Genomic DNA, 57,671 nt, shown 5'->3' on the forward strand with positions numbered 1-57,671 from the left:
ATGTGTTTGCTGTAGGCGATTACCTAATAGCCACAAAGACAGATGAAGTAAACGGCTTAGCTCAGAGGTTTAGATTGATCCTGAAAAAATGATCAAAAGATGACTAGTACCTATTGACCAACCAGAGGCTCATATGTGTTATATTTAAACAGCTAAATTTTCTTTTATATTCTTCCATGTTTTTTCAAGCACTAATTGGCATTTTTCTTCTAAATCATTCGCAATATCAACAATAGGTTGTTCATCTGAGTTAGGAGCATGAATGGCTTTATACAGCTTCTTTATTAGATCTTTTATTTCTATGGTGTGTTCTTCTTTTTCATCTAACATTAAGCGTAACCTTGAGCGATAACAAAGTAACTCTCGATATAAATCTTTAGCTTCTTCTGTTTCGTGAAACTTTAAAACCATCCCTCTTCTCACTGAGATAATAGAGACTAACGATATAAATTGAGACATGTTTTCTCTTAGTTCAGTTAGCCAAGCTTGACGTAATTCAGCGATTTTTTCTTGGCTTTGACTCTTCTGATTACTACGACTAATTTTTACAACCGCAATAGATGTTAGAATACTCCCAAGACCTATTGCACCAGTCAATATTATTGACGGCCAGTCAGGACTAATCGACATTAAAATTTGTTCATTACCACTACTAAGAATTAATTTATCTACACTCAAGTTTATCTCCACTACTCAATTAAATATAACAATTTAATAGTGCGCGAACCGCGCATTTTTCTATTTACAAATCGCGCACTTTCTTAATTTATCTATTTTTACCAAATTCAGTAACACTTTGCTACCTAAAGAAAAATTTGGACTTTGAAATTTTTATGATCCCACAAAAATGCGCGATTCGCGCACTTTCCTAAATATAGGGGAAACTAAACTATACTGTATAAACAAACAGCCAGACTAGGTATATAAAATGAAGAACATGCTTACATGGACATCCATGATAATTAACTGTTTAACAACCTAAGGTTTTAAATCGGCGCAGTTAATTTAGGAGTTAAAGGTCTCTGTTAGGCGAGCTGATGGGCTAAAGCCCAACCTACAAATTATCCATCCAGTAGTTGGCTTGTTGAATGTTTAAGCCAGGGCATTCTAAAATAGGGCTATGGTGATTTGAAATTAAACTTCTTCATAAAAAAGGGCCTTTCGGCCCTTTTTAACATACATCTACAAGCATTAAGTTACATTCAAGAGGCCTTTTTACAAAGATGGATGTGATACTAATCTAAAGCTATCAACATAAACTTCTGAACCGTCTTCTGGTGTCCCTTGTGAGGTTAAACTAAAGTCATCTATGCGGATATCGTCACCTAAGGTAGATTGATATTTTGCAAAAATGGTAATGCTTGAGTTAGCACCTGAGTTAAACGTTAAGGTGTCTGGCCTAAAGTCATCATCGCCTTCATTTTCGTCTGACAAATTGCCAAAAACAGAGTCTTTTGACGCGATAACATTGCTGCTGTCAAAGTCTCCATCCACTACGGCATCACCAGTATGGGCACCAAATAACACAATCGCATCTTGCTCATCACTGCTTTTGAGTAAGATATACATAGTTAAGGTGTATTCAGTATTAGGTTCAACCGTTACCGTTTGAGCTATGTATGGGTCGTAAGGTGTACCACTATCATCATCATTGTATTTGAATTTAATAGAGCCATTATTACCTGACGCAGAGTTATCTGAATCTTGAACTTGGCCAATCCCCGTGCCTTCATTGACTACCCAATCGTCTTGGTCATTATCAAAGTTAGGGTTTTCAATATCTGTGCTCAATAACACTGAGTCATCAATAGAAGCAGAAATTTCAACACTGGTAGCCGTACCTGAATTAAAGCTGACTGTCGTGAAGTTATAATTATCAGAGTTTGATTCAGCTGAATACATCACACCACCCACATCAGCACTCAGTTTACCCGGGCCAGAAATATAAGCCGACAAAGTATAATTGGTGTTCTCTTCGGTGGTAAGGGTTTGTGTTATTGAGTCTGTGGCACTGTCAAATTTGACACTGCTTCCCCTTGAGAATACTTCATCAGTATCTGTGGTTATTTCTGCGCCTGTGTTAGTCCAACCAGTAAAGTTTTGAGAGTCAAAGTCATCATTACTAATGGTTACCTGAGCAATATAAGGCGTACCGACAGGTGCGGTATAACTTAGCGGCCCAACTAAATCAGGTGTTAACAAGCCCCGCATATCTGTTGCAGCTAGCACTTCTGTCAGTATTTCATCAGCCCCAGATACGGTACTGTCAGAACGAGTCTGCCCGTCCATATCTTTTGTAGGTAGTGCAAAGCTGCCAGTATCCGCTGTTAAATCAGCAGACAAGTCTGCGCTATTTTCGGTGGGGCGATATAAACCATCACTGTCTTCACTTAACATGGGGTCAGCAAAGATAAACCCGTCAACACTGGCTACGTCTTCGTCATCAGCTAGGCTCTGCCCGTATATATAGTTGCCAGCAAATATTGAGTTATTAGGCATTTCGTCAGCATTTCTAAACACTGGGCCAATGGCATCAGCCACCACGTTATTGACAAAATATACCTCTTCGGCATTGTCATCTTCGTTGCCAGCAAACAGATTAATACTATTAACGCTGTCAACCACTGTGTTGTTGGCAACTAATACATTTTCTACATCTTGGTAACCATTTGAGGTTGAGCCATCTGATGCGCTTATTAAAATGCCGCCATAAAAACCAGAACTAGGATTACGGGCACCTTGAATATAGTTGTTGGTTACGCTGTGGTTAGCATCGACTATTCTTACGCCACCAGCGAATGGGTTGCCGTCACCAATAATATAATTATTATCGATAGTGGTACCTTCTCCGTGACGACTGACGATTGAGCCGCGACTGTTACGAATAGTATTGTGGGCAACCGTTACCCCCCCCGCTTTCACTGAGATAACCTCCGCTTCGCCATCTATCCGTTCAAAATAGTTATGTTCAACCACCGCAAATGAATCACTAGTATGGGTAGAGCTGGTACCGATTCGAATACCTTCATATTCGTTATCGCTATTATCAGCATAAGCTACGCCGCCAAAAGGTGGGCGGTCTGCAAAATAGTTGTGGTCGATTTGCGTTCTGTCTTCCGTGCCAGGCTCATCACCGCGCTCTACAATAAAGAGTGCTCCTCGGGTTTCTTTGCCTGATACCCAGTTATGATCAAAACGGTTACCACTGCCATAGATTTGGAACCATTTGGTGCTGTTGTCTTGGCCAGCATCCATATTTACAAAGGTGTTTTCAGTAATACGGCAGTTATTACATGCCGTATTACTGTTAGCTCGGGTCTGCAATAAACTGCTATCCATGTTGCCATCTTTAAACACAAAACCTTGGAAAACCGCATACGAACCCGTCATTCCAATTGAAGATTCACCATTAATGATAACCTCACCCGGTACTTCTGCAGCGACAGTAATAGGCAAGGCTTCTGTTCCTGCGCCACCAAAGCTCAGCTCAAAATCGCCGTAGGTGCCTGAAGCTAAACATACGGTTTCGCCCGGTGTCATATCATAACTAACCGCGTCTTCTAACTCGTCAGTAGAGCTAACGGTGACGGTACAGTTAACGGCAGGTACACTGTCATTGTCACCAATACTTCCCTTCGTTAACTCGGTAGTTGTAGTGCTAACACCAGAAATGGTAATTGAGATAGTGGCGTTGCTACCATCAGCAGAACTTACGGTAATCTCATCGACCACACTATCAGACTCATTAACTAAACCTAACACTGTGGTATTGGTAGTATCTAAGGTGTAGGTCCACATGCCATCGGCGGCTATCGAAAATGTACCATAGTTGCTTGCCACTGAAGTCTGCGGGGTAAAAACATCTTCATCTGTATCTACATCAGTGATAGTTAACGTACCACTAATAGCAGAGCTTTCATCATTGCTGATTGACGAGCTGTCTACACCATTACCTGAGCCAAAAGTAGGGTCATCATTTACCCCGTTTATGGTAATAGTCAAAGTAATCGCCGTACCATCCACAGAGCTGACGGTGATGGTGTCATCTACACTGTCGTTGGCACCTAAAGCAATTAACGTGGCATTAGTATTGTCTACTGTGTATGTCCACTGCCCGTCAGTGCCTATTGTGAAACTACCGTATGATGTAGCCACGGCACTTTGGGCTGCGGTCTCATCTTCTCCAGAATCAGGGTCGGTAACCACTAACGTACCGGTGCTAGTGGTGCCATCTGCATTCAGGCTTCCGCTGCTATCACCAGAAAATACAGCAGGCGTATTTGTGCTATCCACTCCAGAAATGGTAATAGCAATGGTGGTAGTGGTGCCATCAACCGAGGTCACAGTAATTGCTTCAGATAAGTTGCTAGTACTGCCAACTAGGGCTAATACATCTGAATTAGTGGCGTCTAGAGTGTAAGTCCATTGACCCGCGGTACTAATAGTAAAGGTGCCATATGAAGTAACAGTATCAGTTTGAGCAAGGGCTGCATCTTCGCCATCATCAGGATCCGAGACAGACAAAGTACCAGAGGTAGTTGTGTCTACTGATGTTAATGAGCCATTCAAATCCCCAGAAAAAGAGGCGCTGGTATTGTCTGTAGAGTCATCATCATTACTACTGCCACAAGCTGATAACGCTGAGACAATAGCTAAAGCTAAAATTTTCTGTTTCATGATTTATTCCTTTATTTGCTGTTTTAGAGCTTCAGTTCTGAGACCTAAAGATGCTGCCTAACATTGCTATTCAGATATCAGTGGGCAGTACCATAGCAAAAGACATTACCAAAAACACACAAATAAATAACATTTATTAAACATTTCATATGCAAATTGGTAATGCCAATTTAAAGAAAAAATAAATAACCAATAAAAACAATAAGATACAAGAATAATTAACCCGTTAGCGTTAAGGCTATAAATCAATTTTTGGTTATTAACATTGCTCCGAAACAAGCAAAACCTATATGACCAATTTAATAAATTTGGTTGTATAAATTATCTTTAGAACAAAAAAACGAAAGGGTACCTGAGCAGTGAGCAGTTTTTCAGCGACTGCATTTATGGTAACTAATTGGTAAACAGGGGGTGTGCTAGAGGTTAGTGCAAAACGCTCAATGTAATCAGAGCGTCCTAATACAAACTATAATTCGTCAGCTTCTTTAATACGCTCTTGGCGGGCCTGCTCTTCAGCAAAAGCAGCTTTGATTTCTTCAAGTACTGAGTCCACATTGGCAGCTTCACCAGAGTCTTCAAAGCTTCCGGTTAGTTGCGTCTCATGGGTCAGCTCTCCTGCTTCAAATAAAGCCCACATTTCATCGGCATAACGGGTGTGAATTAATTCAGGGGCATACTGGCCGTAATACTCGTTCATATTACGCACATCACGTTGTAACATACTAAAGGCGTTGTTATTCGCGGCAGCATCGACTACTTGTGGCAGGTCAATAATTACGGGGCCGTAATCATCAACTAACACATTAAACTCTGATAAATCGCCATGCACTAAACCCGCACATAACATTCTCATCACATACACCATCATAAGTGCATGATCTTCCTTGGCTTGCTCTGCATCCATAGAGACATCGTTCAATCTAGGCGCAACTTCACCTTCGTCATCTGTGACTAGCTCCATTAACAGTACACCATCATAACAACCGTATGGCTCGGGTACTCTTACATCAGCTTTAGCCAATTTAAAAAGCGCATCAACTTCAGTGTTTTGCCACGCTTCTTCTTGTTGTTTGCGACCAAACTTAGAGCCTTTTTCCATAGCACGAGCTCGGCGAGTATTACGTACTTTTCTGCCCTCTTGATACTGGGCTGCTTTTTTGAAGCTACGCTTCATTGCTTCTTTATAGACCTTGGCGCATCTGACTTCTTTACCACAACGCACTGCATAAACAGTTGCTTCTTTGCCACTCATCAATTGATATAAAACCTCATCAATTAAGCCATCAGCAACCAAAGGTTGTAGTCTTTTAGGTATTTTCATCTGGTCCTATAATTAAGCGACACCTGTCGCTGCAACAATATTTTTACGTAATTTTTGGGCTAAGGCCCAAAGCCTTTAATTAGTATGATAACAAAATTACACTGATGAAACAGTTTATCCACTAACAAATCATTACAGCCAAGCAAACAAGAATGACCTTCATATAATTGACACATAATTGCAATACAGTAGCCATCACAAGGCAGACAAAGTGGCTATGTAATAGTTCAGCACATGATATCTAATAGTCGAAAAACAAAATGAACCCAAAAGATTCTTTTTTTGCATCTATTCCAAAACTTAGGTTATTTGTGCAAACCCGCACTAAGAATAATGATCTGACAGATGATGTGGTTCAAGAAACCATGCTTAGAACGTTTCGTAGTAGAGAAATTGATAATCTTCAAAATCCACTTGCTTACATGGTAACTGTATCCAAAACAGTGCTGTTTGATCACTGGAAGTCAAAGCCAAAAGCAGAGGCAGATTTCCAACTCGACACTCTAGAAGACAAAAGTGCAGGTATCGAAGAAGTATATTTACAACAAGAAAAAATCCATATTTTACGTAATGTACTTGCAAATATGCCGGAGCTGAGAAGAAAAGTATTTGAAATGCGCCGTATCGAAGGCAAAAGCCGCGAAGATATAGCAGAAGAATTAGGGATATCAGTTGAAGCGGTTAAAAAGCATATTAATCGCGCCATGGTTGAATTAACAAGTTGCGCAGAAAAGCATGACTGGAATTTTTAGTGAAATATTTGTCCCCTTTTATGTTAAATGCACGTTTTAATTATATAAGCTTTAGCTCCCTAGTAGAGAAGTAGTAATGAAACCCGAAATACTGGAACAAGCGGCACTGTGGCTTGACCAAGAAACAGAATTAACAACTACCCAGCAGACTGAGTTAAAAGCATGGCTGCAAACCCCAGAACATGCAGCGGCCTATTATAAAATGCAGAAGTTACTCAGCTCAGAAATCCTAGCTGAAGCTTTACGTCAACCATCAAGTCCCCGGGTTATACCAATAAATAGCAAGCCAAAATCTAAGATACCACTAGCCATTGCAGCCTCTATAGCTTTGATATGTGGGCTTGTTTACATGACATTTCCAAATAACATAGTGCAAACCAAGTCAATTCAAACTGCGGCCCTTCGTACTCCCAATTATCATGTAGAAATCACAGCCCCCATTGCAAAACGTACATCAAGCTTGCTTGAAGATGGTAGCCATGTGCACCTTAACGCCAATAGCGTATTAAGTGTTTCTCAAACCAAAGAACAACGCTTTGCAGCACTTACCCAAGGACAAGTATTCTTTGATATAGCGCCAGACAAAAATAGACCTTTCGTGATTGATGCCGGTGATTCTGAAATAACCGTTTTAGGTACCTCTTTTGATGTGGAGCGTACTCCCAACTACACCAGCATTAGTGTTTACGAGGGGGTCGTAAAAGTAAAAGCTGATAAAGAAATTACCTTAACCAAAGGCCAAGGTATAAGAATCGAATCAGGCCAAATAATCAGCTATACAGATCAAATCCATCAGATGCTCCCCCTATGGCGCACCGGCTGGCTAGAAGTAACTGATGCAGCAATTACAGATGTAGCAACACAATTGCAGGCCTATCTAGACAAAGAAATTATTCTAGATGAGCCAGTAACAAGTTTGCGTATTAATGGGCGCTTTGCCCTAGACCGCCCCGAAGAGTCACTCATGCTTATTTCAAAAACCAACCAACTAGAGCTACACAATGAAGCACAACGTATTGTACTTCGTTCAAAGAAATAACCAGACAAGCATTTTAATTTCCCATGAGTGGGTTATGGGCCTAAACCATTGAAAGTTAGCCTAAAACCACCTTACTTACCGTGTTTACACGTTATCGTACCGTCATATGTCTACTTACTGCTAGGGGTTTTAGGGCTATTTCTAAGCCCCACAAGCTTTGCAGAGCAAGTGTTAAAAACCCACTATTTAAATTTTAAAAATAAACCTCTAGCTGAAGTCGTTAAGGAGTTTTCAGTAGTTTTTAATATTCCATTTGCGGTCAATTCAGATCTTGCTGATTCACAACTGGTAATTAACATTCAAGGTGAATATCCACTGGATGCAGCTTTAAACTCTATATTCCAAGAAACACCCATCACTTACGAAATATCTGAATTTGGTGTCATGATAGTTCCAAGGCTGGTACTTGAAGCACCCCAAGAGCTCTCCGCCATAGACAAGATAACAGTCACTGGTATCCGCGGGACCTTAAAACGCGCCAGAGACATAAAATACACAACCACAGAAATATCAGATGCCATTGCAGCTGAAGACATGGGTAATTACTCAGATATCAATATTGCAGAGTCACTACAAGGCATTCCAGGGGTAACCATAACCAGAGAAGCGGGAGAAGGGAGACAATTATCATTACGCGGCACATTGCCGGATTTTACCCAAGTGACCTTAAATAACATGCCTGTGCTGGCCAATAACGACTCTCCCATGGACAGCAGAGAACAAAAACAACGTGACCGTTCATTTGACTTCAACGTATTTTCTTCCGAGTTATTTAATCAAGCTCAAGTACTCAAGGCATATTCAGTGGAGCAAGTATCGGGAGGACTAGCGGGTACGGTAGCCCTGCAAACCAGTAAGCCATTTGATCAACCAGGCTTTAACTTAATTCTTTCACCGCAAATTGGCAACAATCAATACAGTGAAGGTTTAGCTAAGCGTTTCACAGGATTGATATCTAATACTTGGGGAAATTGGGGCTACCTGTTATCGGCCTCCTATGGAACAAGAGAGGCAGAAGAGCGCGGCGCTAATACCTTTAGGTGGCGACCCATAGCCCTGCCAGAGAGCTCTTTAACTTTATTACCCGAAGCCTTACAAGCAAGCTTACAAAGTGGCGATGTTATTATGCCAAAGGGCAACCGCTATTCAGTATGGCGAAGTGCACAAAGCCGTTTAGGTATTAGCCTAGCCTTGCAATATCAAGCTCCCAAAACATCAATCACTTTAGATGTACTGCATGCTCTTCTCGTTTCAGATAGAACAGAGTATCACCTATACCCAAGGGGTGACCAATCCACACCCATTATTGTTGACCAGACAAAAGTGTTAGATGCTGAAATAAACACCGTTCAAGAGCTAGTTTATGGGCTATATGAAAACGCACGGGTAGCCACCGAAAGTCGCGCACAGCAAACACAAACGGATTACAATCAAGTTGTACTAAATGCCAAAACTGCAATCAATGACAACTTAAGTGTCGCTTTGGTTGCAGGCATAGAAGACTCCAACTTTGACATTCCACTCAGTAACAAAATTTACACTAAGGGCCAAAGTAACCTTAGTGTCGACTACAGAGCAGACCGCTTCTTTGCTGATATACACTATGATAATGACTTGTTAGCCGCAGATATGTGGCAAATGCAAGAAATTGATTTAGAGGAATATTCTGCACATACCCGCTATCAACATGCCGAGATATCCTTTGAGCACCAGTTAAAGTCTGGGTTTTCTGCTAAATGGGGTGGTGAATACACCCAATTTAGCAATGCCAGTATCAGCTTATATCAAGACAATCTGTTAAAAGATAATTGGGCTGCATTTGCCAATGGGGTGGCGCTGGGCGAGCAAGACGAAAATAGTGCCATAAGTCGGGACAATACACTTCCTCAACATTTAGTCACTCCCCTTTATGCCCATCCCAAGGTTAATTGGTTAAGGTTACAAACCAATGCTGCCATTGAGTACTTTGGTATTGATCCCTTTCATTTGACAAATAATTCCCAAGAGATCACACAACTACAGAATGAAACAACTGAAACCAAAAAATCTGCTTTTGTGTTAATGTCATGGGGGAACACAGACCTAGATGCCAAGTTTGGCCTGAGATTGCAACAAGAAAAGGTAAAGGTTAACTACCATCTAACAATAGGTGATTTCTCCTCAGCGAAAACTCATCAGACCCTACTACCTAGCATTAACTTATCTTGGGAGTTTGAACCTGATTGGTTAATTCGCGCCGGTGTGTCTCGCAATACAGCAAGACCCTCCTTGAGTGACTTATCCAGCACACCTACTTACTTAGAGGATAGTAATACCCTACTCGGGTTGAATTACACTTTAGCACCTTATATTTCAAGTAATCTTGATCTCGCTCTAGAGGGCTATATTCAAGACAATATCTTGTTTTCGTTCTCTGCATTTTATAAACGAATTTCTGATTTTATCGCTACAAAATCTGAAACAATAAGATTTGCAGATACTGGGCTAGCTAATATTTTGCCAACAACCAATTTAACCCCAGACTCTACAGTTAAGTTAGTCACCAAAGATAACCATGAATCCGCTGCACTTAGTGGTATTGAAACTATGCTAGCTTACCAATGGTCTCATTTGCCAACACCATGGAAAAACATAGGAATGATTGGGCAGTATACTTTTACCAATGGCAGCATGAATTACTACAACGAGCTCACAGGTGAAAAGCTATTCAGAAAAGCCTTCCCTTATTTATCTAAACAAACGGCTTCAGTGACACTCTATTATGAAACAGACCTTCTCAGTACCCGTATATCAGCAACCTATCGCGACAAATACATTCATCAAGTCAATAGCCAAACTTTAGACGAAGAAGATGAAACAGGTTTTCACGCTACAGTTTATATTGATGCGAGCTTAGCTTATCAACTAAGTCCTAAGTGGCAGTTCAAAATACAAGCTCAAAACCTAAGTAATCAAAGGGAAGAGCAATACAGCGACTCAGCAGACAGGGCGTATAACTCAGTTACCAGTGGCCGAACCTACTATTTGGGATTAACTTATCAGTACTAGCCCCCTCTCATTGGTTAGCCCTTAACTCTTTAAAACAACCACACTCATTCGTTACATTCCTAGTGGTTGACTTGATGTGTTTTTTCTCCCATAAGAATATGTGTTAGGTAGCCCTTACTTGGACTAACTACCTTTGAAAATAGTGGTTGTTTTTGTTTCGGAAAATAAAAAGCCAGCATAAATGCTGGCTTCTAAACCGTCAGTGAATATTAAGACGATAGCTTGTATTTATTAATAAATTAAAAGCTGTAAGTAGCCCCCACATAAAACGTACGACCATTCTTAGTGGTGTTATAGAGTCTATCAGCACTATCACTGTATTGCTCTTCGCGTACATCCGTTAAGTTCGTTCCCTCTATGGTCACTTTAACCTGCTCTGATACATTGTAGAAAGCAGAAAAATCAACATAAGTGGTCGCGTGAAACCCCCTTTCATCTTCATCACTGTTAGAAGAGACATTCGAAATATAGTCACTTCGATATGCAGCAGAAACTCGCGCCCCCCAAGTATCTTGCTCGTAATAGATGGTGAAATTACCAGAGTGCTCAGATAAACCAGGGAAAGATTTATATTCATCAACACCCGTGTTACCTACGTTACGGTATAAGGCTTCACCATCTGCATAGGTATAATTGGCGATCATCCCTACATGATTAAAAGGTGCTGGTAAAAAGTCAAAATCACGTTGAAACGCTAACTCATAACCTACTATGTCACTGTTATCGGTATTGATTGGTTGAATAACAGTAAAGATAGTGTCGGCTGACTGAGGGTTACCAAGCTCATCTACCTCTCCTAAAAACGACAATGCATAACCGGTGTCACCGTAGGCCACCTCTGTGGTGTCAGTAACAATAAAGTTATCGATAGATTTATTAAAATAAGCAAAAGAAACATAACCCACTTCATCAAAATAGTATTCGATACCCATTTCGAAATTATTTGACTCAAAAGGCTCTAAATTAGGGTTACCAGCAGAAATACTTAATCCATTGGTAGAGGTTGGATCATTCTCTACAGTTCCAGCAGCATTCAACGCGCTTAAAGAAGGGCGCGTAATGTTCTTACCTAGACTTGCTCTTACCACTAAATTATCCGTTGCGTCCCACGCGATATTGACTGTAGGTAGTACGCCTGAATAATCTTGAGTTACTTCGGCTAACTCATCGTTTACCACACCAAAAGAACTTATAGCCGTATCATAATAACGAGCACCTATGTTGCCTCGTAAAAAGCCGCCTGCAAAGTCAGCCTCAAATTCATATTGTAAATAGGCACCTAGGGTATCTTCAGTCACTTTATCTGAAAACTCTGCCTTAGCTAAATTACTATCAATACCAAACGCGTTTAACACACCGTTCACATTAACCGCTAGCCACTCTTGCTCTTTATGACCGGTATAAGTGTAGGTAAGGCTAGGGTCGACAATATCGCTAACATCACCTTCTTGCCATTCAGTGCGCAAAAGATTACCAGTACTATTTTCCCACGCTTCATTTTCAAAAGTTTTTAATGATAAACCTGCCGAGATAGCACTGGCACCACCTAATATATAAACGCCGTCAATTTTGGCAATATCAAAGGAGTTCTCGATTTGATCTTCTTCTAAATCGATTTCATGGTAGCGGTATTCGTTGACATCTGTCACATCATAACCATAAGTGTTCACACCATAGAAACGGTCTTGTCTGTAATCAATGGTTTGCTCACCAAAAGACTCCAAATAAACCTTAGTGCTACCGGTTTCAAATTCACTGGTTGACGTACCTAATAAAGCAGTCAAAGTAAAGTCTTGGTTAACGTTCCACTCACTGTTTAATACCATTTGTGTAAAGGTAGTATCGGCGTATTGCTGACGGCTCTCTGAGTGAAGAGCGGCATTGTCAAAATGGGAATAAATCACTTCGTTACCCGCATTGTATTCAATGTCTAATAGACTTGAACAAACGGCCTCGTTGGCAACTTCTTGAATATTAACGTAGGTTGGGCCAGTACAACCTAAAGCAGTAGAGCTAGAGCCGCGGCTTTGTAAATGAAATTCATCTCGTGCATTATCTAGAACACCATACAAGCCATCAAACCCTATATTAAAGTTATCACTTGGGCGATATTGCAATGCTACAGTAGCCCCCACTCTGGTTTGTTCATTATCAAATGTTGAATAACGGCTACCACGAGAAAAACGTAGCTCGCCAGAATTAACCGCTGCTTGGTCTACTTCTGACAATGCAGAAATATCTGAGCCTTGTGAGTTTCTCAAACGCCAGCGATAAGTATCAAAGCCCTGTTCACTAGTATTACGTTTACTATAAGCTACTGATACCAACGCGCCAAAATCTCCCCAGGTATTCGAAATTAACCCGGCAATACGAGGACTCGTTCCATCAGCCAAAGTGTTTTTTCCTATTTGCCCACTCACGGCACCTTTAAAGCCATCGTAGTCAAAAGGTTTAGCTGTTACTAAGTTAACCGTACCGCCTATGCCGCCTTCATCCATATTGGCAGAAAAGGACTTACTCACGTCTACTCGATTGAATAACTCTGAAGCAAAAATATTAAAATCAAACGCACGAGAACGGCTAATAGAGCCTCGGCTGTCCATAGCAGAAGACGAGGTACCTAATGCTTCCATGCCGTTAAGTTGCACTTGGGTAAAATCTGGCCCTAAACCACGTAGAGATATTTGGCGACCTTCCCCCCCTTCTCTAGTAATAGCAATACCAGGAATACGCTGTAGCGCATCAGCAAGGTTAAGATCCGGGAAGTCAGCTATATCTTCAGCCACGATAGAATCTTGAGAGCCTAGGGCTTCACGTTTTAAATCTCGCGCTTTAAGTAAGCTTCCTCGAAAGCCATTTACTTCAATCTTTTCAATATCTTGATTGCCAGAGTCTTGATTACTTTGCGCCAATGATGCAGCAGACACTGAACTTAGTCCGGCTATTACCGCTAATACTAGAGGTTGTTTAATAAAACGTTTTTGCATGTGAAACTCCAAAAGTGTATTTAAATTTTAATTGTTAAGCCTTGATGAAAAGGCATGAAAAATAGGGTTAGGACGAATGAAATGGTTAGTGTTAAAAACAACGGAATACCCAGCCTCTTGGGCCTGAATTGAGCCTTGATAAAAATCACTAGAAATTACCTGTGCGCCACTATTAAAAGCAGCTTCTTTGCGGCTAGCACGTTGAAGATTAGTCGCACTCAAATTAGCGTCTGAGCGGGTTCTAACCATGTAGCCCTGCTTCACAGCCGAGTGGATTTCTGCAAATTTATTAATGGGATCATTTATGATTAAAAAGGCAGACTCTGCTTGGCCTGGGGCAAAAGATGCAAACATGGCTCGGCCCTTTAAAGAAGCATGCTCAGCTGCATACAAACTTTTTTGCCTAGGGTTACCATCAAATAAGAATAAGAACTTACCTCTTAGCTCTGCTAGCTCTGGCCATCCTTGCGTCAGCACAGCTTTTTCTAAGGTAGAGTAATTGCCCCGCAGCTTGTCTGGGGTAAACAGTTTTTCTTTTGGCACAACTTGCCTAATTTCATTGTCTATCTGGGCATAGTCTTTGGAGTGAAAAGTGAAAGGCTGCTGTCCTTTGATAAAACCAACAGACGTTTCTTTAACATTAACTAAAATGATGAATGGAAAATGATTGGGGTGAGCCTCAGACCAGCTTAAAAGTTGACTTAGGCACTCTTTAAACATGTTACAGTGAGACTTAACATCAACATCAGGAATATGTAAAACCTTCAAACCTGGCTGCTTGAGTAACTCTCGCTCTGATTCACTTAGTAACGGTTGATTGAGAGTCTTTTCCAGTTTGGGATGTGCATACATGCCAATAGTAGGGTCAAGTAGTAAATCAATTTCAAAGTGTCGAATACCAAGATTTAATTGCTGCTTTAGCGGTGGGTGGGAATAATCAATCGCCTTAGCTAACTTTGGATCATGAGCCATGACATAAGTTAAGGCGGAACTTGGCATCACTTGTTTGTAGCTATTATGTGATCCAATTACTTGGAACTGATTGAGGGGTTCTGCACAAAGCGGCAAGCTTCCAAACAGCCCCAAAAAACTCAATACCTTAGTTATTTTACTTAAATTACTCACAGTAAATTACTCTGTCTGTATTAACTGACCCTATTGAGTAGTAATCCCCTTAAAAGGGGACAGAGCATTTTCTGCTAGCTAGCAATCTTCATAAAAGTGTCACATAAAACACTGTTTTTAAAACTATTTTACAATAATTTGTCCCCTTTTAGGTTGTGACTCAGTCTTACTATGATCAGTCAAAAATACTGCATAAAAAACCCTATGATGAATATGAGAATGCTAAAGAAAGTAATAAGCCTATTAGTGATTCAGTTTTGCTTTGTGATGCCAATAACGACATACGGGGCTACGCCCCCAAAACAAAGTATCAAGATTGCATTTTTAGCAGATATTCACCTCCATGATATTTATGCAGATATAGAACTCTCCTCTGACCAAGGCCAAGACTTATTTCCTACAGATAAAGACAAAAAGACACTGATAATGCGGAGTATGTCTTCCCAGTTAAAATCAACCCGCCTTTTTAATGAAAACTATTTTGTTCTAACCGCAGCACTAGACGATATTGTTGCTAGAAACATAAAATTAGTGGCGTTACCTGGCGACTTTACAGACGATGGTCAACCAATCAATGTACTGGCTGTCAAAGCCATTTTAGATAGATACAGCCGAGACCATGACATACAATTTTTTGTCATTACAGGTAACCATGATCCAGTTAGACCATTTAGTGTGCCCGGTGGGAAAAGTGATTTTTTGCTGCAAAACGGCGAAGAAGCTGGAATTTACAGCCTCAATCATAGCAAGTGTAAAACTCAGTCTGATAATCAAAAGCAAGTTTATTGTTCAAAAGACATTCAGCACTGGGGTTATCAGGAAATAATGGAGTCTTTAGCCCACCATGGCTTTATGCCAAAAGCAGACTACCTGTATTATGAAACACCTTTTACCGAATCCAATGGCAACCCTGCTGTAGAGCATTCTATGCAAAAGCGTTATTTGGATTGGTGCTCAGATGACCAACCCAAGCTATGTTACAAAATGCCAGATGCAAGTTACCTAGTAGAGCCCATTGATGGCTTATGGGTGTTAGCCATAGACGCAAACGTATATGTCATTGATGATAACGATAATCACAAGTTTCAAGGCTCAAGCAATGCTGGTTACAATGCAATGTTTAGATATAAAAAGCCGGTGTTAGATTGGATTGAGTCTGTGGTTACTCGCGCAAAACAATCTAACAAGCAGTTAGTGGCCTTTAGTCATTTTCCAATGACAGATTTCTATGATGGCGCGTCCAAAAAAATGCGCGCTCTATTCGGTAAAAACACATTTCAAATGAAAAGGTTACCCACTCAGCAAACAGAAAACCTATTAGCTAACACAGGACTACAATTACACTTTGCGGGCCACATGCATATAAATGATACTGGCTCGGCAAAATCAGACTCTGGCAGCACCTTATATAACATTCAAGTTCCTAGCTTAGCGGCATATCAACCCGCTTATAAATTACTCACATTATCTGCAGCAAACATTGCGGAAATAGAAACTATTTCAGTCAGTAAAGTGCCTAAATTTAATACGCTTTTCACTCACTACCAAACTGAATGGCACTTTAATCACAGCCATAAACTCCCCAACTGGGACCAAGACATACTGGCCGTAAGTTCATATGCAGAGTTCACAGACAAACATTTACAAGGGGTCATTACAAATAGGTATTTGCCCAAAGAGTGGCCGCAAGATTTAGTCTCTTTTTTAGAAAACAATTCGTTATCAGCGCTTTTAGCCCTTAACAGCTGCGCCCCTCTCGACGATTTAGCAAATCAGGATTACGAGTCGATAGCAGCAAACAATGCCTTAACTTTAATTTATGATTTCTACCGAGTTAAAAATGCGGATCATATTGCAGCCATTAACGCCAACAAGAAGAGGTTTTACCTGTATTTAAATCAAGCCTATGAGAACTGCGAAGTAGAAAACAACCAATTGTTTACACAGCTACAGAAACTACTATCTACCCTCGCCCTAATGCTACAAAGCGAGCCCAGTGCTAATTTTATTATCGACTTAAATACCAATACCCTAACGAATAAAACTGAAGAACCGCAGTAACATAAATCGACAATAAAGCTTATTGGTTAATGAATGATAATCCTTTAAGCTTTCCACATACTCTAATTTATTTGAAGCAGATAATGAGCCCCCATAGCGACGTCACCAAACGATTTTTATTAGCCACCAAACGCGCTGAAATTAATGCCCTACAATTGGTTGCCTCTAATTGCCAAGTGGTGACAACAGTTTCTGAACTTATCCATCAACTGCAAAAAGAAAGAGGGATCAGTAATATCTTTTTAAGCAGTGCAAATAGAAGGTTTGAACAAGAGCACAAAGATCAAATTGATAGGGGAATTCGAGCAGAAGAGTTATTGCGAAGCCAATTAAAAGCTAAATATCTGCACTCAGATGAAATATCTAACAACATGCGTTTGTTGAACACCATTACCTTAGCCCTACAAGGGTTAGATTATATTTCAACCCTGAGATACAAGGTACAAAAGCAAGAACTGACGGCCATAGAGTCAATGCAAGCTTACAACCAACTTATTAAAGGCTTGCTGTCAGTGGTTTTTGAAGCGGCTGATGTAGGCAGTGACCCAAGTATTACTAAGATATTAGTGGCGTTATTTAATTTCATTCAAGGTAAAGAATACGCAGGGCAAGAGCGAGCTTGCGGCGCGTTAGGTTTTTCTAAAAGCATGTTTGACCAATCTCTGTGTGAGAGTTTGATTCAGCTACAACAAGCCCAAACCGATAGTTTTACAACCTTTGAAGAATTTGCTTCGAATCAAGAAAATACCTTATGGCACTCATTACAAGACAAAAATACAAACAAGCAGTTGCAACAAATGCGCACTATGATGCAGCAGCTTGCTGATGGCTCCGCCATTTCTTCAGAAATTAGCGAAGTATGGTACGAACTCACCACCCATCGAATTGATGCCATGCGGGCCATTGAAGAACAACTTACTTCAAGGCTATTGCAAGTGGCAAAACAGCGAGTTGAGCAGGCAGATAAAGAATTATTAGAACATAAAAAACGCGTTAAAAAGTTAGGGCCCAAGTCACCTCTTTCTCCTGAGCTCACCTTGGATATGGTACTCAACATATCTGCTGACAATATCCCTAAAACTTATAACTCTCAGTTAAATGATCTTGCAGATAACTCTCTATACGACTTACTCCGTGAGCAGTCTGAAAATATTAAAAAGATGACAAGTGAATTAGAACTTGCGAAACAAGCAATCGCTGAGCAGAAAACCATTAACCGCGCCAAACTATTGCTTATGCAACAGCTAAACTACAATGAGTCTCAGGCTCACAGAGCATTACAAAAACAGGCCATGGATCAAAAAGTTAGCCTTGCTGAAATGGCTGGATTAATAATAAAAGTAACAAGTGGTAAAAATTAATCTACAAAAGAAATAAGCCAAAACTGGAACCAAGTCGTAACAATAACCATGACGACATATATTTTAATGGATTGAGAAATGAAGAGATGCAGTCTGGTCATTCTGTCCAGCATTATACTATCAACAGGGTGTGCGACAACTATGCAAAAATTAGGCGTTCAAAACGGGCAACTCACACAATGCTCATCAAAGCCAAATTGTGTTTGTAGCCAAGCAAAAGACGAGGCACATTTTATTGAGCCTATTCTGAGCAAAGGAACACAAAAACAAACAAAAGACCGACTGGTAGCGATTCTTAATGCCGAGAAACGTGCAAAAATTAAAGCCGCAGATAGCGACTATATAAAGGTTGAGTTTGCTTCTAAGATCTTTCGTTTTGTAGATGACGTTGAGTTTTATTTTCCAGACACAGGGTCAACAGAACTACTAATACAGGTTAGATCAGCCTCTAGAGTTGGGTATTCAGACTTAGGGGTTAACCGAAAACGAATAGAAAGTATTCGTCAGCAACTTAACAGTAAAAGTTAAATGGTCTTGCAGATAACTCCCTATACGACTTACTTCATGAGCAATCTGAAAATATTAAAAAGATCACAAATGAACTAGAACTTGCGCTACAAGCAATTGCCGAACAGAAAACCATTAACAGAGCCAAGCTATTACTTATGCAACAACTAAAATACAACGAATCTCAAGCCCATAGGACATTACAAAAACAGGCAATGGATCAAAAAGTTAGCCTAGCTGAAATGGCAGGATTAGTCATTAAAGCCAGTGGTTCAAAATAATATGGCAATACAAAAAGTAGCAGTCATTACAGGGGCTAGCCGTGGGATAGGCGCGGCGACGGCGAAGTTATTTGCCAAGCAAGGTTATGCTGTATGCATCAACTATAAATCTAACAAGCTAGCCGCTGAGTCAATCGCTCAGGCTATCACCTCTGATGGCGGAAGGTGTATCTCCATTCAAGCTGATGTGTCCAATGAAACTGACGTGACTAGCATGTTCGCAACAGTAGATAAAACCCTAGGGACGGTATCGGTTTTAATAAACAATGCAGCAATGTTAAAAACACAATCTCGCCTAGATCATATGACGGCTGCCCGTATCAACCAAGTACTCACAACCAACATCACAAGTTATTTTTTATGCTGCCGCGAAGCGGTAAAAAGAATGTCTACTGCCTATGGTGGCGATGGCGGGGTTATTGTAAACGTATCATCGGCAGCCGCTAGAACGGGCTCCCCCAATGAATATATAGATTATGCGGCATCTAAAGGTGCAATTGATACGCTAACAAAAGGGTTGTCATTAGAAGTTGCTGCAGAAGGTATTCGGGTAAACTGCGTGCGACCAGGGTTAATTTACACCGACATGCATAGTGATGGTGGTGAACCCCAAAGAGTAGAGCGTTTAAAAAATGCCATACCCATGAAACGAGGCGGACAACCCGCAGAAGTAGCTGAAGCTATTTATTGGCTAGCTTCAGACAAATCTTCTTTTGCAACGGGTAACTTTTTAGATTTAGCAGGTGGCTTGTAACCCTAGTTAATGGCTAAATGCCAGCCTGAACTTAAACGTTATTTAGCCAACAATACCACTATTTGTTTATGAAGCTCTTCAGCATCGAGTTGCCCATAGTGAATGACTAAATCTGACTTCCCGTCTTTATTTAAATCTACCGAATCTATGGATGACGCATTTTGTGGCATGGTCATTTTTTGTCTTAAAGAGCGCCTTGCATACGGTTTCTTATCATCTGGGGTGGCAAAGAGTACGCGAATAGCTGAGTCACCATCGGAAAAAAGTATATCTTTAACACTATCTCCATTTATATCGACCACTTTGATAAGAGGCTCCCCAGTGGCACCTTGAGATAAGCTAAAAGTCATTTCTACTTCTTGGCTTACCAAAGGCTTTTCCTGGTATTCGCCATTTTCATCCATGGCAAACAACAACACATCCTGATCGATACCTCCTGATAAAAGTGCGCCAATAATTTGAGAAATTCCAATATCAAATGAGGATACAAAGACCTCTTGAATACCATCACCTTCTAAGTCAACAAATGCTAATCCAGATAAGGTTTCATCCCACTCAACGCTAGTATTAGCCTCTTCTGAGTACTTAAGCTTTTGTTGTTGTTTCTGCCCAAAATAAAATTCAAACTCGATATTTTTATCTAATACACCTGAACTCTGGGTAAATTGTACGGCTAGGTCTGGAATACCATCACCATTGAGATCTGTAATCTCTTTAACAGTACGATGTTCTAAATCGCTTTGATTTAGCCCCCTACCGTTAGGGCCTTTCATATCCCACCAGTTCAAGCCATGTATAGTTTGTGCCAATGGTATTAATGTTGGCTCTATTGAAAACTGCATATCTGACTGTTGCAGAAAAACGTTTAGGGCGCCTTGCTCCACTATGATTAAATCGCTCTTGCCATCGAAATTCATATCTTCAAAAAAAAGCTCGTTTTCATAAAATGAAACTCGGTCTTCTTCCATTTCTATTCTTGAATCGATAGGCAGTTTTTGAGGGTGCCTTAATCCGCAGCAATCCGACAACCATAAATTAAGAGACTCAAAGCTCTGTAACACTAGGTCGTTTAGGCCATCATTATTAATATCCTGAATAAAATTTTGATGTATAAAAACGTCAGCAATATTAACTAAATACAAAGAAGATACTTGTTCTTCCTCAAGCATCCGTGAAGGGTGTGACATGTGGGTAGGAATATATCTAGTGACTAAGTGTTTAGATAAAAAATAAATGCTCTGTAAGCCGGTATGGTCAGGGTCGCCCACATCATAAGCAAATACTTTGGGGTCGATAGTGACGCTTTCATGTGTAAGATATTGGCCTGTCTCTGGGTCTAACTTTAAGATCAACAAAGTACGTTGCTGCTGCTCATCTACACCCACTACAATTAACTCAACACCCTCATCAATCAATACATCAGCGGCTAAGACTGGCTGAGTTACCGTAATATCTAATGGAATAACTTGCTGCTTAAAAAGCTCGGTATATTTGGCGTGGCTCGGCCAAGCAAACGTCCACAATAACGTGACTAAAACTATTGAGGGCAATATAAATTTAGACATCTGACTCTGTTACTCCATGTGTACAATTATAATAATCATCAATTTAGCAAATTTCACTGACAGGTATATGACAAAACTGTAAGGGATTAATACAAGTCCCATCACCATGCTAATGATTGTTTAAAAACACCATCTTACTGTTTTTAATATAAAATTCGCAACATTCAATTCCCCCCTAGCTGCATACAACGCCATTGCCTGATAAGCTAGCTCTAAGCTAACTTTTAGAGTCAAACAGTATGAAAATTGGGGCAATCAGCAAGGCCACAGGCTTAGGCATTCACACTATTCGATTTTATGAAAAAAAAGGCCTTATTAATCGGGCAAAAAAAGATGATAGCGGTCATAGAGTGTATAACTCGAAAGATGTAGAGCTTTTAAATTGGATTGCTTGTATGAAAAACTCTGGCATGCCATTAAGCCGAATCGAAAATTATGCTCACGCCTTCTATAGCGATAACAACCTCGCCAGCTTGAACATTTTAGAGGACCATCTCAACAACCTGTACCAACAACAAGCCGATCTGCAACATTATATTGATGTCACCAGTGAGAAAGTCGCACGGCTAAAAAAACCTTGACCTAGAGTATGGTCTAGGTAATTACCATGGCATTCCAATTACATAGGAGAAGTTAAAATGAACATTAATGTCGCGGTTATGAATTCCTTTATTGATGGCACTACAGGGGGTAATCCAGCGGGTGTAGTGCTTAATGCTGACACCTTAAATACAGCACAAAAACTCAGTATTGCGCAACAAGTTGGCTTATCAGAAACAGCTTTTGTTTCGGCATCTAGCAGTGCGGATTTCAAACTTGATTTTTTTACACCTGAAAAACAAATCGCCCATTGCGGCCACGCAACCATAGCGACCTTTAGCTATTTATCTCAACTTAATTTAATTGCTAACCCCAAAACATCAAAAGAGACTATCGAAGGTAACAGAGAGATCGAAATAAAAGGCGACTTTGCCTATATGGAACAACTAGCTCCATCATATCAAGATGTTGGTATAGATAGTGAACATGTTTTAAAAGCCCTTGGGATCACTCAGAATCAGCTGTTAAACGCTCCAATGATTGCAAATACAGGTAACAACTTTCTGATTGTTGGGGTCAAAAGTAAAGGGGATTTAAGCGCTATAAAACCAATCCAAACATTGATAGCTAACCTCTCAAAAAAATATAATTTAATTGGATTTTATGTTTTTACGACCGAAACTAACCAAGGAAATAGAGACGCATCAAGCCGAATGTTTGCGCCATTCTATGGCATAGATGAAGAGTCGGCCACGGGCATGGCCGCTGGTCCTTTAGCTTGTTACCTACATGATCACATGGAGATCCACAAAGACATCTTCGTTATAGAACAGGGTTACGCTATGCAACCAGCATCACCGAGTTGTATTGAGGTACTGCTTACACTAAAAAATAACAGAATTACTAAGGTGACGGCAGGTGGAACTGCAACTGTATCAAAGATGCTAAATATAGAAATAGACTAAACCTATCCGCTAGCAGACGAACTCAAGTCTGTTAGCGAATACTGCATTTCGTTGAATCACAATATCCAGTATTCAAACTTCGTCAATTTTAATGTTACTCTAACTTAAATTGTAGATTAAAGGTCGAAAACCTTGTTAAGAATACTCATACTAGTTTCCGCATTATTAACGATAGTAGCCCAAGCGACACCTCATCCATTCGAAACATTAAGTGGTTTAAAACGTTTTGATAAAAACGCTACCCTGCCAAAAGCGGCTATAGACACGTCTACACTGTTTGATATTAAAGGGGTGAAAATTGGAGATAATGTACTATCACAAGCCATTAATCTAGACTCCCAAGGGGGCGACTTAGGTAGGATTCGAGGTGGCTATCGTAGCGATAAAATTCAATTTAGCTTTGACCAAGCTTACTTGGGAACCCGCCTTAATCAGCAGCTCTCTCTTTACTTCAACAAAGATAGTGGCTTTGTAAATCGTATTAATATCAAATACTTATTAAAAGATAGTTATTTCGATATTACCCCAGTAAAAGAGCAAACACTGCAAGCTGCCATCCAAAAATATGGTGCACCGTTTTCGATGGCGCAAGCCTATGCAATCAGTAAACAACAAAAGGGGAATATCTCCTTAGAGCAGTTTATTGATGAGCTGCAAGATGACGACTCGATACACCCACTAGCTCTTGAGTATTTAGAAAATAAAAACATATCTAAAAGTGCAAAGTTTGTAAAAAATGAAGATGGATATGCACTCATGCATACCGGTTTTGACCGCTGCTACCTATGGCAACATAACAATTTCACCCAAGTATTAAGCTTTTGCTTTTTTGATAAAAGTGGCGCAAATATGAACGGCAGAGGAGTTGAACTAGAATTGTATAATTTTGCAATTGCAGAGGTAATAGCTAAGACTCCAGCAAAAAAAATTACTCCTCCCCTTTTAACCCTTTAAACCTGAAGTAAAACCTCTAATTGTTTGCCTTACGGAATACACAAGGTTAATAATAGGTTTGGCATAACCTATAAACAAAAATAGGCTGCGAACAAGGTCAATAAAAGGGATAATTGCCCAATAATTAAATCCCTTTTTAGGACAATAGTATGACAATCACTCGTAATGGTCATCGATACATCGATGTAGAAAGTGGTAAAACCTTAGATGTATGGTTTCCCCGCAGTAATAAGTATATCTCACGTAACTGTTTAGCCAGCAAAGTTGGGTTAATCAAGGGAGAGTATGTTGAAATCACTATCGATATAGACGCAAAACCAGAGTCAGCAGAAGACGCATATCTACGTTTACACCTTTTATCAGAATGTGCAGTGCAACCAAACCAAATTAACCTTGAAGGTGTATTTGGTTTACTCACAAATGTAGCCTGGACCTCAGCTGGCCCAGTATTGCCAGCAAAGGTAGAAATATTAAGAGAGCTAATCGCAGAAGAAGAACATCATTTAGCCGTAACCTCTATCGATAAATTCCCAAGAATGACTGACTACGTTATCCCTGAAGGCGTACGTATTGGTGATGCAGACAGAGTGCGTATGGGCGCACATTTAGCATCTGGTAGCACAGTAATGCACGAAGGTTTTGTTAACTTCAATGCTGGGACATTAGGCAGCTCTATGGTTGAAGGCCGTATATCTCAAGGTGTTGTGGTTGGTGATGGCTCAGACATTGGTGGTGGCGCATCGACTATGGGTACGTTGTCTGGTGGCGGTAAAACCATTAACTCTATCGGCAAAAGCAGCATGCTTGGTGCAAACGCCGGTGTGGGTATCTCTTTAGGTGACGACTGCATCGTAGAAGCAGGCTTGTATGTAACTGCCGGAACTAAAGTGACTACGCCAGATGGTGAAGTAGTAGCAGCACGTCAGCTATCGGGTATGAATGGATTATTGTTCCGTCGTAATAGCCAAACAGGTGTGGTTGAAGCGGTAGTCGCTGACTCATCTAAATGGGGCGGCTTAAACGCTAGCCTCCATAGTAACGACTAATTTTGATGTAACTGAGCCCTTAAATATGAGGGCTTAGTCTTCCATTATACCGTCCTTTTATCGGGCGTTTAATACTGTGACTCCACCCAGCTTTCAAAAATTAAACAAGCTGACACACTATCTACTTTTTGTTTATCTAATTTTTTATATCCACCCAACTCAAATAAACGTGCTTTAGCATCTACGGTTGTTAAGCGCTCATCACATGTTTCCACTTTAACTCGATACTTGGCATTGAGTCTGTTAGCAAATTTTTTAGCTGCAAAGGTAACTTGTTGGTTCGAGCCATCCATATTTAACGGCAAGCCCACCACGGCTAATTGTGGCGACCATTCCTCAAAAACCTTAGCGAGTAGATCCCAATTTGGAATACCATCAACCGCTTTTAAGGCGTCTAAAGGGGAAGCCGTGCCTGTGATCTCTTGCCCCACTGCCACGCCAATACTTTTAGTACCAAAGTCAAAGGCCAGTACTGTGCGTTGTTCGTGCTTAGCCACTTATGCATGGCCTACATCTGGTCCAAGCTGCCATACATCAACTCCTAGGCGATGTACGGCTGTTTCCCACTTTTTATGAATAGGCACATCAAAAAGTAGTTCTGCATCTGCTTCAACCATTAACCAAGAATTGGTTTGAATTTCTTCTTCTAATTGGCCAGCAGACCAACCTGCATACCCCAAAATCACTAAAGATTTATCAGGAGCTTGTTGATTACCTAACGAAGAAATTATGTCTTTAGACGTAGTCACCATAATCTCAGATGTCATGGTTAAGCTAGAACTCCAACCAGGTTGTGAAGTATGTAAAATAAACCCACGGTCCTGACTTACGGGGCCACCTGCCAAAACAATCTCATCTGCTTTTGCGTCGAGTACTTCAGCCTCTTCATCCACCTGATTAATAAGTTCTTTTAACTTCATACCAACAGGTTGATTTATGACTAATCCCATGGCGCCATTTTTATTGTGTTCGCATATGTAGGTCACAGTACGCGAGAAATAAGGGTCTTCCATGGTAGGGGTCGCAATCAGCAGATAATTTTGCAAACTTTGCATTAACTCTTAAACCTCTTGGGCCGTATTGCCACGAATAGCCGCTACACGTTTTTCGATAGCATCAAACAACATACCAGTGATATTGACATCATAGGCCGCTTCAATTTCTCGAACACAAGTAGGGCTAGTCACATTAATTTCAGTTACTCTATCACCGATAACATCAAGTCCCACAAAAATGAGTCCCTTTGCAACCAATAGAGGTGCAATAGTTTCAGCAATTTTCCAATCTGATTCAGATAGAGGTTGCGGACGACCTGTGCCACCAGCAGCTAAATTGCCTCGGTTTTCACCTTTAGTGGGTAACCGGGCCAAAGCATAAGGAACCACTTGCCCGTCTACAATTAAGATACGTTTATCGCCATCTTTAATTTCAGGTAAGAACTTTTGAAACATAGCATAACGAGAACCCAGCTCTGTTAATGTCTCAATAATAACCCCTAAGTTATTGCCGTCTTCTTTAACCCTAAAGATTGACGTTCCACCCATGCCGTCTAAGGGCTTGCAGATAATGTCGTGATGAGTTTGGTGAAACTCTCTAATTAACTTTGAATCACGAGTAACAAGAGTATCGGCGACTAAATCTGGGAACCAAGACGTAAATAACTTTTCGTTAAAATCACGTAGACTCTGTGCTTTATTCACAATCAAAGTACCACTTTGCTCAGCCAATTCAAACATATGTGTAGCGTAAATAAATTCGTTATCTACAGGGGGATCTTTACGCATCAAAATCACGTCTAGTTCAGCTAACCCTAGATACTGTTCTTGCTCTAAAGCAAACCAATTATCGGCATCTTCTTGAACAGACAATCTTTGCATACGTGCCATGGGTTGACCATTTTGCAAATATAAGTCAGCCATTTCCATATAGAACAACTCATAGTCACGTTCTTGAGCATCCAACAACATGGCGAAACTAGTATCTTTTTTGATGTTAATTGAGGTGATGGGATCCATCACTATACCGAGTTTAATGGTCAATATCGTTCCTTAAGAAAGCAGAAAGGCAATGTAATTATTCGCCTTACAATAGATGAACCTTATGTTGAGGGTATTATTGCAAAATTCAAGGAAGATTGTTTAGTAAAACCACGCTGAAGACCAGCGTGGTAAGAAGTGATAACTTAATTAGGAGTATGCTTACATCTTTTTGAGGGCTTTTTTAGCTCCCTTGGCAACATCTTGAACACTTGACTCTAGTAATTCTTGATAAAGTTTTTTGGCTTCTGGCTTTTGACCATTTAAGGCTAGTAAGTTAGCCAAACGAAATTTAGCCCAGGGTTTAGGGGCTAAACCTTCTAAATCTGGATAATTTGCAACATATTCTTGCAGGGCACTTATTCCTGCCTCAATATTTTGTTCACTTAACACAGATGTTTTACCAAGTTGGTAAAACGCAGAATATTTTGCTTTCACGCTCCTTTCATCGTCAGCTTTCTTACTTATAGCATGGGTAAAATATTCAAAGGCTTTTGAATAGTTTTCCTGTCGCTGCTGGATCATTCCTGCATCAAAATAGAAATCGGGAATATCTTTATATGCCAGCATCGCATCATTGAGTAATTGTTGCGCAGCTAACTCATCTTCTTCAGCAAATGCGAAGTCAATTTCTGCTTTTAAGCCAGCCTTAACATCTAACTCGGTTATCCGTAAAACTTGTTGTTTTGCTATTTTAACATCGCCCCCAGCAATACCGGGTGCTTGTAAATGAAATTGCATTAAAGCGTTTCTATAACGCACTGAATCAGGCCTTAACTCAACCGCTCGAGTAAAACTATCGAGTGATTTACCTGCATAACTTAAGGCAGAAAAAACTGAATTTTGTGCTTGGCTACCCATAATTCTGCCACGCCAATAATGAATTTCGGCGCTATCAGTTTGCTTTTCTGCAGCTTTCTCAATCCAGTCTTCGGCTTCATCTAGGTCAGACGCAATATAAATTTTTGCTAGTTGCAACATAGCTTGAGGGTCGCTCTGTTGTTTTTTAAGCAACTCAATGGCTAATTCTGTATCTCCAGATTTTAACACTGCAGTGGCTTGCTCAACGGGAGTTGCTTGTTTTGCTGAGCCTGCGGCTGAAAAACTCAGAGATAGACACAACACAATTGCTGATAATTGATTCACTAATTTTCCTTAATTTTTAATAAAACACGAAATAAAGACAGCTTATATTTTATTGAGTTCAACTATTATTCAGCATTAGATTAAACAAGAAAAGTTGTAAAATAGACGATGTAAAAAAGGGCTGAGCCATACGGCAACAGCCCTTTTCAATCCAAGGAACAATACATGTTAAAGGTTCCCCTAATTAATCATGTATTCATCGGTCACTACTCCGACACTTCAAGTGTAGAAGCGTTATATTACGAAAAAACGAAAATGTGACGAAACACCTTGTACATAAGATAAACTTCACTAAAAAGTTATCGAGAAACATTTAGTTACTAGCTAGCAATCAACTGCAACATTTGCACGCGTGAATTGTTAACTCTCTAGCGAGAGGCTTTATCAGCGACTGTATTAGGTTGTTTATTGAACTAAAAAGCCCTGTAAACAGGGCTTTAATTGGGTTTAGAGGTTGATTTAAAAAGCATTCTCTTGATGAATCTTTATAAATAAGGGAGTGCCGTATTTACTGTAATCAACTTTATACTCTTTACCGTTAATAGTTTGGATGAATACCAAAATCTTTTCTTCACCAAAAACGTCAATACTACTGATATCAACTTTTTCAAGATCTAAAGCTTTTGCATCTCGTTTATTTTCAGGAATTTCTCCGGTATATTCTTTAATGCCTTTATGGCTCACCAATACTGGTGGATGATCGTCACCATTTACAATCAGCAAATCTAACTTTCTTACTTTGTGAATAATGGTATTACGACCACTTACTAAATAGGGTTTTTCTGTCACTTTAATCTCCAATTCAATGCGTGAAGTGCGTTTAGTATAAAGAAGATACCAAAGTTTATTTGGCCTTGCACCTGTTAGTTATAGGGGAACAAAATTTTACAGCAGCTCTTTTCTTATTTGGGTTTGCTCAATAAACTATTGCTTTAATACTAAAGTTCAATACCGTATAAATACTCAAAATAAACTTAATCTGAATAAATATTGGATAAATTCACAGTTTAAGCAAATCTGAAACAGTAAAAATAGCTTCATTAGGCCAAGCTGATGAAAAATCCAGCAACCAAACTCTTTTATATAACAAGTAAGATGACAATCCCTAAAAAACTGCTTATACTGCGCCTCGATTTTGATTAGCCCTTGGTTTTCAAAGTTACTATTTTAAATGTGGCCCTTTAGCTCAGTTGGTTAGAGCATACGACTCATAATCGTCAGGTCCCCTGTTCGAGTCAGGGAAGGGCCACCATTTCTTTACTTATCATATATCATCCAAAGTGCTAGTTATTATTTTTGAATAAAACCTTTCTGTTATCCAGTTGTGAATACCTAATATAGTTTATAAATCGTATACTCATGCTAATCACTGTTAGTATGACATCCCTTTTCACCTTAGTTATTTTACTGATCTACGCAATTAAAAAGACGGATTTGTATAATCACCTGTATTGTTAGGTGTTTTTTATAGGCTTTTACGTTTTAATAACCCATAAGTTTTTAATTTTAGTTAGATGGCATTTTTCCAAAGGGGCAAGGTATTAAATACTTTTCAACAACGGCATTAGCCAAACGACAAAACGTAGAGCCCAAAGTTTTGTTCTCCAAACTCCTTGAGGTTAACTTTATTATTCGCGAGTCTGATAAATGGCAACTCACAGCTAAAGGTAAACTTGCCGGAGGTAAAATCAAAACTTCAGCCAAGCTTGGTAACTATATCGAATGGCCTGAGAATTTTGATCTAAGTAAATTGCCCCCTCATCAAACACCAGATACTCCAATAGCAATGATAACCTCCAGTAAAATGGCTGAAAAATTAGGCTTAACTGCAAAAAAGCTAAATCATATATTTTCAGAACTTGGGTGGCTGAATAAAAGTTTAAAAGGTTGGCTCGCCACTGAACATGGCCTCCATCAAGGGGCCCTTCAAAATGAAGACTCGCGTACCGGTATCCCCTATGTCAAATGGCCCGAGACGCTAACACATTCACCAATACTATTAGGCGCAGTTCAAGCAATGTCAAAAAGCCTAGCTAATTTGAATGATAACGGTCAAGAAACACTAAATAATTTCTGTTCTGTAGATGGTCATTGGGTAAACTCTGAGTCAGAAATGTTGATAGATAACTGGCTTTATCTGGCGGAGATTACTCATGCTTATAATCGCAAATTACCTATTGAAGAAGAAGTTTATTGTGCTTTTTATATTCCAACAGGAAAAGTGTATATTGAATACTGGCGTAGTAATCTAGATATAAAGTTACAAGCAAAGAAAGACAAAAAGCTCGCCATTTATAAAGAAAACAAATTCAAACTCATAGAGCTAACAGGCCAAGATATTCAAAATCTTGACGAAGTATTACCCCGCCAATTACTTAGATTTGGCATACAAGCTTATTGATACAAACTATAAATCTGGCTACAGCATAGTTTCCAAAACTAAACCAATGGCAATCTGGACAATGAAACAAACAGCTTTAATGAAATATATTTTCCCAGCATTGATATTAGTATCACTGTCTTTTGATGCGTATTGCCTTGATAAAATTAAAGTTCTTAGGCCCCTGTTAAAGTCTGATAAACGAACTCAGCATAAGGACGAAGTTATTTATAGAGCACTTGAATCCACTAGGTCAGAGTTCGGCCCTTTTACATTTGAAACAATTGATGTGGATATGACCCCAGGTAGAGCATTTTCTTCAATGAAAACGGGGGAATTAATCAATACCTACGTAGCCCCAGGCAACCAACTGTGGGACCAAAGCACTATTCCCATAAAAATACCAATAAGAAAAGGGCTGCTCAGTTATCGACTACTCCTGATAAACCAAGCAAGCTTATCTAAATTTGAAAATGTGAAGACACTAGATGATTTAAATAATCTAACCGCAGGATTACAGACAAATTGGGCAACAACTAAAGTCTTTAATGAAGCAAAGATTAATATGACAGTATCTCACACCTTTGAAGGGCTATTTTTAATGTTAGAAAAACAACGTTTTAATTATATTCCGCGAGCGATATACGAAGTGTTTGATGAGTTAGATAATCGTAAGTCACAGTTAAAAAATATAATTGTAGAACCAAACATCGCCCTTCATATTCCCATGGCTACCTTTGTGTATGTTTCTAAAAATCACCCTGAAATAGCAAAACGAATAGAAGTAGGCCTACAAAAGATGGTATCTACCGGTGAATTACAAACCATTTTAGATAAATACTATGCAGAAGATATTAATAGAGCGAATTTAGACGCTAGACGTATCATTGAAATCAAAAATCCATATTTTGATGGAGAAAACCAAACCATCATGGAAAACCAAGACCTCTGGCATCAACATTGATCTACACCAAAACGATAACATAACGTGAAAAAAATTTTAATATTTGGAAATTCAGGCTCAGGCAAATCTACACTTGCTAAACACCTCTCTCTAAAAGAGGATTTAGCACACCTTGATTTAGATACTATAGCTTGGCTACCTACTAACCCACCGCAGCGAAAACAATTCACTGATTCCAAAAATGAAATAGATCGCTTCATAAACACACACAGTCGCTGGGTTATTGAAGGCTGTTATACCGACCTACTTGAATTGGCATTAGATTCAGTTACAGACATTATTTTTATGAATTTATCCATCCAAGACTGCATTGCTAACGCCAAACAACGCCCTTGGGAAGCTCATAAATATACATCAAAAGAAGCTCAAGATGCTAACTTAGCAATGTTAATAGAATGGATTTCCCAATACACCAAAAGAAACGATACTTTTTCCCATTTAGCTCACAATTCTTTTTTCCAAAATTATAGTGGCGTAAAACACATGATTATGAGTAACAGTGATTCTTCAAAATTAATTCTGTAAGACTGATATTTTTAACGCTCAAGGGTATTGATATGTATATTATTGCCCCCTACAAAAACACCTAACCTTATAATTTTATTGCATTAATCTATTTTTCGACGATACCCCAGTATTCAACAACATACCTACAAGCACTACTACTAAGACTATTCTAATCTCATCTCCAATGTACATGAAGTACATAACCTACTAAGTGAGGAAAAAGACCATGTCTACTATGACAGCTTTAGAAACTAAATTTAGATTAGTGACCCGCAGTGATTTTGATGGTTTAGTGTGTGCCGTTTTATTGAAAAAATTAGACTTGATTGATGAAATAAAATTTGTACACCCTAAAGACATGCAAGACGGGGCAATTGATATTACTGCTAATGATATTACTACCAACCTGCCCTATGTAGACGGCTGCCATGTAGCCTTTGACCATCATTTAAGTGAAATATCCCGTAGAGGTAAGGACCCAAAAAGTAATCACATTATTAATCCAGACGCTCCGTCTGCAGCCAGAGTAGTCTACGACTATTATGGTGGCCATGACGTTTTTCCAGAAGCATGGGACGATATGATGGCTGCGGTAGACAAAGCAGATGCAGCCCAATTTAGTAAAGATGAAATACTGAACCCAGAAGGATGGGTACTATTAAATTATTTAATGGACAGCCGTACAGGACTAGGCCGTTTTAGAAACTTCAGAATTTCTAACTACCAACTGATGATGGAATTAATTGACTGTTGCGGTAATAAAACAATAGATGAAATTATCGCTTTACCAGATGTTCAAGAACGTGTGGTGCTTTACACTGAGCACGCTGAATTATTTACCGACCAAGTTAAGCGTTGTGCCACTGTTTTCGGTAATGTTGTTGTTTTAGATTTACGTGACGAAAATACGATTTATGCCGGAAACCGTTTTATGATCTACGCACTGTTTCCAAAGTGTAATATTTCAATACATCAAATCTGGGGATTTCAAAAACAAAACGTAGTTTTTGCTATAGGTAAATCTATTTTAGATAGAAGCTCTAAAACTAACGTGGGTGATCTATGTCTTCAGTTTGGAGGCGGTGGTCACAATGCAGCAGGAACTTGCCAAGTACCAGAAGCACAGGTTAACGAAACCAAAGCGGCGCTAATACAACAAATCACTAATGACGGTTAATTTCTCGAAGTAGAAATACCACCCAATACAAAAATAGCGGCTTAAGCCGCTATTTTTTTAACATTAAATTATTTTTCAGCTGAATAAGGATCTTCAGCAAGTAGATAAGCTCTTAAATCAGATTTTTGTTCTTGCGACAATAACCAAGCTCGTATTTCTTTAACCTTGTTGTAGTTTTCGCTGCCGAATTTATTTTCGTAAATATCAGCAAAGTTTTGTTTTGAACTGTCTTGGCGAATGCTTCTTTGCCAATGCTGAGTCACAACTGCATTTAAACAGCCAGCTAGCCCCTCATATTTGAGTAGTTCCCACTCACCTTTATCTAACCAGAGCCCACCTACAAGTGCACTGTAATCAAGTTTATGTTCACTTTTAGCAGAAATTCTAAACTTACGCATTATGGTTCGAGTAACCGGGCAAAGTAATGCATTTTTACTGTCAGAAACATCTAATTCAGATACGTTTATATTCTCAGAAAATTTATAATCTGGATGACGTTCTTTCCAAGACACATAGTCTTCAATCAATACCCAATTACCACCACAATTTGAGCAGATATGGGCTCGAAACTGACCTTCAATAAAACTAGGGGTTAACTCCCCCTCTTTACAACTAGTACACTTCATAACAATCCTTCTACACTCGAGTTGAATTCAAGAATAGCAACAACTTCACGTTAAGTCATTATTCGTCAAAAAGTTGTCATGCAAAGCATATCCAAACCAAAAATACCGTAAGTGATTGATATTAATGAAAATTAAATGCGTGGTACAAAGTGTGCTAATTAGAGATAGTCGTACATTTTATTCAGGCGGTACCTTAAGTGACAGTTCAAAATTCCACACATATATTTATAGATACGTTAGCCATACCGCCTCACCAAAGGCCGACCACGAGTGTCTTAGCAAATAGCTCGGTATTAGATTATTTACTTCCCAAGTTATCTAGTTGGCAAACGGTTAAGCAAGAATCATTAGAGAAAGTTGACGACTATATGTTGCTAGAAACTAAACAAGTACTGCAACGTATATCTAAAGTTATTTCTGAAATAATCTTAGGCGATAAGTGCAGCTTTACTATCAAGATAAAGCCGATGGGCGCAACTGTTAGTTTAGAAATAAAAACAAGCCTTGCAGAAAAATCAATTCTTCTCAAACAGATAAATCATGATAAATGGTTGCAGGGGGCTTTAGCATGGTTATGTCCCAACTATACAGCATTGGCCCACTCCCAAGAATTATTGTCATTTTCTTATCTATATGAGAAAAGCAAACCAGAAGCACATAGACATTACCAACACTTTGCACTAAAAAACCAAGGCATATACTGCTATATAGATTGCAACATGGTAAATGAGAAACCCAATTTGAGCTGGTGCGTAAAATCGCCAAAAACAAACTTTACTATAAAAAACTGTAAACCTTGAGTGTATCCCTGTAACAAAGGGCTACTTTAAGCGACTCAATTCAATCAAACGACTATAGGTTCGCCTAAACTCAAACAATAAGGCCCCTTCTTTATATAGCTCAGTGAGTGGCACTTCTGAGCTCATATATAAGTGTACGTTTTGATCGTATAACTCATCAATCAGACTAATAAAACGTCTAGCACTATTATCAGAACTAGCATATTCGACCCGACGCTCTCCTGTGCTTAACGCTTGATTATCGCCCACCCCATCTTCGGTGCCTCTTGCTTTAATCCACCCTCTGACTTCACCACCAAGATAAGGTACATCACTCAGCAACACAGTCGTAAACCGATTAGCAATTTCCATGTAATCCAATTGCGAACGATTACCTTCACACAAGGCTTTAAAGTCGAACCAAGCCACACTTTCGTGGCCTTTAATCTCTACTGAGCGGATAACGGGAATATCTCTATGACAGATACTTAAATGACTAGCATTAAAGTCTGTTGTCGATACATTTTGAGTTAAATCAGTGAAAACAGCATCAAAATCGAGTTCACCTTTCAAACCTATATTTGAAGAAGCCGCACTAGTGACTGTACTTTTAAATGAAGTTAAACGATGATCTTGCTGACCATCTAAATGTATAGCTTGAGTATATTGCTGTAACAAAGCAATAAACGGTAAAAACTTATGACGGGCTAAACCATTTTCATACAAACGCTCGATAGGAATATTTGACGTTGCTACCAAGACAACTCCCAGTGCAAACAAGCGTTTAAATAAGCCTGCCAATATCATTGCATCTCCTATATCGGATACAAAAAATTCATCAAAACATAATACTCGACAGTTTTTCGCTAAATTTTCAGCAATACTATTTAATGGGTTTTCTTCACCAGAATATTCATGTAACTCTTGATGGATCTTTGCCATAAAACGATGAAAGTGAAGCCTTATCTTGCCTTCTTCAGGTAGACAATCAAAAAATAAATCCATCAAAAAGGTTTTCCCTCTGCCTACATCTCCCCACAAATATATACCTTTGATAATTGCTTTAACTTGAGGTTTTGGCCCTGTCACTTGTAAGAATAATTTATCTAATGCCCGGATAGCCACGTCTTGAGATTGATCCGCGATTAACGAACTACCTAATTGTAATTGATAAACCTGAAGAGGCGATTCGTTAACTGGGATTTTGATATTTATTACCTATGAACTGAGAGGTTATTGACAGTAACTACACAATATTAATCATATACTCTAGAAAAATTTTATAAGTAATTGAACTTATATTAATTTTATCCCTCTGATTATATAGTTTTTATGTGTGTTCTCATTTTAAGCCTGATTTGTTATCAGGCTTTTTTTTGGCCTATTTAAAATAAAACCATTATGTAACGCCATCTTCAGGTAAAAAAAAGCACCTAAAAATTGAACTTATACTAGTTTAATAACTCTGAATATATAGTTTTTATGTGTGTGCTCCTTTAAGCCTAATTTGTTATTAGGCTTTTTTTTGGACGTTTTTTGCAGCTAATTCTATTTTCAACCATTCGGTAAAGACATTAATTCTGGTTATTCTGGGAGACTCTTCATCATATAATAGTGAAAACTTTAACCCCGGCTCTATCTGAATATCAAAGGGCTTAATTAACGCACCGGAGTCAATTAAGTCTTGTGCCATACTACCTGCTGTTAAAAAAATTCCATGGCCACTCAATACTGCATTGATGCCCATTTCCCAGGTGGTCACTTCCACCCACTTATAACAGTTAGGATCGATATCCACCTTCGCAAGTTTAAACCAGTCTTTCCAACTAAAACCAACTTGCCCTGAGTTAATCGCTTCAACCAAGCGGCACTGGTTGATTTTATCTGGCGTTGTTAAGTTTTCATCTTGGTAGACCCTAGGCGAGCATATTGGAAAAACAGGATCAACAAACAACATTTCTTGATGTACGTTATTAACCTGCTTTTCACCTTGGCGGATTGCAACATCAATATCTGAATGGCGAACATCTTCGTATTGGGGAGAAGCTAAGGCCCTAACTTGAACATTGGGATGTAAAGCAGAAAACTTCCAAAGCCTAGGTACCAACCACCTAGAACAAAATGACGGTGATGCCGTAACGGTTAACACCCCAGCTTCAGGCTCGGCCTGAATGCGATCAAATCCGTAAGACAACTCATTAAATGCTGTAGCCACAGATGCCGACAGAGTTTTACCTTGTTTTGTCAATCGCATAGCACGACCTTCTCGATTAAATAACTTCACTTTAAAGTGTGCTTCGAGATTTCTAATTTGTTGACTCACAGCAGCCTGAGTAATAGACAACTCATTAGCCGCTAAACTGTAGCTTTGATGCCGAGCGGCTGCATCAAAACAACGTAATAACGCAATATGTCTTAAACGCTTATCCATTAGTTTAACTTATATTAATAGCAAATTTTGATTGTTCGTAATATTGCCACAAAAAATACAAAATGTACTCCATAGAATGGAGAATAAAGATGTCAAATAAAACACCTAACACCAGCATACACAATAAGTCTAAGCAAAATAACAAATCAGCCACAATAACCAAAAAGTTAAACTTATGGTTAAATAAAATTGGAAAGGCTTTAAACACCCATCAACAGTCAAACTATAAGTAAGAGTTACGTATAAAGAATGTGTAAAATGAAAATTGAGATCGTGCAGGCAACACTACAAGATATAGAAAAGCTAAGTATTTTATTTGATAATTACCGTATTTTTTACAAACAGACTAGCGACATAAAATTAGCCAAGGCGTTTTTAATTGACCGTATAGCAAATCAAGAGTCGGTTATTTTTGTCGCTAAAGATGAGTCTACACAGCTGGGGTTTACTCAGTTGTATCCTAGTTTTTCATCGGTGTCAGCAAATCGCACTTGGATTCTAAATGATCTCTATGTTTTGCCTGAATACCAAAATCTCAGAATAGGCTCAAAGTTACTTAACCACGTACAACAACACGCTAAGCAAACACTAGCAAAGGGAATATTTTTACAAACAGCAAAAACGAATATCGACGCACAAAGGCTGTATGAGTCGCACGGATACTGTCAGCTTCACTATCTAGGGTATTTTCTGGCACTCTAATAAACAAAAAAGCCGGACAAGCCGGCGATTTTATTTTACAAAGAGTTAAAACTTAGCCTGCAAGCTCAGGCTTATCTGGCGAGATCGTCCTAGTTGATGATCTCCGTAGGCGTCAACTGCATCTGAGTCTTGAGCATCAGAGAAGTACTGGCTGATGTATTCTTCGTCTAACAAGTTTCGTACATCAACTCTCACCAAAAACGAGCCAAAGTCATACCCTGCTTGAGCGTTAATTAACATCCTGCCATCATTTGTAGGATCAACATTCTCTACTCCTAAGGAGCGCTCCGGATCTAAATAAGCTGTTGATGTATCTTGATAGCTGGCATTGATGTTAGTGAATACACCTGATTCAAATTCATATTCTACGGCTAGGTTGGCAGTCCACTTTGGCGCGTCAGCAAAAGAACGCCCAGATAAGTCTCTCTCTATACCCGTTCCCGCAATGGTGTAAGTAAAATCTACAAATTCTGACACTGCGTATCCTAACCCCGCGTTAACGGATAAACGGCTACTTGGGTAGTAATACATTTCGAATTCAAACCCTTTCACTTCAGACTCACCCGCATTCTGGGTCACTATGTCATATTGGCGGGTAGACAATTGGTTCTGAACTTGTTGGTCTGTCCATTTTGTATAGAAGGCATTGGCATTTAACATCAAGCTCCCTTCTAGCCATACTGAGCGATAAGAAAGCTCAAGGTTATCGGTATATTCTGCATCATAAGTATACAAATAATTATCAGCTGTATTGGTTCCTACGCCACCAGAACGATAGCCCTTCTGATAAATTAAACTCGTGGTTATGTTGTCATTTATATGGTAACTAACACCTAACTTCGGCAAAAATGCATCAAAGTCCGCTGAAGATGGCGGCTCAACGCCTGAAGCTGCGTCAGCAAAGCTGGTCAAATAAGCATTAATACCACTGACAAGCTGCCCCGTTTGCGCATCAAATACACTTGGGTCTGGCATAGCGTTGTTAATGAGGTAAATAGTATCTGATGCATTAGTTTGCTCTTCATTGTCAAAACGTAATCCGGCTAATATATCGATCGAATCAGTGAGTGAGTATTTAAAGTCTGAGTACAATGATATGGAATCAACATCTTGAGCAAGACTGGCGTTTAACGATAAAACAATAGGATCAATATCGGGGTAAAGTGGAACAACTTGCCCTGCAAGGGCTGTAGAGGTAGCTAGGTCAAAACCATTTTGCATCAAAAAGCCCACTACCGCAGTTGGGAAGTCCACACCTACTGCACTTTCTAGTCCAATGTAACGTTCGCCCGTTGCTAAGTCAGATACCGCTAACTGAGACGCGTAAAGTCCCACTACTGCTTCTAATTTATCACCGTCATAGGTCAAACGTAGCTCTTGGCTATCGGTTTTATCTAATCTTGAATACTCATTATCTGCCACTAATTGCTCTGGGGTTAAATCCCCATCCCAGTTATATCCATACTCAGATTCGTTTGTGGTTAACACAGATACTAAAGACAGCTCGTCAGAGATATCCCAGGTGACTTCTAACGTGGCTATGTCTGTGTCTGTTCTTGACCAAATATCTGAGTTATACCAAGTTTCTCGGTCATAAACGGACTCTCCGTAATTAAACGTAGCCCACTGCGGCCCAAGTTCACTCTCGGTATTGGTCAGGGTAAGTAAAGCCGTTATGTCATCAGTAGGTTGAAAAAGCAACTTACCGCGAATAGTCGAAGACTCTTCATAGTTTGATTCTTCATTGCGGGTAATATTATAGATATCACCGTCTAGGGTTTTATCTTCAAACGACACCCTGAAAGCCAACATGTCATCAATTAACGCGCCGCCACCCGCAAATGCATATTCTTTTTGGCCTAGATTCCCAAGCGTTAACTTGGCTTTACCTTGCCAATCATAGGTTGGGTCTTGAGTTCTTAGGTGTATCGCCCCCGCTAAAGCATTACGCCCTTGAAGGGTTGATTGTGGGCCTCTAAAAACCTCTATTTGGTTTAAATCCCAAACAGGAACCGCACCACTATTTGCTACGCGGTAAGGTAATGGGGCACCGTCTAAATACATGGTCACAAGATAACTATTACCACCGCCAGATACATTAAATGCATCAATGCCTCTAATGTTAAAACCTTGACCTAACTCCCCAGCAACATTTGCCATACCCGTGAATACATCTGTAATATTTTGCGCATTTTGTTTTTCTAGCTGCTCTGCCGTGACCACCACTACACTATTAGGTGTTTCTTTAAGTGTTCTATCAATTTTTTGCCCAGTCACTATAATTTTTTCTAGATTTACAGGCTCTTCAGCTAAGGTGTTGCATGAAATAGCTAAAAAGGCAGCATTTATCCCTAGTGTTAATTTTCTAATTCTCATTACTTTTCCATGGTTATATATTTACTGGATTTTGAGAGGATTAAACAACAAACAATAATCATTATCAATAACTACTGATAATGATTATTGTTTGCAAGCAATGGTTAAATACGGTATTTTGCCGTTTTAATAGCGACGCCAGAACTGCTTCTATGCAACGTAAAAATATTACTTTTAATGGATTTAAAAACCGCACCTTCTTAGCAATTGTGCTTACTTTGATCGCATCAGTTGTGATGATCCCAGGTATGGCGACTTACCTGCCCTTGCATAAAAACGACGCCATTGGGCTTCCAACTTTGTTTTTCCCATTTATATGGACTGCCTTATTTATCTATAGCTACATGGCAAGATCGATAACGAAAGTTTGGTTGGTAATGAGCGCGCTAATTCTCATCCACATCGCATGCATTTATTTTGCGTTAAGCGGAAATACCCCATAAATGAAAAGCATCACAATTAAAAAGCTCTACACACTTCACTCTTGGGTAGGACTGATCACCGGGATATTATTATTTGTTATTGCATTTACGGGTGCCGTAGCAGTGTTTACTCGGCCTGAATTAAAAATATGGGCAAACGAAGAAATCAGAGCAGAAATCCCTATTCAATCACACAAAATAGCAACCACGATTGAACAATACGCTGAAAAGGTCGGGCCTGCTTATCTAGAAGAAGTACATATTCGCCTGCCAAGCACACGAAACTCAGAAACCGCTAGGGTGATTTACGAAGGTCATTTTGACACGCCTAACGGCGGTGAAGAGCACAAAGGGACAGTGTATGAATTTCACCCACTCAACTGGAGCTTAGTCACCGAAAATGACATGGAAACATTTTTCAATTTAGAAAAATATGACATGTCTACTTTTCTTGCTCATTTTCATGCTGATTTACATTTAGGTAGGCCGCTAGGATTTATTCTAACTGGGTTGCTTGGACTGACTTTAATGGTATCCATTGTTACTGGGCTATTTATCCATAGAAAGATCCTAGCGCAATTATTTACCTTTCGAATATCCAAGACATTTTCGCTTATGTTAAACGATGGCCATAAAGTCATGAGTGTTTGGGCTGTTTTGTTTCATTCTGTTATCGCATTTACTGGCGCATTTTTAGGGTTGGCCACTGTAATTTTGGTCCCTGCAGCGGCTTATGTAGGTTTCAACGGCGACCAAGAAAAGCTACTTGAAACCTTCACAGCGATAAAAGCCCCTATCATTGCCAATGTTGCCCAACCAACAAAGCTAGCTGACATCATAGATATTAGCATTCAACAAAGGCCAGACTTAACCTTCGATAATGTGTCCATTATGGGATACGGCGATCAAAATGCACTGGTTTATATTTCTGGGGATGGCAGTGATCAGCTAGGAGGTGAAACCTTAGTTTACCATGGTGCTACTGCTGAATATATTCGCACACAAGCCAAATTTGGCCGTTTAGAAGGTATCACGGGTAAGATACTGGATGCCATGTTCCCACTGCACTTTGGAAACTTTGGAGGCTTATTGGTAAAAAGTATTTGGGCAATACTGGGGTTATCTACTGCTTTGGTGCCAATTACTGGATTAATGCTGTGGATTGAGCGTGGCTTAAATGCTCAAAACCCCACACATAGTAAACGTACCTACCAGAACTTTAATAAGCTACTTATTGGAAGCTGTGGCGGAGTGGTTCTAGCAACCGTAGCCTTGTTTATAGCCCAATTACTATTCAACAAGGTAATGCCCAACCAAGACCATACAGATATGATATTCATTACGTTTTTTGGTATCTGGCTTGGGGCCCTAATACTGCCATTTATCATCAACCAAGCTTTGGCTTTAAAAGCCATAGTCTTGGGAAGTGGCCTGTTAATGGTGCTCATTATGCCACTTGACGCACTGCTGACGGGCAGTCATATATTCAATGTATTTGAAACCCAGCACTATGTGTCGGTGTCAGTCGACTTAACTATGTTATTTTTAGGCACATTGTTACTCGTTGTGTATAGCAAAATGACTCAAAAACACCGCGCGCTAAACAGTATGCCCATCTCTACAACAGCAATTGAAGGGGGAGCCTAAGATGTTAGCTGTCGCAATGATTCTAACCACTCTAGGAATATACTTACTTAACAACCATGGCGCATTAACCCGTAAAATGAAAAATCAAATACTTGGTATAAGCACTAATATTGTTGCAGCTGCGCTTTTTTGTAACCTTTATGGCGTAACCCGAGGGCTATTTATATACCTAGCGATGTTTGCTCTATTAGGAATGTTGCTGACATTTTTACTAGGCTCGAAAAAGCGCGTTTAGGCTAATACCCCAACCTTTGCTGGTTAGACACTTTCTACCAGCAAGCACTTCTCCCACCTCCCCCTTGTTAAATTGATAAAAAGTGTATTAATCTGAGTGACAATATTCGACAGATGACACCTTTTCGGTGCATTAAGTAGTACATACAAAAGGCTGTTTATGCTAAAAAAAATATTAACCTTATCCTTATTGGCTTTATTGAGTGCTAAATCGGCAGCCAATGCAGACCAAGACCTATCAGAAATAATTGAGCAACATTGGCAGTTCGCCACCCAAGAAAAAGTATTTTTTCGAACAGATCCAGATGGCTGGAAACCCAATGGAAAATTAGCGGAGTTTAGTCCCAAAGCTATAAAGCGCCGAGAAGATTACAACAGCAAAATATTAGCGCAACTTAACGAGCTTGACCCAAATAAACTTAGCGCTGAACAACTAATGAATTACCGTTTATTCAAATATGAACGAGAAACAGAAGCCTCAAGCTACCGCTACCAAGATAAATATTTTCCCATTAATTTTTTAAGTGGATGGCATACCTATTTTGCCGAAGCACCGGCTAACATGGCCTTTTTGAACAACAGCGACTACGACAACTTTCTCATTAGCTTGGATGATTATCCTCGCTTTAATCAAGAAAACATCAACTTAATGAAAGCAGGGGTTGCAGCAGGCTATGTTCATTACTGCGAGAGTTTTAAAAACTATCATCAAACCATTAGTAAGCATATTGTAGAAGATGCGAAAAGCAGTGCGCTATACGAACCTTTCACCCGCTACCCTGCTAAATTTACGGCACAACAAAAAGCCCAATATAGTCAACAAGCCGCGAGCCTAATTGCAGAGAAGGTCATCCCCGCTTATCAAGATTTTTACGATTTTTTTGTCAAAGAGTACATGCCAAACTGCCGTCAGAAAGCAGGAATAGCCAGTGTTAAAGGCGGTGTAGATTATTATAAATATGCGGCTAACTATTACACCACCACAGATGCCACCCCCACAGAGATACACGAACTAGGCTTACGTGAAGTAAAGCGCATTTATCTTGAAATGCAGGCCATTATTGACCAAGTTGGGTTCAAAGGCAGCGCTCCAGAGAAGCGCTACGCTGAGTTTTTAAATTTTTTAGCAACGGATCCTCAGTTTTATGGGGCATCTCCACAAGACGTGTTAGAAAAAACAGCCTTTATCACCCAAAAAATGTATGGAAAACTTCCAAGCTTTTTTGGGCACCTACCCCGTAATACGTTTGCCATAAAAGGCTCAGCAACACGTGGGGCTTTTTACATGCCGCCTCCAGATAATCGCTCACCGGGTACTTACTTTTTAACGTCAGTACCTTCACAACAGCCTTTATACAATTTAGAAGCCCTAAGTTTACATGAGGCCGTGCCCGGGCATCATCTACAAAATGCGATTGCTATGGAACTAAACGTACCTAATTTTAGACGCACCTTGAGCCACTCTGCGTTTGGTGAAGGATGGGGATTGTATTCAGAACGCTTAGGAAAAGAGGCAGGGTTTTATGAAGATCCCTACAGTGACTTTGGACGTTTAGGATACGAGATGTGGCGTGCAGTTCGTTTGGTAGTAGACACGGGAATTCACGCCTTTGGATGGAGCCGCCAACAAGCAATTGACTATTTATCGAAATACACCGCCCTAACAGAGAAATCGGTTTCTGATCAAATTGACCGATATATTTCATGGCCCGGACAAGCCTTATCTTACAAAATGGGCGAAATTAAAATTCGAGAGTTAAGAGCAAAAGCAGAAGAAAAGCTTGGCGCTAAATTCGATATCCGCAGCTTTCACGATACCGTAATAGGTCAAGGTTCATTACCTATGGCGGTATTAGAAGATGTGATAAATGACTGGATAACAGTACAGCAAAGCATATGAGCAAACATCTTGCCGTTATCCCTGTAGCGCGGTCAGAAGACTGGTGGCAATTACGCCACCAGCAAAAATGCCAAGAAGTTAAATCAGTCAACAAAAAAGCTAAAATACTCTTTTTAGGAGACTCGATCACTCACGCTTGGGAGGTAGAAGGCGAACAAGCTTGGCAAGAACATTTCGCCTCAAAACATGCTATTAACCTTGGATTTTCGGGTGACCGAACAGAGCATTTATTATGGCGCATTCAAAATGGTGAATTAGAAGAGTTGTCACCTGATTGGGTCGTACTTTTGATTGGCACTAACAACCCTGGGCACAGGCATGATACTCCAGCCCAAACTGCTGCGGGCATTGCATCAATACTTCAAGAAGTCACAACACGATTACCTATGAGTAAAGTGATTCTAATGGCTATTTTTCCTAGAAGCCGAAACCAAGCAAAACGAATGCGTCAAGCAGTAGATGAGACGAATGCGCTTATCCGTCATTATTGCAATAGACAGCAGATAGTGTGGCTCAATATTAATCACCACTTTCTGACCAATAAAGGTGAGTTGTTAGAGTCGGTTATGCCAGACTTGCTGCACCCCAACGCAACCCAATATGTAATTTGGGCGAAAGAAGTAAACGCAAAAATTGCAAACGAATCAACAAGACTTAACCTGATAAGACTTTAACATGAGCCACTACGCTTCTGGCCAAAGCACTCAAGGCATATCCCCCTTCAAGCACTGATACAATTCGCCCTTTGCAGTGTTTTTCAGCTAGATTTTTGAGGTTCTCGGTTATCCATGCATAATCACTTTCAACTAAACGTAAGTGCCCCATGTCATCTTCGGCATGTGAGTCAAACCCAGCGGATATAAATATCAACTGGGGTCTGAATTCATCAATAGCTGTAAACCAGTGTTTAATGAGTTCTCTGTAGTCTTCGGGGCTTGTACCAGCTGGCACAGGTACATTAATTATACCTTCTCGACTAGGCTCATCACCACAAAATGGAAAAAATGGATGTTGGAAAGAGGAGCCAAACAAAATACGTTCGTCATCTTTGACTATATCTTGTGTCCCATCACCATGATGCACGTCAAAATCGATAATGGCGACTCGATCCAAGCCATACTTTTCTAGGGCATGCATAGCGCCAATAGCGACATTGTTAAAAATACAAAAGCCTGAAGAATTAGCACGTCCCGCATGGTGACCCGGTGGACGAACCGCACAAAATACACTTTTAGTTTGTCCTGACATGACTAAATCAACGGCGTCAACCACTGCACCTGCCGCATGTAAAGCAGCATCTAAACTTCTATACATCATGATAGTGTCTTCGTCGAGCCAAACCCTTTCATCAGGATCTTTTGGCGCTTTATCGAATACACTTTTAACAAAGTCCTTATCATGAGCCCGCTCTAATGCAGATATAGGAGCGGCTTTGGCGTATGCAAAATGCACCACAGGCTCCAAACCAGATGAAATAATTTGGTCATTGATTTTATGCATTCTGGCTGGTTCTTCAGGGTGTTCTGGCCCCATATTATGCAGATTGCATTTCGGACTACGCATAATAGTCACAGTCATAACACGTCACCATTTTTAATGTCAGGAGCAAGTTCAACAGCATCAATATTTAGACGTTTTACCAATTCAATCTCTCCGGGCTCTGAATCAAATTTCCGCACAAAGCCAAATTGTTCAAAGACAGAAATCATCGGTAAATTATTAGTTTTTACTAACGCAAACATGCTCGTTAAACCACGTTTTTCTGCAATATCTATCATGGCTCTCAACAAACGACTTGCCATGCCTTTGCCTTGATTCGTTTCTCGGGTTACAAAGGCCACTTCACATGAGTTTTGCTGCTCGTAAAGGTAATAACGCCCCACCGCTTCAATTCGAACTTTAGAACCGTCATCTTGAACAATTGTTAACGCAACATCTTTACTTTGATCAACACTCACCAAGTCACAGGACTTTTCTCGGGTCATTTGGCCCGGTGTAAAGTTGTAACGCATACGAATGGTTTCTTTAGTATGAGAATAAAAAAACTCTTGTAGACGACGTTCATCTGAAGGGTTGAGTGGCCGCATATAGAATTGCTGATCCTGAAACTGGATACGTGAAATCTGCACTTCACCTAATTCTGGGATATCCGTTGGTGTGCGAGTTTGGTAGTCAGGCACCCAGTATTTTTCTCGAATTTTAGCTAATAATTCATCTCTAAATTTAGGGTGTGCAACACGTATTAACTCAAGCGCTCGCTCGCGTACACTTTTGCCCTGTAGGCTGGCTATTCCAAACTCAGTAATCACATAATGCACATTACCCCTTGATGTTACCACCCCAGAACCTTCGGATAAGGTAGCTACAATTCTAGAAACCTCACCATTTTTCGCGGTTGATGGTAGCGCTATAATGGGTCTGCCGTTTTTACTTTTTGACGCCCCGGTGACAAAATCAACTTGCCCTCCAATGCCACTGTAAAAGTCGTAACCAATTGAATCAGCCACAACTTGTCCACTAAGATCAACTTGCAACGCGCTATTGATTGACACCATATTGTCATTTTTTGCAATGTTTGCTGGTTTATTTACATAACCAGACGGATAAAATTCAACATGGGGGTTTATATCTACAAAGTCATACAAATTTTTAGATCCAAAACAAAAACTCACTACCGTCTTACCCGGGTGAAAAGTCTTGTACCTGTTGGTTACGACTCCCCTTTTCATTAAATCAACTAAACCATCACACAATAATTCAGAATGAATTCCAAGGTTTTTATGTTGATACAAATATCGGGTTACTGCATCTGGTATTTTGCCAATACCTAACTGTAAAGTAGCCCCGTCATCGATAAGAATGGCTGTGTATTGACCGATGCGATCAACAATTTTTGACGTTTCCGACATGTCTACTTCAGGTAGTGGCTGCTCAGCTTCGATACAAGCACTGAATTCACTGATATGTAGAAATGTTTGGCCACATGTTCTGGGCATTGACGGGTTAACTTGGGCAATAATATGCTTAGCCGCCCGCGCTGCTGACATAACTACGTCTACCGACACACCCAAGGAGCAATACCCTAGCTCGTCTGGAGGTGACACCATAATCAATGCAGCATCTAAGGGTAAGGTGTCACTGGTAAATAACCCTGACACCTCTGATAAAAAACATGGGGTGTAATCAGCCCGTCCTTCATCTACCGCTTGCCTTACTGTGTCACCATGAATAAAAAAGGTATTCACTTTAAATCTTGAGGCGTATTCGGGTAAGGCCCATTTGTCATCAGACAAGGTCCCCATATGGGTAAGCTCAATATCGTTCAGCCCTTTTGCATCTTCAATCAAGCTATCAATTAATGCATTAGGCACTGCAGCATAAGAGCCAATGAATATGCGATTACCTGAGTCAAGTAAGCTATGCCAATCAACTTTACTATCGAATTGATGTTTAACAAGGGCCATAAAAAATCACCTAATGTAAAAATTTAAACACTATGTTAACAATATTCTTGGGCAAATTATTTGATCTACAGCAGTTATTTTTAAAGCCAGTAAATTAATAGAAGTTTAAAACTGTGACATTTTCATCCCATGCTCTGTTTTTTTTGTGTAAAACGCGCTTAACGTTTCTTAAAAATCCTTACAAAAATTTAAATTTATATTTTTAAGTTATATGCTTTAGGCCTGTTTCGGTTGACCTGCGCGCCCTAACGGGTTACAAATACGCCTCAAATTTGTTACATACAATTTTAAAGAATTTAAAACATGAATAACGCAATTTTTTCTACACTACTCCTGCTGGCAGCAAGACTGCACGGGTAGGTTGTAAGCAAGCGTTAACCAGTTTACAAAACCCGTGCTCAGCACGGGTTTTTTGTATGTGTTTTAAATATTAATGAAAGTGAATTTAAAGACCAATTAGGAGAAAGGTATGTCTAACGGGGTTAATACTAACCAAGTCAAGATTTTCGACACCACCTTGCGGGACGGCGAACAAGCGCTTCCAGCTAGTTTGAGCGTTAAAGAGAAATTAAAGATTGCTCTGGCACTGGAACGTCTTGGTGTCGATATAATCGAAGCTGGTTTCCCGGTATCTTCTCCTGGTGACTTTCAATCTGTGCAAACCATTGCCCGAGAAATCAAAACGGCCACTGTTTGTGGTTTATCGAGAGCCTTGGCTAAAGACATTGATGCCTGTGGCGAATCGCTAAACGTTGCAGAGCGCTTTCGTATTCACACCTTTATCGCCACATCAGATATTCACGTGAACACCAAGTTACGTAAATCACAGGATGAAGTAGTAGAAATGGCCGTTAAGGCCGTACAACACGCACGTAAATATACTGACGATGTGGAGTTTTCTTGTGAAGACGCTGGGCGTACACACATTGATTATTTGTGCCGTATGGTTGAAGCAGCCATCAATGCTGGTGCAACCACAGTGAATATTCCAGATACAGTTGGTTACACCACTCCCACTGAATTTGGGGGCATTATCCAAAACTTGTATAACCGCGTGCCTAACATAGACAAAGCGACTATCTCAGTTCACTGTCACAATGACTTAGGTTTAGCTGTTGCTAATTCACTCGCTGCCGTTGAACAAGGTGCAAGGCAAGTAGAAGCGACTATTAATGGCTTAGGTGAACGTGCAGGTAATTGTTCACTTGAAGAAATAGCTATGATTTTGCAAACCCGAGAAGCAATCTTAGGTTTGAAAACCAATATCAAAAGTGAAGAAATATCTCGTACTTCAAAATTAGTCAGCAACCTTTGTAATATGCCAGTACAGGCAAACAAAGCAATTGTAGGCGCAAATGCCTTTAGTCACTCGTCGGGCATTCACCAAGATGGCGTGTTAAAAGGGCAAAACACTTATGAAATCATGACACCTGAAAGTGTCGGCATAAACAAAAACAACTTAAACTTAACTTCTCGTTCTGGGCGCCATGTTATCAAGCATCGCTTGCTTGAGTTAGGTTACAAAGAATCTGATTTCGACCTAGAAACGGTTTACGAAGCATTCGTTAAACTAGCCGATAAAAAAGGCCAAGTTTTCGATTACGACCTAGAGGCTTTGTTATTCTTCAGTCAGCAAAAGCAAGAAGAAGAGCATTACAAGCTTAAATATTTACAGGCTAACTCTGGCAAAGAAATCATTCCTAGTGCCACAGTTTGTATGCAGGTTGGTGAAATAGAAATTACCGAATCTGCCATCGGAAATGGCCCAGTAGACGCAGCTTACAATGCAATCACCAAAGTACTTGGCCATGAAAACGTAGATATTGTGGACTTTAAACTCGATTCTAAAGGCGAAGGAGCTAACGCCCTTGCCCAAGTATCTGTCATAGCCGAGTACAATGGCAGGCGTTTCAACGGCATTGGTTTGGCCACTGACATAGTTGAATCTGGCGTAAAAGCCCTTATTTACGTACTCAACAATACACATTTAGCTGACCAAATCGATCAGCAAAAGCAACAACACATTAAAAATTCAGAGGTATAAAAAATAATGTCTGACTATAAATTAGCAGTATTGGCAGGCGATGGTATCGGACCAGAAGTCATGGTCGAAGCCAAAAAAGTATTAGCCGCAGTAAGCAAAAAATTCGACATTAACTTTGAACTGAACGATTTTGATGTAGGTGGTATTGCTATCGATAACCACGGCCAAGCCTTACCACCAGAAACTCTTAAAGGGTGTGAAGACGCCAACGCCATATTATTTGGTTCTATCGGTGGTCCTAAGTGGGACAGCCTACCTTTAGAAGAAAGACCAGAACGTGCAGCTTTATTAGCCTTGCGTGGCCATTTTGATTTATTTAGTAATTTACGTCCGGCCAAGATTTATCCCGGTCTTGAAAATCTTTCACCTTTACGTGCAGACATTGCCGCTAGTGGCTTTGATGTATTAGTTATGCGTGAGTTAACCAGTGGTATTTATTTTGGGCAACCAAAAGGGTTAGAAGGCTCTGGCGAAGAAGAGTTTGCGTATGACACCATGCGTTATAGCCGTAAAGAGATCCGCCGTATCGCTATTACTGCATTTGAAGCTGCGATGAAGCGTGGCAAAAAGGTGACCTCAGTTGATAAAGCTAACGTGTTAGTTTGCAGCCGTTTGTGGCGCGAAGTGACAGAAGAAGTCGCTAAGGACTACCCAGAAGTAGAGCTAGAACACATCTACATTGATAATGCGACTATGCAACTCATTCGTGAGCCAAGTCAGTACGATGTGATGTTATGTTCAAACTTGTTTGGCGACATTATCTCTGACGAATGCGCCATGATTACAGGCTCTATGGGCTTACTTCCTTCAGCAAGTATTAATGGTGATGGCTATGGTATGTACGAACCAGCTGGCGGTTCAGCCCCTGATATCGCTGGTAAAGGCATAGCGAATCCCATTGCTCAAATCTTATCATTGTCAATGTTACTCCGTTATAGTTTGAACGAAGTTGCAGCTGCAGATGTTATTGATGCTGCAGTGCAGAAGACCTTAAGTGACGGCATATTAACGGGCGAATTATTAGCCCCGGAAAACCGCGACCAAGCTAAGAGCACCAGTGCCGTAGGCGATTACGTAGTGGCACAAATTGTATAAGCAATTCAATGCCTAATCAAAGTGTGGCCTTCCTATAAAAGGCCCCATAGTAACAAACAACCAAAAGAGTACGCATAATGGCGACAACCTTATACGACAAAATATGGCAAGACCATGCCATCGATAAAAACACCTCTTCAGCCGTCGGCAGTGAAGGACTAATGTATATCGACCGTCACTTAATTCATGAAGTGACCTCTCCTCAAGCCTTTGCAGGCCTTGATGACAAAAACAGAAAAGTACGCTGCCCGCAGCGCACCTTCGCCACTATGGATCACAGTATATCTACACGCTCTTTAGCAATCGATGCTTGTGGCCCAACTAATCAGTTACAGCTACAAACCCTTGCCAATAACTGTGAGAAACACGGTATTTCTTTATTCCCTGTCGGTCACCAGAAGCAAGGTATTGTCCATGTTATGGGGCCCGAACTTGGCTTAATTCAGCCCGGTATGACAGTAGTGTGTGGTGATTCACACACTGCGACTCATGGTGCATTTGGCGCACTCGCTTTTGGTATTGGTACTTCACAAGTAGAGCATGTGTTTGCCACTCAAACTTTGAAGCAAAGCAAAGCTAAAAGCATGCTAGTGAAAGTGAACGGCAGCCTACCCATTGGTATTACCGCTAAAGATATTATCTTAGCTATCATAGGCGCTATTGGTCACGCTGGCGCAACGGGTCACGTTATAGAATATAGCGGTGAAGCGATTTCAGCTTTAACTATGGAAGAGCGCATGACAGTCTGTAACATGAGTATCGAAGCCGGTGCTAAAGCAGGGCTAATCGCACCAGACCAAACTACTTTTGATTACCTAGAAGGACGTGAGTACGCCCCTAAAGGTGATGACTGGACCCAAGCTGTTGCTTACTGGAAAGGCCTAGTGACTGATGAAGGCGCAAGCTTTGACTCGATTATTGAACTAAATGCAGCTGATATTACCCCGCAAGTCACTTGGGGAACGAACCCGGGTCAAGTTATTGGCGTAAACACACCTGTACCAGCAGTGGCTGACTTTAGCGACCCTATCGATCAAGACTCAGCTGTAAAAGCCTTAAAATATATGGACTTAACACCAGGTCAAAAACTATCTGACTTAGCAGTTAATAATGTATTTATTGGCTCTTGTACTAATGGCCGTATCGAAGATATGCGCGCAGCGGCTGCCATTGCTAAGCAAGGTAAAGTTGCCGAAGGTGTTACTGCGATTGTGGTACCTGGCTCAGTATCGGTAAAACAACAAGCAGAGCAAGAGCAGTTAGATAAAATATTTATCGAAGCTGGATTTGAATGGCGCTTACCGGGTTGTTCAATGTGCTTAGGCATGAACGATGATATTTTACAAAATGGCGATCGCTGTGCATCCACTAGTAACCGCAACTTTGAAGGTCGTCAAGGCCGTGGGGCCCGTACTCACTTAGTGAGCCCTGCTATGGCTGCAGCGGCAGCATTAGCTGGCCGTTTCGCTGATGTACGTGACTACCAATAACCCAAAAGGATAGACTTATGACGACTCAAACCACTCCTGCTGGGATCAACATACACACAGGTACAGCTGCGCCATTGAATCAAGCCAATGTCGATACCGATCAGATTATCCCAAAGCAATTTTTAACTGCCGTTACACGTAGTGGTTACGGTAAACACTTATTTCATGATTGGCGCTACTTAGATCAGCATGAGCAAGTACTTAATCCTGACTTTTCTTTGAATAAACCAGAACATCAAGGAGCCAGTATTTTATTGGTTCGTGAAAACTTTGGTTGTGGTTCAAGTCGTGAACACGCACCTTGGTCTTTAGATGATTACGGCTTTAAAGTACTGATTGCTACTAGCTTCGCTGATATTTTTTATGGCAACTGTATTAATAACCAATTATTGCCAGTACAGCTTGAAAGTGACCAAATGGACCAACTTTTCGCATTAGTTGAGCAAGACCCTACCACTAGCATAACGGTTAACCTTGAGCAGCAAACAGTATCTGTGGGCGACTTAAGTTTCTCTTTTGATATTGCTCAGCAACATAAAACTAATTTACTTAAAGGTTTAGATGCTATCGGCCAAACCTTGGAGCTAGACGCTCAAATAAGTGCTTTTGAAAACAGCCGCCCGTCTTGGCAACAAGCTTAATAAGCTAATAAACTCAAATATAAAGGTGGCTAACAAAAGTCACCTTTAATATTTAACATTCCATTTTTGCTTTATTAAAGATAACTCGCCACTTGCCTCCAACTCTAGAAATGCCTCTCTAAAGCTAGTAATAATCTTTGGTTCTGAATTAATATTAAATGCTATCCCCAATTTACTGGATAGATTTTCAAATTGATAAACGGAGGAAAAGTCAGAGAATTTATAACCAAGTGCCTTAGCTCTAAACATCATTACTTGATTGCCGCTCACAAAAAAATCGGCTCTGTTTTTAAATAACATACCCAACATTTGTTCTTGTGAGGCAACCCTAACGACATGACTAAAACCAAGTTCGGTTATAACATCGTCTGGATTAGTGCCACGAATTGCCACAAAAGGATGCTGTTTTAGGTTTTCTAAAGTCAAACCGTTACCTGGGAATTTCTTTTTTAACCCCCACACTGACAACGGATCTTGGCTTAAAATACCTACCCATTTAAAATTTTCTCTTCTGCTTGCGGTGAAAGCAATCGAGAAAATCATGGTATTTTCTTGTTCGCTGGCTATTTTATAGGCACGGCTCCATGGGAGCACATCGATAACAGCTTCATACTCAGTCATATCAAATAGCCTTTCGACTACTTCAACAGCAAACCCACTTAACTCACCTTTTTTATTTTCAAATTGATAACTTTGAAAATATTCAGTTACCACATGAATTTTTTTGACGGTTGCAGCTGAAACATTGCAAGTTAACAGTGTAAATACAATGGCTCCTAATAGGGCTAGATACAATTTATCGTTTAACATAAAAATTCATCAATTTTATCTTCATTTTAATTTTGATTTACTATAGCTATATAGTAAAAAGCATCTTTACATTGCCTCAAAAACCAATAACTTCTATGGCCCGAATAAACTCTGACTGGTACCCTATTCAAACACATTTATCTAAACTAGTCATTCAAGTAAACTAGAGGTAACTATGTACTCCAACATTAATAAAGACATCACACCTAAATGGTTTGTAGCTTTAGTTATACTACTGGCCATATGGAACCTGCTGGGTATTGGCGCATTTGTAATGCAAGTGAGCATGACCCCAGATAAAATTGCATCACTTCCTATCTCAGAGCAGGCCTTGTATCAAAATATCCCATCATGGGCTAACTTAGCGTTTGCATGTGCTGTCATAGGTGGCACCTTAGGTTGTATTCTACTCGCGTTAAAGCGAGCGATATCGATACCAATATTAGCAATTTCCCTTTTTGGGGTGCTGACTCAAATGTCTCATTCACTGTTTATGACAAACGCCTATGAAGTATACGGACCGGGTGGAATGGTAATGCCAACCCTAATATTACTTGTGGCTATTTTTCTACTATATCTGTCGCTCAAAGCAAAACAGAAAAAATGGATTAAATAACTAGCATAAGTCAGTTGAGATGTTAGCCCTATCTAGTTGTAAAATATATAAAACTTAAGTCCTATTCTTTTTACTTTATTGGTATTTTAACCCTGACTGCATAAGACTTTCCTGGCTCAAACTCGCTAATACAATCGCCATCAAGTAAAACACCTTCTACATAAATTTGCGGTTTACCGTAGTTTTTATCACCTTCATATTGAATTTTAAAAGTGGCACCTCTAAAAACTCGGTTTATTTTTGCCGTTTCCCAATTACTCGGTAATTGTGGGGTTATTTTTAAACCTTGTTTACAACCAACAACTCCGAATAAGTTTTCAATTAAACAGCGATAAAACCAAGAGATTGTACCTGTGTTAAATAGCTGGCTTGATTTACCGGCTTCTGCTGGGTATTGATAATATGCGCCGCGGTAATAATTAGGAATGAACAAAGGTAATTGACCCCTTTGCTGCATATCATCACTATTAGGTAACATATTTTTAAGCTGCTGAAAGGCTAAATCACCTTCACCTAGGGTGTATAAGCTGTAAATATAAAATGCATTAGCATGGTTATACACCGAGCCATTTTCAGCGGTGCCAGCAAACTTTTGGGTAACCCGACCTACATCTTCTACCATTTGGGTGTAACTGGGTGCCAGCATCATGCAACCATAGGGAGTTTCTAAATTTTCACTAATGGCACGCAACATTAAAGGTACTTGTTCGTTACTCGCAGCACCGCTTAAAAACGCCCAGCTTTGTGGGTTCAGAAACAACTGACCTTGTTCGTCTTTTTCAGTACCAAACACTCTGCCATCATCCGTTATACCCCGAGCAAAACGGTCGCCTGCCCAGCAGTAGGTATTCACCTGCTGGTTCATTTCTTCAGCTTGGGTTAACAATACTTTTGTTTCAGCCGAATACTCTGATTGTGCGCTGTGCTCAATTTCAGCCCAAACATTAATTGCGTATGCAGAAGCTAAAGTTAACCAAGCAGAGACGCCTTTGCCTTTGTAACCCACCATATTCATTGGATCACACCAATCACCTTGATTGATATAACTTAAACCTCTTTCATCGCGACTATTTGCTAACCATTGCATGGCTCGAATAATATGTTCAGCGACCGTCGCTTGTTCTTCGCCATCACTAAAACCAACCAATTCGTCTAACATGGCATAATCCGCGGTTTCATCTAAATAGGCTTTCAAGCATATGGGTAGCCATACGCAGTGATCAGTATGGGGAACCTGATTGATATACTTAAGTTCAGCACCTTCGGCTATCAATACACCATCGGGCATTTCACCTGTTGCGGCTTGCTGACTCAATGCGCGTATAAAGGCAGCACGACCGACCTCTGGCAAGATATAGGTCATGCCCATATTATCTTGTAAATAATTACGAGTTTGCGGGTCGGTAGTTAAGCGGTTTACGTCTCCGTGATAATAAAGTTGTCTTGCTAACCAATGATTAACATATGCATCGAACTCTGCGTCAGGGGTTTCTACTTGCAAAACGCCCTGCCCTTTTTGCAAATAACCTTGGTACTGGGTTGCAAAAGTATCAAAACTGTCAATCTGTAAAAGTGAGCTTCTATATTCGCTTACTTGTTGATGATCTTTCGCTGGGCCAAATAGTAAGTTGATTGTTTTTGTTTCAGCTTTACTTAGCAGCATATTGAACTGCATCACAGCAGTTGGAGTACAATAATTTGCCTCACTATTACTTAAACTTTTTGCTGTAATAGCACTAGGCTGATGCAGACCACCCTCGCCTTCAAAAATATGCTGACTGGTCTCCCAAGCATCAACTTTAACATCTGAAGTTAAAAAAGTGAGTTCATGTAAGCATTGGTTTTTAAAGTAATCTTGCACCTTCTGATATGGCTCTATGCTTCTGCAAACGACTGCATTTAAGTCAACACTAAACAGTCCAGACTGATTCATCCAAGAACGATATCCCACAGGAAAATATGGATAAACGCTTATGTCTCGCTCAACGTCAGATAGATTTTCTACCTTAACCTGCCAACATTCCACAGCCGTTTCTGTAGGTAGACGTAAACATAAAGTCACTCTAATTTGCTTATATTCTGATATCCAGCTTATCTGATGAGGTTCAGGAATAAACTCAAAATGTGTTAATGGAGCACGTACAGGCTCATAAGGTGCAGAAAATATCGAACCGTCAACATTGTCTTTCACATATACGAAGCGACCAGGATGATGAGCGTAATAAGGTTGCTCTGGTTGCATAAAGGTTTTTGCTTCTAAGGCTGGACCAGAAACATACTTTCCAGCCTCTGGTTGCATAAACTGTGCGATAGCATAGCCTCGACAATTTGCCTGGATTAGCATTTTTTTATTCCACAAAAATGCGCTGGCATTTGGTAATACAGTTGGGCTTTTTAAGCTATAACTTGCGCCGCCGTTATGGCACTCAAGTATTGATGAATCAATTACTGACACTGTCTACCTCTTGTGTTTCATTAAATTTAAGTTCTTTATGTAACGTTTCCATTTGGGCTTCATCTAAGGTGTAAAAACGCACCACAAACACCGCTAATACAGCAAACCCAGCAGGAATAAGCGTCATAAGTAAAACTATACCTTGCTCTGAACCAGCATTCTGACTTTGGTTAGCGACATACCCTAACGACCCTAACATCCAGCCAATCATGGCTCCGGCTAGAGCACCACCTAATTTTTGCGCAAACGCCGCTGCTGAAAAAACCATAGCCGTGGCACGCCTTCCGGTTTTCCACTGAGAGTAGTCCGCCGTATCAGCGTACATAGAAAAAACCAAAGGCGACTTGGGACCAAGACACAGGCCAATAGCCCCTTGTAAAGAATACATTAGCCAAACCTGGTCTTTAGGAACAAAATAAAACACGGTTGATAATATGGCGACTAAGGCCATAAGTAACATTAGAAGCTTTTTCTTATCCATGAACTTAGTTAGTAAAGGCGTGCTGGCTGCTCCAACAGCCAGAGAAATCATATAAATAGTTAAAAAGGTGGCAATTAACTCTTCACGATTAACATAATATTTGAAATAGAATGTCCCCACACTGCCCCGTAATGAAATAGTCATCATGATCACTAAGGCCAAGGAAAATAACACGATCCAAGGTTTATTCGATAACAAGTCTTTGATGTCTTGAATAACAGGTGTTTTTTGCCCTACAGGCGGGCTGATACGCTCTTTGGTAGCA

General features: G+C 40.1%; 48 protein-coding genes and 1 tRNA gene (1 of these 49 running past the window's edge). 29 read left to right on the forward strand and 20 right to left on the reverse strand.

Translation table 11 applies throughout. The features are described 5' to 3' along the window. Positions 1-144: 144 nt before the first annotated feature. From ABJE44_RS16875 to ABJE44_RS16885, 3 genes are all read right to left on the reverse strand, one after another. Positions 145-678: a hypothetical protein gene (locus ABJE44_RS16875; RefSeq protein WP_348112738.1), complete on the reverse strand. Its 534-nt coding sequence runs from the start codon at positions 676-678 to the stop codon at positions 145-147. Positions 679-1,215: 537 nt separating this feature from the next. After that, positions 1,216-4,677, reverse strand: a complete 3,462-nt coding sequence (locus ABJE44_RS16880) for a chondroitinase-B domain-containing protein (protein ID WP_348112739.1) — start codon at positions 4,675-4,677, stop codon at positions 1,216-1,218. 466 nt (positions 4,678-5,143) lie between these two features. Then, positions 5,144-5,998, reverse strand: a complete 855-nt coding sequence (locus tag ABJE44_RS16885) for a PA4780 family RIO1-like protein kinase (protein WP_348112741.1) — start codon at positions 5,996-5,998, stop codon at positions 5,144-5,146. A gap of 260 nt (positions 5,999-6,258) precedes the next feature. On the opposite strand from ABJE44_RS16885, the gene ABJE44_RS16890 reads away from it, so the two are divergent. The 3 genes from ABJE44_RS16890 (at position 6,259) to ABJE44_RS16900 (ending at position 10,837) form a co-directional block, all read left to right on the forward strand. Next, on the forward strand, positions 6,259-6,750 hold the full coding sequence (locus tag ABJE44_RS16890; RefSeq protein ID WP_348112743.1) for an RNA polymerase sigma factor: 492 nt from the start codon (positions 6,259-6,261) through the stop codon (positions 6,748-6,750). Positions 6,751-6,826: 76 nt separating this feature from the next. Next, positions 6,827-7,789 (forward strand): FecR domain-containing protein, encoded by a 963-nt coding sequence (locus ABJE44_RS16895; protein WP_348112744.1) that lies wholly within the window; start codon positions 6,827-6,829, stop codon positions 7,787-7,789. A gap of 48 nt (positions 7,790-7,837) precedes the next feature. Beyond that, positions 7,838-10,837, forward strand: coding sequence for a TonB-dependent receptor (locus ABJE44_RS16900; protein WP_348112745.1), 3,000 nt, complete (start codon positions 7,838-7,840; stop codon positions 10,835-10,837). A gap of 239 nt (positions 10,838-11,076) precedes the next feature. Here the strand turns inward: ABJE44_RS16900 and ABJE44_RS16905 are convergent, their stop codons facing one another. Further along, positions 11,077-13,824 carry a TonB-dependent receptor gene (locus ABJE44_RS16905; protein WP_348112746.1) on the reverse strand — a complete coding sequence of 916 codons (2,748 nt, stop codon included), beginning with the start codon at positions 13,822-13,824 and terminating at the stop codon, positions 11,077-11,079. Positions 13,825-13,851: 27 nt separating this feature from the next. Beyond that, the gene (locus ABJE44_RS16910; RefSeq protein WP_348112747.1) at positions 13,852-14,949 is read right to left on the reverse strand and encodes a Ca2+-dependent phosphoinositide-specific phospholipase C; all 1,098 of its coding nucleotides are present in this window, start codon (positions 14,947-14,949) and stop codon (positions 13,852-13,854) included. Between the two features lie 219 nt (positions 14,950-15,168). Between ABJE44_RS16910 and ABJE44_RS16915 the strand changes: the two genes are divergently transcribed. The 5 genes from ABJE44_RS16915 (at position 15,169) to ABJE44_RS16935 (ending at position 19,913) form a co-directional block, all read left to right on the forward strand. Further along, entirely contained in the window at positions 15,169-17,010 is a 1,842-nt protein-coding gene (locus tag ABJE44_RS16915; protein ID WP_348112748.1) for a metallophosphoesterase, read from the forward strand. 83 nt (positions 17,011-17,093) lie between these two features. Then, the gene (locus ABJE44_RS16920; protein WP_348112749.1) at positions 17,094-18,371 is read left to right on the forward strand and encodes a nitrate- and nitrite sensing domain-containing protein; all 1,278 of its coding nucleotides are present in this window, start codon (positions 17,094-17,096) and stop codon (positions 18,369-18,371) included. 141 nt (positions 18,372-18,512) lie between these two features. Beyond that, the gene (locus tag ABJE44_RS16925; RefSeq protein WP_348112750.1) at positions 18,513-18,899 is read left to right on the forward strand and encodes a DUF1499 domain-containing protein; all 387 of its coding nucleotides are present in this window, start codon (positions 18,513-18,515) and stop codon (positions 18,897-18,899) included. A 95-nt stretch (positions 18,900-18,994) separates the two neighbouring features. Then, positions 18,995-19,159: an ANTAR domain-containing protein gene (locus tag ABJE44_RS16930; RefSeq protein WP_348112883.1), complete on the forward strand. Its 165-nt coding sequence runs from the start codon at positions 18,995-18,997 to the stop codon at positions 19,157-19,159. Between the two features lies 1 nt (position 19,160). Then, positions 19,161-19,913 (forward strand): SDR family oxidoreductase, encoded by a 753-nt coding sequence (locus tag ABJE44_RS16935; RefSeq protein WP_348112751.1) that lies wholly within the window; start codon positions 19,161-19,163, stop codon positions 19,911-19,913. Between the two features lie 38 nt (positions 19,914-19,951). Here the strand turns inward: ABJE44_RS16935 and ABJE44_RS16940 are convergent, their stop codons facing one another. Continuing rightward, positions 19,952-21,478, reverse strand: coding sequence for a VCBS repeat-containing protein (locus ABJE44_RS16940; RefSeq protein ID WP_348112752.1), 1,527 nt, complete (start codon positions 21,476-21,478; stop codon positions 19,952-19,954). Positions 21,479-21,717: 239 nt separating this feature from the next. Here ABJE44_RS16940 and ABJE44_RS16945 point away from each other — a divergent pair, with 239 nt between their 5' ends. The 4 genes from ABJE44_RS16945 (at position 21,718) to ABJE44_RS16960 (ending at position 24,983) form a co-directional block, all read left to right on the forward strand. Continuing rightward, positions 21,718-22,059, forward strand: coding sequence for a MerR family transcriptional regulator (locus ABJE44_RS16945; RefSeq protein ID WP_348112753.1), 342 nt, complete (start codon positions 21,718-21,720; stop codon positions 22,057-22,059). 57 nt (positions 22,060-22,116) lie between these two features. Beyond that, positions 22,117-22,983: a PhzF family phenazine biosynthesis protein gene (locus ABJE44_RS16950; RefSeq protein ID WP_348112754.1), complete on the forward strand. Its 867-nt coding sequence runs from the start codon at positions 22,117-22,119 to the stop codon at positions 22,981-22,983. A gap of 132 nt (positions 22,984-23,115) precedes the next feature. Continuing rightward, positions 23,116-23,937 carry a hypothetical protein gene (locus ABJE44_RS16955; RefSeq protein ID WP_348112755.1) on the forward strand — a complete coding sequence of 274 codons (822 nt, stop codon included), beginning with the start codon at positions 23,116-23,118 and terminating at the stop codon, positions 23,935-23,937. 149 nt (positions 23,938-24,086) lie between these two features. Then, positions 24,087-24,983: a tetrahydrodipicolinate N-succinyltransferase N-terminal domain-containing protein gene (locus ABJE44_RS16960; protein WP_348112756.1), complete on the forward strand. Its 897-nt coding sequence runs from the start codon at positions 24,087-24,089 to the stop codon at positions 24,981-24,983. 68 nt (positions 24,984-25,051) lie between these two features. Here ABJE44_RS16960 and ruvX read toward each other — a convergent pair whose 3' ends face one another. From ruvX to ABJE44_RS16985, 5 genes are all read right to left on the reverse strand, one after another. Further along, positions 25,052-25,480: a Holliday junction resolvase RuvX gene (ruvX, locus tag ABJE44_RS16965; protein WP_348112757.1), complete on the reverse strand. Its 429-nt coding sequence runs from the start codon at positions 25,478-25,480 to the stop codon at positions 25,052-25,054. Next, entirely contained in the window at positions 25,481-26,038 is a 558-nt protein-coding gene (locus tag ABJE44_RS16970; RefSeq protein WP_348112758.1) for a YqgE/AlgH family protein, read from the reverse strand. Between the two features lie 6 nt (positions 26,039-26,044). Further along, positions 26,045-27,022, reverse strand: a complete 978-nt coding sequence (gene gshB / locus ABJE44_RS16975) for a glutathione synthase (RefSeq protein ID WP_348112759.1) — start codon at positions 27,020-27,022, stop codon at positions 26,045-26,047. Positions 27,023-27,181: 159 nt separating this feature from the next. Further along, positions 27,182-28,165, reverse strand: a complete 984-nt coding sequence (locus ABJE44_RS16980) for a tetratricopeptide repeat protein (RefSeq protein WP_348112760.1) — start codon at positions 28,163-28,165, stop codon at positions 27,182-27,184. Between the two features lie 459 nt (positions 28,166-28,624). Continuing rightward, entirely contained in the window at positions 28,625-28,954 is a 330-nt protein-coding gene (locus ABJE44_RS16985) for a hypothetical protein (protein ID WP_133468259.1), read from the reverse strand. Between the two features lie 386 nt (positions 28,955-29,340). Here ABJE44_RS16985 and ABJE44_RS16990 point away from each other — a divergent pair. The 5 genes from ABJE44_RS16990 (at position 29,341) to ABJE44_RS17010 (ending at position 33,193) form a co-directional block, all read left to right on the forward strand. Further along, positions 29,341-29,417: transfer RNA gene (locus ABJE44_RS16990), tRNA-Ile, on the forward strand. Positions 29,418-29,762: 345 nt separating this feature from the next. Beyond that, positions 29,763-30,566: a glycerol kinase gene (locus tag ABJE44_RS16995; protein WP_348112761.1), complete on the forward strand. Its 804-nt coding sequence runs from the start codon at positions 29,763-29,765 to the stop codon at positions 30,564-30,566. A 61-nt stretch (positions 30,567-30,627) separates the two neighbouring features. Then, entirely contained in the window at positions 30,628-31,509 is an 882-nt protein-coding gene (locus tag ABJE44_RS17000; protein ID WP_348112762.1) for a hypothetical protein, read from the forward strand. A gap of 24 nt (positions 31,510-31,533) precedes the next feature. After that, positions 31,534-32,034, forward strand: coding sequence for a shikimate kinase (locus ABJE44_RS17005; protein WP_348112763.1), 501 nt, complete (start codon positions 31,534-31,536; stop codon positions 32,032-32,034). Between the two features lie 208 nt (positions 32,035-32,242). Then, positions 32,243-33,193: an exopolyphosphatase gene (locus tag ABJE44_RS17010; protein ID WP_348112764.1), complete on the forward strand. Its 951-nt coding sequence runs from the start codon at positions 32,243-32,245 to the stop codon at positions 33,191-33,193. A 68-nt stretch (positions 33,194-33,261) separates the two neighbouring features. On the opposite strand, the gene ABJE44_RS17015 is transcribed toward ABJE44_RS17010, so the two are convergent. After that, positions 33,262-33,819 carry a zf-TFIIB domain-containing protein gene (locus tag ABJE44_RS17015; protein WP_348112765.1) on the reverse strand — a complete coding sequence of 186 codons (558 nt, stop codon included), beginning with the start codon at positions 33,817-33,819 and terminating at the stop codon, positions 33,262-33,264. A gap of 197 nt (positions 33,820-34,016) precedes the next feature. Between ABJE44_RS17015 and ABJE44_RS17020 the strand changes: the two genes are divergently transcribed. Then, the gene (locus ABJE44_RS17020; RefSeq protein WP_348112767.1) at positions 34,017-34,619 is read left to right on the forward strand and encodes a hypothetical protein; all 603 of its coding nucleotides are present in this window, start codon (positions 34,017-34,019) and stop codon (positions 34,617-34,619) included. A 21-nt stretch (positions 34,620-34,640) separates the two neighbouring features. On the opposite strand, the gene zapE is transcribed toward ABJE44_RS17020, so the two are convergent. After that, entirely contained in the window at positions 34,641-35,813 is a 1,173-nt protein-coding gene (gene zapE / locus ABJE44_RS17025; protein ID WP_348112884.1) for a cell division protein ZapE, read from the reverse strand. Between the two features lie 298 nt (positions 35,814-36,111). After that, positions 36,112-37,029 (reverse strand): LysR substrate-binding domain-containing protein, encoded by a 918-nt coding sequence (locus ABJE44_RS17030; RefSeq protein ID WP_348112768.1) that lies wholly within the window; start codon positions 37,027-37,029, stop codon positions 36,112-36,114. A gap of 258 nt (positions 37,030-37,287) precedes the next feature. Here ABJE44_RS17030 and ABJE44_RS17035 point away from each other — a divergent pair, with 258 nt between their 5' ends. Further along, positions 37,288-37,731, forward strand: coding sequence for a GNAT family N-acetyltransferase (locus tag ABJE44_RS17035; protein WP_348112769.1), 444 nt, complete (start codon positions 37,288-37,290; stop codon positions 37,729-37,731). 45 nt (positions 37,732-37,776) lie between these two features. Here the strand turns inward: ABJE44_RS17035 and ABJE44_RS17040 are convergent, their stop codons facing one another. After that, the gene (locus ABJE44_RS17040; RefSeq protein ID WP_348112770.1) at positions 37,777-40,107 is read right to left on the reverse strand and encodes a TonB-dependent receptor; all 2,331 of its coding nucleotides are present in this window, start codon (positions 40,105-40,107) and stop codon (positions 37,777-37,779) included. Positions 40,108-40,187: 80 nt separating this feature from the next. Here ABJE44_RS17040 and ABJE44_RS17045 point away from each other — a divergent pair, with 80 nt between their 5' ends. The 5 genes from ABJE44_RS17045 (at position 40,188) to ABJE44_RS17065 (ending at position 44,984) form a co-directional block, all read left to right on the forward strand. Further along, positions 40,188-40,550, forward strand: coding sequence for a hypothetical protein (locus tag ABJE44_RS17045; RefSeq protein WP_348112771.1), 363 nt, complete (start codon positions 40,188-40,190; stop codon positions 40,548-40,550). After that, the gene (locus ABJE44_RS17050) at positions 40,551-42,176 is read left to right on the forward strand and encodes a PepSY-associated TM helix domain-containing protein (protein WP_348112772.1); all 1,626 of its coding nucleotides are present in this window, start codon (positions 40,551-40,553) and stop codon (positions 42,174-42,176) included. Position 42,177: 1 nt separating this feature from the next. Then, entirely contained in the window at positions 42,178-42,411 is a 234-nt protein-coding gene (locus tag ABJE44_RS17055) for a hypothetical protein (protein WP_348112773.1), read from the forward strand. Positions 42,412-42,570: 159 nt separating this feature from the next. Further along, a complete protein-coding gene (locus tag ABJE44_RS17060; RefSeq protein ID WP_348112774.1) occupies positions 42,571-44,310 on the forward strand; it encodes a DUF885 domain-containing protein in 1,740 nt (579 codons plus the stop codon). Next, entirely contained in the window at positions 44,307-44,984 is a 678-nt protein-coding gene (locus ABJE44_RS17065) for a GDSL-type esterase/lipase family protein (RefSeq protein WP_348112775.1), read from the forward strand. The genes ABJE44_RS17060 and ABJE44_RS17065 overlap by 4 nt, the downstream gene beginning before the upstream one ends. On the opposite strand, the gene ABJE44_RS17070 is transcribed toward ABJE44_RS17065, so the two are convergent. Beyond that, positions 44,965-45,888: a histone deacetylase family protein gene (locus ABJE44_RS17070; protein WP_348112776.1), complete on the reverse strand. Its 924-nt coding sequence runs from the start codon at positions 45,886-45,888 to the stop codon at positions 44,965-44,967. The genes ABJE44_RS17065 and ABJE44_RS17070 overlap by 20 nt on opposite strands. After that, the gene (locus ABJE44_RS17075) at positions 45,885-47,774 is read right to left on the reverse strand and encodes a GNAT family N-acetyltransferase (protein WP_348112777.1); all 1,890 of its coding nucleotides are present in this window, start codon (positions 47,772-47,774) and stop codon (positions 45,885-45,887) included. The genes ABJE44_RS17070 and ABJE44_RS17075 overlap by 4 nt, the downstream gene beginning before the upstream one ends. A 469-nt stretch (positions 47,775-48,243) precedes the next feature. On the opposite strand from ABJE44_RS17075, the gene leuA reads away from it, so the two are divergent. The 4 genes from leuA to leuD all read left to right on the forward strand — a co-directional run bounded on the left by leuA (position 48,244) and on the right by leuD (position 53,044). Further along, positions 48,244-49,818, forward strand: a complete 1,575-nt coding sequence (gene leuA / locus ABJE44_RS17080; RefSeq protein WP_348112778.1) for a 2-isopropylmalate synthase — start codon at positions 48,244-48,246, stop codon at positions 49,816-49,818. A 6-nt stretch (positions 49,819-49,824) separates the two neighbouring features. Further along, positions 49,825-50,913 (forward strand): 3-isopropylmalate dehydrogenase, encoded by a 1,089-nt coding sequence (leuB, locus tag ABJE44_RS17085; RefSeq protein ID WP_348112779.1) that lies wholly within the window; start codon positions 49,825-49,827, stop codon positions 50,911-50,913. 77 nt (positions 50,914-50,990) lie between these two features. Then, positions 50,991-52,403 (forward strand): 3-isopropylmalate dehydratase large subunit, encoded by a 1,413-nt coding sequence (gene leuC / locus ABJE44_RS17090; RefSeq protein WP_348112781.1) that lies wholly within the window; start codon positions 50,991-50,993, stop codon positions 52,401-52,403. Positions 52,404-52,420: 17 nt separating this feature from the next. Beyond that, the gene (leuD, locus tag ABJE44_RS17095; RefSeq protein ID WP_348112782.1) at positions 52,421-53,044 is read left to right on the forward strand and encodes a 3-isopropylmalate dehydratase small subunit; all 624 of its coding nucleotides are present in this window, start codon (positions 52,421-52,423) and stop codon (positions 53,042-53,044) included. A gap of 45 nt (positions 53,045-53,089) precedes the next feature. On the opposite strand, the gene ABJE44_RS17100 is transcribed toward leuD, so the two are convergent. After that, the gene (locus ABJE44_RS17100; protein ID WP_348112783.1) at positions 53,090-53,854 is read right to left on the reverse strand and encodes a transporter substrate-binding domain-containing protein; all 765 of its coding nucleotides are present in this window, start codon (positions 53,852-53,854) and stop codon (positions 53,090-53,092) included. A 175-nt stretch (positions 53,855-54,029) separates the two neighbouring features. Between ABJE44_RS17100 and ABJE44_RS17105 the strand changes: the two genes are divergently transcribed. Then, positions 54,030-54,470 carry a hypothetical protein gene (locus tag ABJE44_RS17105; RefSeq protein ID WP_348112784.1) on the forward strand — a complete coding sequence of 147 codons (441 nt, stop codon included), beginning with the start codon at positions 54,030-54,032 and terminating at the stop codon, positions 54,468-54,470. Positions 54,471-54,540: 70 nt separating this feature from the next. Here ABJE44_RS17105 and ABJE44_RS17110 read toward each other — a convergent pair whose 3' ends face one another. Beyond that, positions 54,541-56,925 (reverse strand): NdvB protein, encoded by a 2,385-nt coding sequence (locus ABJE44_RS17110; protein ID WP_348112785.1) that lies wholly within the window; start codon positions 56,923-56,925, stop codon positions 54,541-54,543. Next, positions 56,912-57,671, reverse strand: the 3' portion of a protein-coding gene (locus ABJE44_RS17115) for a glycoside-pentoside-hexuronide (GPH):cation symporter (RefSeq protein ID WP_348112786.1). It continues 617 nt past the right edge of the window; 760 of the gene's 1,377 nt are visible here — the last part of the coding sequence; its start codon lies off the right edge, out of view — the gene reads right to left on this strand; it ends in the stop codon at positions 56,912-56,914. The genes ABJE44_RS17110 and ABJE44_RS17115 overlap by 14 nt, the downstream gene beginning before the upstream one ends.

The organism is Paraglaciecola sp. (assembly GCF_039942875.1).
GTDB lineage: Bacteria > Pseudomonadota > Gammaproteobacteria > Enterobacterales > Alteromonadaceae > Paraglaciecola.

Excerpts from the sequence above, each read along its gene's own strand:
- ABJE44_RS16880 (WP_348112739.1), bottom strand. The coding sequence starts at position 4,677 with ATGAAACAGAAAATTTTAGCTTTAGCTATTGTCTCAGCGTTATCAGCT.
- ABJE44_RS16885 (WP_348112741.1), bottom strand. The coding sequence starts at position 5,998 with ATGAAAATACCTAAAAGACTACAACCTTTGGTTGCTGATGGCTTAATT.
- ABJE44_RS16890 (WP_348112743.1), top strand. The coding sequence starts at position 6,259 with ATGAACCCAAAAGATTCTTTTTTTGCATCTATTCCAAAACTTAGGTTA.
- ABJE44_RS16895 (WP_348112744.1), top strand. The coding sequence starts at position 6,827 with ATGAAACCCGAAATACTGGAACAAGCGGCACTGTGGCTTGACCAAGAA.
- ABJE44_RS16905 (WP_348112746.1), bottom strand. The coding sequence starts at position 13,824 with ATGCAAAAACGTTTTATTAAACAACCTCTAGTATTAGCGGTAATAGCC.
- ABJE44_RS16915 (WP_348112748.1), top strand. The coding sequence starts at position 15,169 with ATGCTAAAGAAAGTAATAAGCCTATTAGTGATTCAGTTTTGCTTTGTG.
- ABJE44_RS16920 (WP_348112749.1), top strand. The coding sequence starts at position 17,094 with ATGAGCCCCCATAGCGACGTCACCAAACGATTTTTATTAGCCACCAAA.
- ABJE44_RS16925 (WP_348112750.1), top strand. The coding sequence starts at position 18,513 with ATGCAAAAATTAGGCGTTCAAAACGGGCAACTCACACAATGCTCATCA.
- ABJE44_RS16935 (WP_348112751.1), top strand. The coding sequence starts at position 19,161 with ATGGCAATACAAAAAGTAGCAGTCATTACAGGGGCTAGCCGTGGGATA.
- ABJE44_RS16940 (WP_348112752.1), bottom strand. The coding sequence starts at position 21,478 with ATGTCTAAATTTATATTGCCCTCAATAGTTTTAGTCACGTTATTGTGG.
- ABJE44_RS16945 (WP_348112753.1), top strand. The coding sequence starts at position 21,718 with ATGAAAATTGGGGCAATCAGCAAGGCCACAGGCTTAGGCATTCACACT.
- ABJE44_RS16950 (WP_348112754.1), top strand. The coding sequence starts at position 22,117 with ATGAACATTAATGTCGCGGTTATGAATTCCTTTATTGATGGCACTACA.
- ABJE44_RS16960 (WP_348112756.1), top strand. The coding sequence starts at position 24,087 with ATGACAATCACTCGTAATGGTCATCGATACATCGATGTAGAAAGTGGT.
- ABJE44_RS16970 (WP_348112758.1), bottom strand. The coding sequence starts at position 26,038 with ATGCAAAGTTTGCAAAATTATCTGCTGATTGCGACCCCTACCATGGAA.
- ABJE44_RS17000 (WP_348112762.1), top strand. The coding sequence starts at position 30,628 with ATGAAACAAACAGCTTTAATGAAATATATTTTCCCAGCATTGATATTA.
- ABJE44_RS17010 (WP_348112764.1), top strand. The coding sequence starts at position 32,243 with ATGTCTACTATGACAGCTTTAGAAACTAAATTTAGATTAGTGACCCGC.
- ABJE44_RS17015 (WP_348112765.1), bottom strand. The coding sequence starts at position 33,819 with ATGAAGTGTACTAGTTGTAAAGAGGGGGAGTTAACCCCTAGTTTTATT.
- ABJE44_RS17030 (WP_348112768.1), bottom strand. The coding sequence starts at position 37,029 with ATGGATAAGCGTTTAAGACATATTGCGTTATTACGTTGTTTTGATGCA.
- ABJE44_RS17035 (WP_348112769.1), top strand. The coding sequence starts at position 37,288 with ATGAAAATTGAGATCGTGCAGGCAACACTACAAGATATAGAAAAGCTA.
- ABJE44_RS17040 (WP_348112770.1), bottom strand. The coding sequence starts at position 40,107 with ATGAGAATTAGAAAATTAACACTAGGGATAAATGCTGCCTTTTTAGCT.
- ABJE44_RS17045 (WP_348112771.1), top strand. The coding sequence starts at position 40,188 with ATGATTATTGTTTGCAAGCAATGGTTAAATACGGTATTTTGCCGTTTT.
- ABJE44_RS17050 (WP_348112772.1), top strand. The coding sequence starts at position 40,551 with ATGAAAAGCATCACAATTAAAAAGCTCTACACACTTCACTCTTGGGTA.
- ABJE44_RS17055 (WP_348112773.1), top strand. The coding sequence starts at position 42,178 with ATGTTAGCTGTCGCAATGATTCTAACCACTCTAGGAATATACTTACTT.
- ABJE44_RS17060 (WP_348112774.1), top strand. The coding sequence starts at position 42,571 with ATGCTAAAAAAAATATTAACCTTATCCTTATTGGCTTTATTGAGTGCT.
- ABJE44_RS17065 (WP_348112775.1), top strand. The coding sequence starts at position 44,307 with ATGAGCAAACATCTTGCCGTTATCCCTGTAGCGCGGTCAGAAGACTGG.
- ABJE44_RS17070 (WP_348112776.1), bottom strand. The coding sequence starts at position 45,888 with ATGACTGTGACTATTATGCGTAGTCCGAAATGCAATCTGCATAATATG.
- ABJE44_RS17075 (WP_348112777.1), bottom strand. The coding sequence starts at position 47,774 with ATGGCCCTTGTTAAACATCAATTCGATAGTAAAGTTGATTGGCATAGC.
- leuA (WP_348112778.1), top strand. The coding sequence starts at position 48,244 with ATGTCTAACGGGGTTAATACTAACCAAGTCAAGATTTTCGACACCACC.
- leuB (WP_348112779.1), top strand. The coding sequence starts at position 49,825 with ATGTCTGACTATAAATTAGCAGTATTGGCAGGCGATGGTATCGGACCA.
- leuC (WP_348112781.1), top strand. The coding sequence starts at position 50,991 with ATGGCGACAACCTTATACGACAAAATATGGCAAGACCATGCCATCGAT.
- leuD (WP_348112782.1), top strand. The coding sequence starts at position 52,421 with ATGACGACTCAAACCACTCCTGCTGGGATCAACATACACACAGGTACA.
- ABJE44_RS17100 (WP_348112783.1), bottom strand. The coding sequence starts at position 53,854 with ATGTTAAACGATAAATTGTATCTAGCCCTATTAGGAGCCATTGTATTT.
- ABJE44_RS17105 (WP_348112784.1), top strand. The coding sequence starts at position 54,030 with ATGTACTCCAACATTAATAAAGACATCACACCTAAATGGTTTGTAGCT.